The following is a 56,292-nucleotide window of genomic DNA, read 5'->3' as shown; positions in this document are numbered from 1 at the left end:
GCTCCAGCCACCTGGTCGGCTACCGGTTCGCCCGCGGCAAGAGCGGGATGGCCCGCTCGGTCGGCCTGCACGTCGAGTTCTGCGCGCTGTCCGGCAACGAGCCGCGCGGCCTGGAGATCCTCGCCGAGAACCGCGACCTGTTCGGCGTCACCGGCGACCCGGTCAGCCGGCTCGACTTCCTCACCGGCGTCGAGGTGCTGATCGCCGGCCTCGCCCGGGCCGGGCACGGTGAGCTCACCGTCAGCGGCCCGCCCGGCGCGAGCTGGACCGTCGACACCCTGCTCGCCCACCTGCGCACCGAGGCGGACGCGCTGGCCGCCCGCTTCGACGCCCGCAACGGCACCGACGCGGTGAGCGGCCGGCGCCGCGACCGGCTGGCCCGCCGGCCGCTGCTCGCCGAGCCGCTCGCCCTCGGCGTGCGGGCCTCGGCCGCGCCGGAGCTGGCCGCCGTGCCGGTCGTCCCGGCCGTGCCGGCCCGGGACGCCGAGCCGGAGCCGGAGGACTTCACCGCCCTGGTGCTGCGCGCCCGCGAGCTGCAGCTGGTCGGCCACCCGGACGCGGAACGGCTCTGGAACCGGATCGCCGAGCGGTTGGCCGCCGAGGAGAACGGCGGCTCGGGGGACGGCGGCTCGGAGAGCGGCGGTGGGGGGACCGTCGGCGAGGGGTTGCTCGGCGCGGACGCCGGGCCGCTCGGCCAGCTGCACGCCGAGCTCACCGAGCGGCGGGCGCACGCGGCGCTCGACCGCGGCGACTGGGAGGAGGGCGCCGCCGAGCTGCTGGCCGCCGGCGGGCTGTACCGGCGGGAGGGGCTGCTCGGCCGGGCGCTGGCGGCCCGGACCAGGGCGCTCGTCGCCGAACTCGTCCGGGAGGACCCGCAGGACGAGGAGGGCGAGGAAGGCCCGGAGGCGGCCGGGGCGGCTGTGACCGCCGCACCGGTCATCGACTGGGCGGCCCTGGACGCCGCGCTCGCCAGTGCCGAGGAACTGGCTGCCGCCACGGCCGCCGGCGGCGCGCCGGGCATCACCGACGACGACTACCTGGTCGTCCTCCAGTGCCGTGCCTACGCCGCCCACCAGGAACTGGTCCGGGTGCTGCCCGCGCCGCCGGAGCAGCCGCCCGCCGAGCAGGCCGCGCGCTTCGCCGCCGCCGTCGACGCCTACCGCGACGCGGCCGAGGCCCGTGGTTCCGTGCGCCGGCTGGCGGTCGCCCGCCAGTACGCCGCCGACGCCGACGCCCGGCAGGGCCGGACCGCCGAGGCGGCCGACGAACTGCGGCACGCGATAGCCGAGTTGGAACGGGGCGGGCAGCCCTGGCACACCCCGCGGGCGTACGGCCTGCTGGGGCAGGCGCTGCTGCAGACCGGCGAACAGGCCGAGGCCGTCGAGATGCTGCACCGCGCCCTGGCGGCGGCCGCCCGCTGGGCCGACGATTCCTACCCGTTCGCCGCCACCTACCTGATGGCCGGCCACGCCAGCGCCCACATCGGGGACACCGGCGCCGCGATCCGCTCGCTCTCCGAGGCCGCCTCCCGGTTCGACCGCAAGGGCCCGGAGGCCGCCGAGGAGGCCGCCCGGACCAGGCTGCAGCTCGCCGACCTGCTGACCGACGCCGACCGCACCGCCGACGCGGTGGCCGTCCTGGAGTCGGTGCTGGCCGACGCGGACGCCGCCGGCCTGGACGAGCGGCTGGTCGCCCAGACCCGGCTCGACCTCGCCCGCGGCCTGTTCACGCTGGACGAGGACCGCGACGCCGCCGAGGAGTACCTGCGGCTGGCCACCATGCTGGAGGGCTGGACCGAGGACCTCCACCTGCGCACCATGGTCGCCTCGGAGGCGGCCGTCGCGCTGCTCCACGCCGACCGCTGGGAGGCCGCACACGCCGCCCGCACCCGGGCGCTCGCCGCGCACGAGCAGTGGCCGCAGCCCGGTCCGGTCTCCGCGATGCTGCGCCAGTTCGCCCGGCTCACCGCGCAGAAGGACGGCCCGGAGGGCATGGAGCCGGCGCTCGCCCGGCTGGCCGAGGCGGACGCCGTGCGCGAGCGCCTGGAGCGCGAGGAGCCGCAGGCCGAGACGTGGTACCCGCGCGCGTCCGTGCACTACGAGCGGGCCCGGGTCCTCGCGGTGGCCGGCCGCTTCGAGGAGGCGCTGGCCGAGGCGGAGCGGGCGATCACCGCCTACGAGGCGGGCGGCGAGCAGGCCGAGACGCCGCGTGCCGAGGCCGTCCGGCTGGCCGCGCTGATCGAGGGCACCGACCTCGACCGCCGCAGGCCGGCCCGGGAACGGCTCACCGCCGCCGTCGACCGGTGCCGGGCGCACGGGCTGGAGGAGGCGGCGGCGATCCTCGCCGAGCTGCGCGAGCGCCTCGCGGACTGACGGGGCGCGCGTCCCTGCCGTGTTGCCCCCTGGGGGAACACGGCGGGGCCGCGGCGGAGTCAGGCGCGTCGGCGGCGGCGTGCCCGCCGCGGTCGCAGGGCGCGGCATTGCCCCGCAGGACGTCACCGGTCGTCTTCACCCAGCTGCACTCCGACCGCATCGGCTGGGCCTCGCACCGGGGCCGGCCGTTCTTCCCGAACGCCGCCGACCGGCTCCACCGCGCCGACCGGGAGCACGTCGTCAGCGTGGTCACCGCCGACGGGCCGCGCCGCTTCGTGCCGCTGCGGGTCCTCGCGTTCGGTGTGATGAGAAGGCGTCAACCGCCGCGACTGCCGCGACTGCCGCTCCGCGGGTGATCCGGCGGGGAGCGCGTGGCAGCCCCTAGAGTTGGCGCGTGGCCGATGAGACGTGGAACAGGGTGGACGGGCAGGTGCGGGCCGGAGCCATCGTGCAGGCCGGGTCCGTCGGGGAACTGCACGTGCACGAGGCGGCCGTGCGGGCGACCGCCGTGCCCTGCCAGCTGCCGCCGGCGCTCGCGTACTTCGAGGACCGCGCCGACGAGCGCGCCAGGGTGCTGGCCGCCGTCGCCGAGGGCCCGGGCGACGGCGGCGGGCCGCTGGTCGTCGCGCTCAGCGGGATGGGCGGGATCGGCAAGACCGCGCTGGGCTTCGAACTCGCCCGCGCGCTGCTCGACCACTGCCCGGACGGCGTGCTCCACGCCGACCTCGACGACCTGCGGCGCGACGGCGCCGTGGAGACCGCCGACGCCCTCGGCGACCTGCTGCGCGCCCTCGACCCGCAGGCCCACCCGGAGCCGGAACTCCGCGGCCGTGCCCGCCAGTACTGGACCGCCACCCAGGGCCGGCGGCTGGTCGTCGTGGTCGACAACGCCCGCAGCGGCGCCGAACTGCGCCCGCTGCTGCCCGCCTCCGCCGAGGCCATCGTCATCGTGGCCAGCCACGGCCCGCTGTACGACCTCGACGGCGTGCGCCTCGTCGAACTGCCGCTCGGCCCGCTCGGCCCCGAGGACGCCGTCAACCTGCTGCGCCGGATCGTCGCCGACCCCCGCTTCGCCGCCGACCCCGAGGCGGCCGCCGAACTCGCCCGCCGCTGCGCCGGCCTGCCCGCCGCGCTCTATGTCGCCGGCCACTGGATCCGCCGCCACCGGCGCCGCGAACTGCGGCGGCTGGTCGAGGAGCTGACCACCGAACTGGACCGGGAGGGACTGCCCGTGGTGGAGGCCGTCTGGGACGCGGCGTACGGGAGCCTCGGCCCCGTCGCGGCCCGGCTCTACCGGCTGTTGCCGCACCACCCCGCCCCCGTGGTGGGCGACCACGCGGCCGCCGTGCTGCTCGGCACCGATGCGGACGCAGCCGCCGACGTGCTCGACGAACTCGACGCCGCCGGGCTGCTGGAACGGCGCCCGGACGGCCTCGGCATGCACGCCCTGCTGCGCGGCCACGCCCTGCGGCGGGCGGGCGCGGAGGAGGACGCCGCGGATGCTTCGGGTGCTGCGGACGCCGCTTCCGCGCGGCGGCGATTGGTGCGCTGGTACCGGCGGCAGGCCGGCCGGGCCGACCTGGTCGCCGCCGGTCCCCGGCTGACCGTCTCCGCCCCCGCCGCCGAGGCGCCCGCGCCCGCCGGTGTGCCGGACCTGCCCTTCCCCGACGCCGCCGGCGCCCTGCGCTGGCTGGAGGACGAACGGCTCGCCCTCTACGGCTGCGTCCGGATCGCCGTCGAGGACGGGCTCGACGAGGAGGCGGTGGCGCTCTGCGAAGCCCTCTGGACGCACTTCCTCGACCACCGGCACTACGCCGACGCCATCGACGCCTTCGGCCGCGGTGTCGCCGCCGCCGTCCGCTCCGAACGGCTCGCCGCCACCGTCCGGATGCGCTGCCAACTCGCCCGCCCGCTCTGGGAACAGCACCGCTACGAGGAGGCCGCCGAGGAACTGCGGCTGGCCGTCAATGGTGCCCGGCTGCTCGGCGGAACGCCCGAGGAGCGCAAGCTCCGCGCCTCCGCCGTCGAGTTCCGCGGCAAGCTCGCCTCCGTACGCGGCGATTGGGCGGCCGCCGTCCCGGACTTCGAGGCCGCCCGCGAGGAGCACCGCGCCATCGGCAACGCCTACGGTGCGATGCTGCAGACCTACCTGCTCGGCCGGGCCGCCGTAGCCATGGGCGAACTGCCGCGAGCCGTCGACCTGTTGAGCGAGGCCTACGCGGAAGCGGGAGCACTCGGCCGGGAACGCATGACCGCCCGCACCGGCTTCGAACTCGGCAGCGCCCTGCGCGCCTCCGGCCGCTGGGCGGAAGCGGCGCGCCTGTACGAGGCGGCCCTGTCCTCCGCACGTGAACGGCGCTCGCCCGGTGACGAGCTGCGGGTGCTGGAGGTGCTGTCGGCACTCGGTGAGGAGAGCGGGGACGTGGAGGCGGCTGCCCGCTACCGGGCGGAGGCCGAGGCCCTGCGGGGTCCGGACGGGGGCGCCCCGATCGCCTGACAGGAGCCGGGCGGCCGGGTGTTCGGCGGAGGCCGCGCGGCTGGGTGGGGCGGTTCTGGCTTCGGCGGTTGAGCAGCGTTGGCCGGGTGGCGAGTTGCGGGTGCTGTTGACGCTCGGCTGGGAGGCCGGAGCGCCGGCCGACCCACCGAGGGGCGCCGACCGGCCCGCTGTGTTCCGGCGGCGGGCTCAGAGCAGGTGCTGGAGGTCGGCTTCCGTCGCCGGGGTGAGGTGGAGGCGGTAGGGGGTGCCGTCGATTCGGCAGGTCAGGGGGGTGGCCGGCGGGTGGTGGGTGCCGAGGAAGGTGTGGACGGCGGAGAGGGCGGCGGCGGGATCGGTGCAGCGGACCCGGCCGTCGGCGCGGTGCGGGGTGATGCGGACGGTGAACGGTTCGCCGTCCGCGCGCCGGACCAGGCAGCGGGTGGGCGAGAGGACGACGGCGGCGGTGCGGCAGCCCGGGTGGTCGGCGAGCGCCTCGGCCGTCCAGTCGGCGGCCGTCCGGTACTCGCGGTGGTGGGCGGTGTCCGGCGGCGGCGCGCCGTCCGCCCGGCGGTAGAGCAGCGCCGCGCTCTGGGCCTCGCGGATCCCGGCGCGGCCGTACTCGGCGGCCAGGTGGTGGTAGGGCAGGTCCGTCCACGGGGGGAGCCGGTCGATGTCGACGGCGACGCCGTCGGCGGTCCGCTCGGACCGGGCCCGGACGGCGAAGGCGGCCGGGGTGCGGGGTGCGGCGGGTGCGGCGGTCAGCGGACGCGGGTGCGCCGGCCACGGCGGCGGGACCAGGCCGAGCAGCTTGTACAGCTCCGGGCCGAGCGTCGTCAGGGCCTCCCCGGGGAGGGCGAACGCCGCCTCGGCGAAACGGCGGGTGCCCTCGGCGGCAGGCTGCGCGGCGAGCACGGCCGCCGCGTCCTCGCCGGACGGGTCCAGCCGGGGTGCGGCGGCGAGCAGGCGGGCCATCGGGCTGCCCGGGACCAGTTCGGCGCCGCCGTCGCAGACCGCCACCACGGGACGGTCGAGCGCCGCCGCGTAGAGCGCGGTGGAGCCGTGGTCGGTGACCACCGTGTCGCCGGCCACCAGCAGCGCCGCCCACTGCTCGTACGGCCCGGCCAGCACCAGCCCGGCGTCCAGGGCCGGCCGCAGCCGCCGGGCCAGGTCGAAGGAGCCCGTCCGGCTGTACTCGTTGGGGTGCACGACCAGTGCCAACTGGTAGGCGTCGTGGGGGAGTCGGCCGGCGAGCCGGGCCGGCAGCCCCGGGTGCCGGGCGAGCAGCGACTCCGGCCCCCAGGTGGAGGAGAGCACGACCAGCCGGCGCGGCCCGGTCCCTAGCGCCGCCCGGAACGCCTCGCGCCGGTCCCGTGAGGCGAGGATCCGGTCGAGCGTCGGATCGCCCGCCACCACGGCCGCCGCTCCGGCGGGCGGGCACTGCTCGGTGAGCCGGGCCACCTGGTCGGGGTGGGCGAGGGCGTGCAGGTCGGCGACCGGGTGCCGGTCGGCGGTGAGCAGGAACGCCGGGTCCAGGCCGGACGGGAGGTGCGGGGAGCCCTCGCCGGACAGCGCCTTGTTGAAGCCGGCGCCGTGCGGCAGCAGGACCTTGGGGCCGCGGAGCGCGGCCAGCTCACCCTTGGGGCTGGCGGTGAGGATCAGGTCGTGGCGGCCGGCCAGCGCCTCCGGCCAGGACAGGCAGCGCGCGCCGGAGGAGGCGACGGCGGCCAGCGCGTCGGCGTCGAAGGCGGAGCCGGGGACGAGGGTGAAGCGGCACCGGACCCGGGCGTCGCCGTCGAAGACGGGCAGCAGGTCCAGCAGCCGGTGCAGCGCCGCCGCCGAGCGGACGGCGAACAGCACGCCGCGCGGGGCGTCGGGCGCCGTCACCGGGTCCACCGCGCCGAGGGCCGGGCCGGGCCGGGCCGGGCCGCGCCGAGGGCCGGGCCGGGCCGGGCCGGGCCGGGCCGGCTCACTCTTGCGCCTATCACAGCTCAGCGACCCCCGTCGAGCCGCGCCGAGCGGGTGCTCGGGTGGCTCGGGGTGATGCGGCGATGGCGCGGGCATAGGGGCGATGGTAACCGGCGGACCGCCCACGCGGGCGGGATCGCGCCGACCCCCACCCGGCTCCGCCGCCGCTCCACGCGGGCTCCCCTCGATCGGACGTTCCGTCAGCCGGGACCGAATCTACGGGAGTGCCCCGCGCGCCGTTCGGGCAGGTCGGGGTGCTGATGGGCGTCGGCCGCAGGCAGCACGCCACCCGGCGGCCGGCCGCTCATCGCTCACCGCCCGCTGCTCATCGCTCGCCGCTTGCCGCTCACCGCTTGGCGCGCACCGCCGCCAGCAGGCCGGTCACCGCCGGTGACCACGGCCGCCCCGCCGGGCCGGTGAGGGTCAGCCTCCGGTGCGCGGCGGGCCGGATCGGCACGAGGACGCAGTCCGCCGGCAGCATCGGCTGCGCCAGGGCCGGCATCACCGAGACGCCCACCCCCGCGTGCACCATGCCGATCAGCGTGTTGAGGTCCCGGATGCGGTGGCGCGGGGTGAAGCGGACGCCCGCCCGGCGGTAGGCGTCCCGGATGTGCCGTTCGCAGCCGCCCTCGGAGAGCAGGAAGTCGTCGTCCTCCAGGTCGGCCACGTCCACGGTCTCCTCGCCCGCGAGCGGGTGGTCGCGTCGGAGCAGCGCGTGCATCGAGTCCGTGCCGAGCGGGACGGCCCCCGGCCGCGCCGGGTCCGCGTCCACCAGGACGGCCGCGTCCACCGTGCCGGCCTCCAGCCAGACGCCCAGCTCGTCGTCCTCGCCCTCGAACACGCGCACGGTGAGTCGGGGGTGCTCGGCCTTCCAGTCGCGCAGGAGCCCGGGCAGCAGGCCCTGGCAGACGGTGGTCGGCGCGGCCAGCCGGACCGTCCCGGTCAGCCCGCCCGAGTGGTGGGCGGCGATGGTCCGCACGGCGGTGGCGGAGGCGACCGCCGTCCGGGCGTGCGGCAGGATCCGCTCGCCCAGCGGGGTGGGACGCACCGGTGCGCCCCGGTGCAGGACGGGCGCGCCGAGCACCCGTTCCAGTGCCGCCACCGCGTGCGAGACCGCCGACTGGCTCACGCCGAGCTCGACCGCCGCCGCCCCGAAGCCTCCGGCGTCCGCCACCGCGACCAGCGCCCTGAGCTGGGCGAGGTTCACCTCCGGGGCCATGGGACCTCCGCCATGAGACTTCCTCATCCATCCGGCACCATCACTTGTTGGACTCATGATCCGCCGACCCGCCACCCTCTGTCCATCGGCGATGGGCGGAGAGGGAGGTAGCCGGGATGGGACGGCGCTGGTGGCCGGGGTTCGTGGCCCTGTCGGCGATCTGGGGCGCGAGCTTCGCCCTGATCAAGGTGGCGGTCGACGCGGGGGTGCCCCCGGTGTGGGTGGCTGCCTGGCGCTGCCTGCTCGGCGCGGCCGCGCTCTGGGCGATCCTCGCCGCCCGTCGCGAGGCGGCGCCGCGCGACCTCGCCACCTGGGGCCACTGCGCCGTGGTCGCGCTGCTGCTGAACGCGGTGCCGTTCGTGCTGTTCTCCTACGGCGAGACGCGGGTCAGTTCGGTGCTCGCCGGGGTGATGAACGCGGCCACCCCGCTGTTCACCCTGCTCTTCGCGCTGGCCGCGGTGCCCGGGGAACCGCGCCCGGGGCTGCGCCGGCTCGCGGGGCTCGCCCTCGGCTTCGCCGGGGTGCTCACGGTGCTCGGCGTCTGGCACGGATCCGGGCCCGCATCCGGCTCCGGCCCTGGCTCCGGCGCGGTGGCCGGCGGCCTCGCCTGTCTGGCCGCGACCTGCTCCTACGGCGCCGGGTTCGCCTACCTGCGCCGCCACCTCTCCACCCGGCCGCACTCGGCCGCCGCCCTGTCCGCCGCCCAGATCACCTGCGGCGCCGCCGAACTCGCGCTCGCCGCCCCGCTCGCCGCCGGCGCCCCGCACTGGCCGGGCGCCGGGGCCGCCGCCGCCCTGCTCGTGCTCGGCGCGCTCGGGACCGGCGTCGCCTACGTCCTCAGCCTCGACCTGGTCCGCACCGCCGGGACGGCCGTCGCCGCCGCCGTCACCTATGTCACCCCGCTCTGGTCGACGGCGCTCGGCGCGCTGCTGCTCGCCGAACCGGTCGGCTGGAACACCCTGGTCGGCGGCCTCGCCGTGATCGCCGCCGTCGCGCTCACCCGGCAGCCGCCCACCGCGGCGGCGGACCGGCGGCGGACCGGGCGGCCGACCGGTCGGCGGCGCCGGAGGGAGCGTCAGCCGGTCGGTTAGGGTGAACCGGTGGGCACGGGGCGGGCGGCGGACGACGGCACGAACACGGGTGCGGACGCGAACGGGCCGTCCGCCGTCGCCGTCCTGGCCGCGCTGCGCGCCCACCCGCTCCGCTTCCCGTTCACCCGCGACGCGCTGCGCTGCTGGGCCTACCTCTCCAGCGGCGCCCTGCTCGGCCTGGTGGCGGCCGTCCTGCTGGCCGCCCTCACCGCGCTCGGCCTCGCGCTCTCGGTGGTCGGCATCGGCCTGCTGCTGCTCCTGGCCGTCGCCCTCTCCGGTCTGCCGGCCGGCGCACTGGAACGCCGCAGACTGCGGCTCGTCGAACCGTTGCCGGTGCCCGACCCGCACCGCGCGCTGCCCGGGGCCGGCCGCCGCGCCCGGCTGCGGACCAGGCTGCGCGAGCGCGCGACCTGGCGCGAACTCGCCCACACCCTGCTCGTCGGCCCGCCGCTCACCGCCGCCGGACTCGGCCTCACCGCTCTGCTGCTGTTCTCCGCGGCGCTGCTCGTCAGCCCCGTCGTGGTCTGGGCGCTGGCCCCCGAGACCGTCATGCTGGTCCCCGGCCACGCCGTCCGGGGGCCGCTGTACGCGCTGCCCGCCAGCGCCGTCGGCCTGGCCGGGCTGCTCCTCGGCGGCTACGCCGGGGCGCTGCTCACCGCCGCCCACGTCCGGTTGGCCCGGCTGCTGCTCGGCCCCCGCGAGGAGGACCCCGGCCGCCAGGTCATCGAACTGACCCGCTCCCGGGCCCGGCTGGTGGACGCCTTCGAGGCCGAACGCCGCCGTATCGAACGCGACCTGCACGACGGCGCCCAGCAGCAGCTCGTCGCCCTCGCCATGACCCTCGGCCTCGCCGCCCACGACCTGCGCGAACGCGCCGCCGCCTCGGGTGCCGGCGCCGACGGCGACCCGGTGCTCGACCTGGTCGACCGGGCGCGGGGCGAGGCCCGGCAGGCGCTGGAGCAGCTGCGCGGCCTGGTGCGCGGCATCCACCCCCAGGTGCTCACCGACCACGGACTGGCCGCCGCCGTCGCCGAGGTCGCGCTGCGCCACCCCGTCCCCGTCGAGGTGGACCTCGACCTGCCCGGCCGGCTGCCCGGCCCGGTCGAGTCCACCGCCTACTTCACCGTCACCGAGGCGCTCACCAACGCCGCCAAGCACAGCGGCGCCACCGCCGTCACCGTCCACGGGCGGGTCGCGGACGGCCGGCTGGTGCTCCAGGTGACCGACGACGGCCACGGCGGGGCCGACCCGGCCGCCGGGGCCGGACTCCAGGGACTGGCCGACCGGGTGGCGATCCTGAGAGGACGACTGATGGTGACGAGTCCGACCGGCGGGCCGACCAGGCTCCGGCTGGAGGTGCCGTGCTCCGGCTAGTCATCGCCGAGGACGCCGTCCTGCTCCGGGCCGGCCTGGTCGAACTGCTCACCAGGGGTGGCCACCGAGTGGTCGCCGCCGTCGGCGACGCGGACGCCCTCGCCGCCGCGGTGGACGCGGACCGGCCGGACGCCGTGGTGACCGACGTCCGGATGCCGCCCGGCTTCCAGGACGAGGGACTGCGCGCCGCGCTCCACCTGCGCGAGCGCCACCCCGGCCTGCCCGTCCTCGTGCTCTCCCAGTACGTGGCCACCCCGTACGCCACCCGGCTGCTCGGCGCGGCCGGCGCGCAGCGGGCCGGGCTGGGCTACCTGCTGAAGGACCGGGTCGGCGAGGTGTCGGAGTTCCTGGACGCGCTGCGCCGGGTGGCGGCCGGGGAGACCGTGATCGACCCGGAGGTGGTCCGGGTGCTGCTCCGGCAGCAGTCCGCCGACCGCCCGATCGCCCGGCTCACCCCGCGTGAGCGCGAGGTGCTGGGGCTGATGGCCGAGGGCCTCAACAACCAGACGGTCGGCGCCCGGCTGAACATCACCGAGGCGTCCGTCGTGAAGCACTGCGGGAACATCTTCATGAAGCTCGACCTCGACCCGGTCGAGGGCAACCGCCGGGTCCTCGCCGTGCTGGCCCACCTCGCCGAGCTGCGCGGCGAGTAGCCGGGGGCGCCGGGGAGCTCGGCTGTCGGGGCCGGGAGCTACGGTGCCGCCATGACGGAATTCGTACTCGTGGCGGGTGCCTGGCTCGGCGCGTGGGCGTGGGACGACGTGGTCCCCGACCTGCGCGCCGCCGGGCACGGCGTCCACCCGCTGACCCTCGCCGGACTCGCCGAGCGGCGCGGTGAACCCGCCGGACAGCAGACCCACGTCCAGGACGTCGTGGACCTCGTGGCGGAGCGCGACCTGCGCGAGGTGGTCCTGGTCGGGCACAGCTACTCGGGGATCCCGGTCGGGCAGGCCGCGGAGCGGATCGGCGACCGGCTCGCCCACCTGGTCCTGGTCGATGCCGGCATCCCGGTCGACGGGCAGGCCTTCGTCGGCGCCGGCCCGTGGGGCGGCGCCGTCGCCGAGGCGATCGGCGCCAATGACGGCTTCTGGCCGCCGCTCACCGCCGCCGACTACGCGGGCCAGGGCCTCACCGACGAGCAGACCGCCCGGATCGTCGCCGGCTCCACCCCGCACCCCGGCGACACCCTCACCCAACCCGCCGCGCTGGCCGGCTCCCTCGCCGCCCTCCCGGCGACGTACCTCACCTGTCTTCTCGACAGTCCCGAGCCCCCGCCCGCCGTCGCCGCCCTCCTCCGTGACGCCGGCTGGCACCACACCACCCTGGACACCGGTCACTGGCCGATGTTCTCCCGGCCCGCCGCCCTCGCCGAGGCCCTGTTGACCGCTGCCAACCGCTGACCGTGGCCACCCGTCGAGCGGCGGCGGGGAACGGCGTGGCGTGGGGGAATGGCGCGGTGGTGAGGAATGGCGCGGCGGCGCGAAAAAGTGATATCACTTTGCCATCGGATGCCGATGCTCGCCAAAGGAGTCGCCCCCATGACCACGCAGCGTTTCCCCGTCGAGGACGGCCCCGTTCTGGACCTCCCGGCCCCCGAGGTCACCGAACGGACGATCACCGGGCGGGCCGGCCTGCCGGTGCTCGGCGCGAGCCTGCTCGGCCTGGTCGCCGGAGTCGGCGCCGCCGTCGCGGGTGGCGTCCAACTGTCCGGCGGGGGCAAGGGACTGGGGATCGCCCTGGTGGTCGCCGGACCGCTGCTGGCGCTCGGCTCGCTGCTGATGACCTTCGGCCTGACGGTGGTCTCGCCCGGTGAGGCCAGGGTCGTCCAGTTGCTCGGGCGCTACCGGGGCACCGTCCGCGACGCCGGCCTGACCTGGCTGAACCCGTTCACCACCCGGCAGCGGATCTCCACCCGGATCCGCAACCACGAGACCGAGACCACCAAGGTCAACGACGCGGACGGCAATCCGATCGAGATGGCCGCCGTGGTCGTCTGGCAGGTCGAGGACACCGCGATGGCGGTGTTCGAGGTGGACGACTACGCCGACTTCGTCGCCATCCAGACCGAGACGGCCGTGCGGCACATCGCCACCAGCTACCCGTACGACGCCCACCAGGAGGGCCAGTTGTCGCTGCGCGACGGCGCGGAGGAGGTCGCCCGCAAGCTGTCCGCGGAGATCGCCGCCCGGGTCGCCTCGGCCGGTGTGCGGGTCGTGGAATCCCGGATCACCAGGCTCGCGTATGCTCCGGAGGTCGCGCAGGTGATGCTCCAGCGCCAGCAGGCCGGGGCCGTGGTCGCGGCACGCCGACTGATCGTCGAGGGCGCCGTCGGCATGGTCGAGGAGGCGCTGGACCGGCTCGCCGAGCGTGATGTCGTGGACCTGGACGAGGAGCGGAAGGCCGCCATGGTGAGCAACCTCCTGGTGGTGCTCTGCGGGGACCGCGGCACCCAGCCCGTCGTGAACACGGGCTCCCTCTACCAGTAAGGCGAGGCCTTGGCGACGGAACGGAAGAAGCTCCTGTTGCGGCTGGACCCTTCAGTTCACGACGCGCTCGCCCGTTGGGCCGCCGACGACCTGCGCAGCACCAACGCGCAGATCGAGTTCCTGCTCCGCCGGGCCCTCGCCGACGCGGGCCGGATGCCCGGCGGCGCCGCCCGGATCCCCCGCCGTGGCCGTCCGCCCAAGCAGGGCCCGGATCCGGACCCGGGCCCGGACTCGGGCCTCGCCCCCGGGAGCTCGGCCGAGGAGCCTGCGGAGCAGGACGGTCCCGGCCGGGACTGACCACGAGGGCCGGGGCCGGAGAAGCGCTGCGGGAGCGCCGGTGACCCGAGTCGGAGATTCGCCGCCGAGTCTCCGGCTCGGGTCACCGTCCGTTTCGGCTGGCCGGGGGCGCGGGCGGATGGTGGCCGGTGTCATGGGCGCGCTGGGGTGCGGCTCTCCGTGAGGAGGGCGGTCAGGCGGTGGGCGGTGGTGTCCCAGGACCACTCGGTGCGGACCCAGTCGCGGCCGGCGGTGGCCATCCGGGTGCGGTCGGCGGCGGGGGCGCGGAGGACGCGGGTGATCGCGGTGGCGACGGCGGACGGGTCGCGGCCGTCGACGACCGCGCCGTTGACACCGTCGAGGACGGCGTCCGGGGCGCCGCCGGAGCGGCCCGCGACGACGGGCAGGCCGGCGGCGGCCGCCTCCAGGAAGACGATGCCGAGGCCCTCCGCCTCCAGTCCGGCCCGGCGGGTGCGGCAGGGCATCGCGAAGACGTCGGCCGAGGCGTAGGCGGCCGGGGTGTCGGCGTGCGCGCGGCCGCCGGCGAAGACGACCGCGCCGGGTGCGGTGAACCGGCGGGCGAGGTCGCGCAGACGCCGTTCGTCGGGCCCCTGGCCGACCAGCACGAGGACCGCGCCCGGTACGGCGCGCCGGATCAGTGGGAGCGCCCGTATCAGGGTGTCCTGGCCCTTGCGCGGGACGAGCCGCGCCACGCAGAGGATCACCGGTGCCCGCGGGTCGGCCCCCCGGGGCCGGGGGCGGAACAGTTCGGTGTCGACGCCGGGGACCAGCCGTTCGAGGCGGGCCGAGGGGCCGAGCGCGGGGGCGATCCGGTCGCGGGTGTGGGCGCCGAGGTAGGTGACGACGTCGACGCTGTCGCCGATCCGCCGCAGCAGGCGCCGGGCGACGGGGGTGCGGGCCCACCAGATCTCGTGGCCGTGGGTGGTGGCGACGGTCCTCCGGATGCCGGGGGCCTGTCGCCGCAGCCCGGGGGTCATCGCGGCGAGCGGGGCGGCGGCGCCGAACCAGACCCGGTCGCAGCCGTGCGCCCGGGCGATCTCGGCGGCCCGGCGGGTCACCCGGGGAGTGGGCAGCAGCATCCGGGACCGGTCGCGGATCACGGGGAAGGGGAGGGCTGCGTCGTGGCGGGTGGCCTCCGGTTCGGCCGAGGTGTAGACGACGACCTCGTCGGCGGGCAGTCGGGTGGCCATGGCGTGGACGAAGGTCTCGATGCCGCCCTGCCGGGGCGGGAAGTCGTTGGTGACGATGAGTGTGCCGGTCATGGGACGGGGACCACCTGGGGTGTACGGGGGCGAGGGGCGACGGACGGGGTGGAGGACGGGACGGCGGACGGGGTGGAGGGCGGGGTGGTGGACGGGACGGGGTGCGGGGCCGGGCGCGGGGCGGGCCGCGGATGCCGCAGCCGGGGGAGGACGGCCAGGACGGCGGGCAGGGCGAGGTAGCCGAAGCGGGCGGCGGGGGCGAGCAGGAACGCCAGGGCGAGGCCGAGCGCGAGCCGGTCGGCGGCGGTGGCGGCGTCCCGGGGCGGGCGCCGTACGAGCGACACCCCGACGGCGAGCCCGGCGAGGAGCAGCAGGGCGAGCGCCGTGAACCAGCCGCCGGGGCCGAGGTCGGCGAGCAGCCGGCCGGGCAGCGGGCTGCTCGCCGGGGTGGGCAGGGCGCCGCGGCCGGTGGGGAAGGCGAACACCTGCTCCACCAGCGGCCCGGGTGCGCGCAGCGCGGCGGGCAGGACCAGGACGGACGTACCGGCGACGGTGCCGGCCGCCGCCCGTAGGGCCGCGCGGCGTCCGGCGGTGGCGGCGAGCAGGGCGACGACCACCGCAACGGCGGGCCAGGCCGTCCACTTGAGCGCGCACGCCAGCGCGAGGGCGGACCCGGCGGCGTACGGGCGGGCCCGGCCGGCCAGGGCGAGCGCGAGCACGCAGAGGCCGGTCAGCGGCAGATCGACCCCGCTGACGCAGAGCGGCAGCGCGACCAGCGGCGAGGCGACGAGCGCGGCCATTCCGAGAACGGGCGCCCCGGGAACGGGCGCCCCGGCAAGGGGTCTCGCGGGAACGGGCGCCGCGTGCACGGGTGCTGACGGACCGGCGCCGCGCCCGGGCGGGCGGACGGCGGCGGCCAGGCAGCCGAGGAACACGGCGGCGCACCAGAGACGGGCGTCGCCGAGCAGCCGGGCCGGCCACCCGTCCGCGCTGAACAGGGCGCGCGGCAGCCCGAACAGTGCCATCCCGGGCAGGTAGGGGGTGTACTCGGCGACCGTCCGCGGCTCGGCCAGGTACGGCGTCCCGTGCCGGAGCAGCAGCTCGCCCGACCGTTCGATCACGGCGACCTCGCTCTGCCCCTGCCCAGCCACGGCCAGGACGAGCAGCGGCGCGAGCACCGCACCGGCCAGCGCGACCGCCACCGACCCCGCGCGCGCCCGGCGTGCGGGCAGCGCGAGCACGGCGACCGCCGCCGCCAGGTACCCCGCGGCCGCGAGCAGCCCCCAACTCCGGTGCGGTCCCAGCCCGGAGGCGAGCGGGAACGCCCCCGCCCACCCGGCCGCGACCAGCCACCCGCCGCACCACAGCGCCCTCCGCCCGCCGGGTGGGCGGGGCGGACCGGAGGAACCCGGTGGACGGGGGGCGCGGCGGACGCGGTCGGCTTGGACGCGGTCGGGCCGGACACGGGCGGAGCGGGGCGGACGGCCGGGCCGGGAGACGGGGCCGGGAACCGAGGGAAGCGGGGGACGGATGCGGTGAATGAGCACCACTTCATTGCAGCGGCGCAGGTCGGCGAGGTCATGACGGTCAGGTCGAGTCCTCTGGTCGGGTTTCCCCTACCCACCGGGCGGGCGCCCGGGGCGGTCCGCGCGTCCGGATCACGGCGGAGTGGATGCGGTCGGTGTGCACGGAGGCGGCCTCCTCCTCGTCAGTGGGCGTTCCGAACAAGGGAATTCGTATCCGATCTCACGTTCGGTGTCCATTGAATTACCATCAGTGCCGGTTGCTCGCTATCGTGGACCGCGTGGTGAGGTCCTGGGATGCGGCGGTCGAGCGGGCGCGGGAGCGGCTGGCGGCCGCCCCCGGGGTGCGGGCGGTGGGTGCGGGCGAGGAGCGTGGCTTCGCCCGCTGGGAGCTCGCGGCCTGCGCCGAAGGGGAGTTGGGGGAGTGCGTCGACCCGGAGGCGATCGGCCCGGCCGAGGAGCGCCGGCTGCGCGAACGGCTCGGCGAGAGCGGCCGCGCCTGGCCGGGCGGCGAGCGGCACCGCCGCCGGTACTGGCTCCTGGACGCCGCCCGCGCCGCACCGGCCGGCACCCTCGCCGTCGACAACTGGACCAGGGGACCGGGTCAGTTGGCCGTCTCCTCGCTCTACCTCCACCCCTCGGCACGCGGCCGCGGCCTCGCGGCGGACGCCCTCGACCGGGTCTACCGGGCCGCCACCGCCGAGGGCCTGCCCGGCTACCGGCTGGAGGCGGACTGGACCTGGCAGCACGCCGTCCGCTACCACCTGCGCCGCGGCCTGTGGGTGGTCTCCTGGAAGCACGCCCTCGGCCTCACCCGGATGCCCCAACTCCCGCCCTACCGCGTCCGGGAGGAGGACGGCCGCCTGGTGCTGCTGGTCGCCGACCGGCCGTCCCCCGATCCCGCCCGGGCCGTCTGGACGCCGCTGCTGGCCGCCGGCAGCGCGGGCCGCTGGCTGCGCCTGGACGAGACCACCGCCTACCGGCAGGCCGACGGCTGGGTACACGGCTACGCCCGCTCGACGCTCGCCCTGCACCTCGCGCTCGCCGGCCGCCCGCTGGTACGCGGCCCGCAGTGGTGGGCGGAGGCCTGGCGCTGGGCGGACGCCGGGGAGCCGGAGGGCCTCGCCCTGCGGCTCGGGGACCTGGAGCAGGCGGCCCGCGCCGCCGGGCGGACGGTCGTCACGCCCTACCGGGCCCCGTCCGTTCCAGGTGTGCCCCGGCCGGCGGAGGAGCCCCGGCCGTACTCCGTCACGCCCCGGCCGTCGGACGGCGCGTCGACGCCCTGAGGCCGCGCCGTCCGCAAGCCGCAAGCCGCAACCCGCCATCCACTACCCGCCGTCCGCAACCCGCCACCGGACGAGGCACAGGACAACGGCCTACCGGCGCCCCGCCCTGGGCAGGCTCCGCCGGACGCACGGACCGACACCCCGTGCGGGACACCAGGACACCGAGTTGAGGAGCCCGTCATGCCCGCAGTGCACGAATCCGTACTCGACGCGATCGGCGGCACGCCGCTGTTCCGCCTCGCCCGGCTCGGCGCCGGTCTCGCCGCGCCGGTCTACGCCAAGGCCGAGTTCCTCAGCATCGGCGGCAGCGTGAAGGACCGCGCCGCCCTCTCCATGGTGCTGGCCGCCGAACGGGACGGTCTGCTGGCGCCCGGCGGGACGATCGTGGAGGCGACCTCGGGCAACACGGGCATCGGCCTGGCCATCGTCGGCCGGCAGCGCGGGTACCGGGTGATCGCGGGGGTGGCCGACCGGGCGGCGCCGGAGAAGTCGGACATCCTGCGCGCGTACGGCGCCGAGGTGGTGCTCGCGCCGACCGCCGTGCCGCTGGAGGATCCGGCGCACCTGTTCAACGTCGTCCGGCGGCTCGCCGAGGAGATCCCCGGCGCCTGGCTCGCCGACCAGTACGACAACCGGGCCAACCCGGACGCCCATGTGCGGACCACCGGCCCGGAGATCTGGGAGCAGACCGGTGGCCGGGTGACCCACTTCGTCGCGGGGGTCGGCACCGGAGGCACCATCACCGGGACCGGCGGCCACCTGAAGGCGGTCTCCGGCGGCGCGGTGACGGTCATCGGCGCCGACCCCGAGAGCTCGGTCTACGGCGGTGGGGACGGCAGCCCGTACTTCGTCGAGAGCATCGGCCACTTCGTTCACCCGGACACCGCCGAGGACCGCTGGCCGCAGTCCTACCGGCGGGACGTCGCGGACGCCTTCGAGCGCATCCCGGACCGCGAGTCGCTGCTGACGGCGCGCCGGCTCGCCCGCGAGGAGGGCATCCTGGCCGGGCCGTCGTCCGGCACGGCGGTGGCGGCGGCGCTGCGGGTCGCCCGCCGGCTGGGACCGGAGGACCTGGTCGTGGTGCTGCTGCCGGACTCCGGCCGCTCCTACCTCTCCAAGGTGCACAGCGACGCGTGGATGCGCCAGTGGGGCTTCCTGGAGGAGGACGTCCCGGCCCAGCGGCAGGGCGGCCTGCGTCGGCTGCTCGACGCCGCCGGGCCGCTGGTCACGGTCGACGCCGACGCGACGGTGGGCGCGGCGGAGCGGGCGCTGCGCGGTGCGCCGGGCGGTGTCGCCCCGGTGGTCCTGGCCCGCCCGGCGCGCCCGTACGGGGTGAGCGCGATCGAGGTGGTCGGCTCGGTGTCCCGGGACGTGCTGGCCGCGGCGCTCGCCGACGGCACCGCCAAGCCGGACGACTCGCTCGGCGCCCTGCTCGGCCCGGCGCTTCCGGCGGTGGGCGTCGGGCAGTCGGCGGCGGAGGCCCGCGCGGCGCTCGGGCAGGCGCACCCGGGTGTGCTGGTGCTGGTCGACGGCCGGGCCGCCGGGGTGCTGCCGAGGGCGGCGCTCCTCGGGTAGCGCGACGCCCCACCGCGCGGCCGGCGCTGCGGCCACCCCCGCAGCGCCCGCGCACGAGAGCAGCCGCGCACGAAGGCAGCCGCGCCGCCCTGGGAGACTCGATGCCATGGCAGAGATCGAGATCGACGGCGCCCCCGCCGACCCCGCCCGGCTGGCCGCCCTCGGCCTGCTCAACTACGGGCACTTCACCACCCTGCGCGCCGAGGCCGGCCGCACCCGCGGCCTCGCGCTGCACCTGGACCGCCTGGTCCGCGACTGCCGCACGGTGTTCGGTGCCGAGCTGGACCGGGCGGAGGTCCGCGACCGGATCCGCCGCGCCCTCCCGGCCGACGGCGCGCCGGTGATCGTCCGGGTCACCGTGTTCGACCCGGCGCTCGGCCTGGAGCGCCCCTCCGCCCCCGCCGTGCCCCACCTGCTGGTCACCACCCGCCCGGCGCCGGCCGCCGCACCCGGGCCGCTGCGGGTGCGCACCACCGCGTACCGGCGCGAGCTGCCGCAGGTGAAGCACGTCGGCCTGTTCGGCCTGCTGCACCGGCGCCGGCTCGCCCAACTCGACGGCTACGACGACGCCCTGCTGCTCGACCAGGCCGGCCGCGTCACCGAGGGCGCCACCTGGAACCTCGCCCTGTACGACGGCCGCGCGCTGGTCTGGCCGGACGCCGCCGCGCTGCCCGGCGTCACCGCCGCCCTGCTCGCCGACGCCCACCCCGGCCCGCAGCGCCGCGAGCCCGTCACCGTGGACGCCCTCGGCCGCTTCGTCGCCGCCGTCGCCCTCAACGCGGGCGCCGGCGTCCGCCCGCTCGCCGCGATCGACGGCACCCCGCTCGACCCGGCCCACCCGATCGTCACCGACCTGCGCGCCGCCTACGAGCGACTGGAGGGCGAGCGGATCTGACACCGGCCGGAGACTAGAGCTTCGACGGGGTGGGGCCGTCGGACGGGGGAAGCAGGCAGGGCGTGATGACGCTCAGGTACATGAGGTCCCCGGTGCCCGCGGTGGACGCGGTCGCGGTGTAGCGGCTGCTGGGGTGGAAGGCGTCGACGAGGGCGTCCGGCTTGCCGTCCACTGTTTCGCGATAGCCCTCCTCTGTCAGGCCCTCGCCGGTCAGCATGTCGCGGATCTTCCGGACCGCTTCCGGGTGCTGGGCGCGCGGTACGTGACTCTTCACGCTGTACATCAGGATGTACCGGTCGTCGTCTGCGGTCTCACCGTTCTTCCCCGTACACGGAGTGAAGAGCGCGTCGATGGTCGCCGGGTCGGGCTCGATCCCGGCGGTCCGGGCCATGTGCTCGGTGATCTGCTGGGCCCAGGTCTGGGCGTCGGCCTTGGACTTCACGGGTAGTGGGTCACTCCTGTCGGCTTGGGCGGACGAGCACCCGCCGAGCACCGCCAGCAGGAGCGCGAAGGCGGTGATCCGCGTGTAGGTGCGGGATGCGCTGGCAGTCATGGTGCTCCTGAGTCGGCGGTCAACTGGACTGGCTGTGGGATCAGTGCGGGACGGTGGGGGCGAGCGTCGGCGGGCGGCCCGCGATGATCCGTCCCTGGTTGAGGAGGGTCTCGCTCGCCCCGCCGGGCCCCATGTTCCAGTAGCCGCCGTGTCCGGTGGTGTCGACCTTGATGTGCTGGGCCCCGAAGATCCCGTACTGGGGGCCCTCGCCGAAGACGGTGCCGGTGAACGTCTGGATGAAGTCGTCCTTGGCCGTGCCGACCCAGACGTGCTTCGGGTCGATGTTGAGCTCCGATGCCCGGTCGACCCCCATGCCGGGGCTGCCCAGCGCGATGATGTCGTCGGCGTTCACCCCGCCGTCCCGAGCGGCCGCGCCCACGACATAGGTCCCGTAGCTGTGCCCCATCAAGGTCAGATGCGAACAGACGCCGTTGTCACCCTCGGCCACCCGCAAGCCCTTGGTGAAGTTCCGCAGGAGCGGCGCCCCCGCGTCCCCCCGGTCGGTCTGCGCCACGCTGCCGTTCAACCAGTTCGGCGTCTCGTACCCCAACCACGACACGACGGCCACGTCCCCGTCGGCTCCGAGCTCAGCGGCCTTCTGCAGACGCCGAATGTGGTCCATCTGCCCCGGCACACCGGTGAGCACGGTCCCGGTGCCCGGCACGAAGATCGCCGTGTGCTGCGCCTTGTCGGGGTTTCCCGTCGAGACGATGGCCCGGCCGTTGTGCGCGTCGGGATCGATACCCAGGAGAAACATCTGGTGCTTCTCGGGGTTCCCGTCGGATGCGACCAGCTTCCTCCTGATCTCCTCCATCGCCCTGATCCGCGCGTTGTACTCGCCCTCGTCGATACCGAAGTCGCCGGGCTTTCCGGAGCGGTAGGCGTCCAGCTTCTCGTCGAGGACCAGGCGGTTCGCCTCGTCCCGAACGGTCGCGGGCAGCCCGTCCAGCTTCCCGATCCGGTCGGGGTGCAGGGCCAGGTAGGCGTCCTGCTGCTCGGAGGTCAGTCCCTTCCACCACGCCGCGGACTGCTCCGGGTCCTTGCCGTCCGGAACGTAGGGATCGACCAGTCCGAGGTCCTGCATCGCGGTGGCGGCCGCGTTCTTCGCCCCGGCGAGCGCGCCGTTCACCTTGGCCGGGTCCAGGGCCCCTGAGCTAAGCCGCCCCAGGGCCGTATTCCCTTGATCACTGGCCGTCTGGGCGTCCTTCAGCGCGGCGTCGATCCGGCCCTGGAAGGCCTTCATGTCCCGACCGAGCTGCTGGCGTGCCCTCTGCGCGTCCGGGTCGTTGTGCTCGCCCTCCCCCTCGGGCGGGAGGCTGACGACCCCATCGGCGGACACGTTCAGGCCGGCGTCCACGGCCCGGTTCACGGCGTTGACGAGGTTGGTCCGCGCCTGGTACATCCGGTCGGCGACGGTGTTGAGCACCAGGGCGGCGGTGCTTGCTTCCATCTTGGCGATGTTCAGCTGCTGTTCCGTCTTCACCATGTACGAGATCGCGGCTTTGGCGTCGTCGCCCTCCCAGTTGCCGGCCAGCGGACCGTTGACCTGGCCGCGGTGCCGCTGACCGGCGCTCTCCGCCGCATGCCCCAGTGCCGTCCAGGCCTTCGCCGCATCGTGCAGCCCATGGGGATCGAACTTCACCAGAAGCTGGTAGATGGTCACTTGGCCCCCTGCGGCGTGGCAGCCAACGTACCGGCGATCGCGCGCTCGTTGTGCTCGTGGGCGGCGGCGTTGGCGTTCAGGTTGGCCGCGGTGTCCGCGAGGCGCTGACGCAGGTCGGCGAGCGGCTTGGACCAGCCGCTCCCCAGCTGTGCCAGGCCACCGGCGATCGACCAGCCGGTGAGCTGGCCGGCGACGGTCTCGCTGGTGGTCACCGCGTTCTGGACCGGCGCGCCCAGTCCCTCCCCCAGTCCTTTCGCGATACCTGCGGACGCCTGCAGATCCGCCGATTTCACCACGACCTTCGCAGTGGCGTTGTCAGCCACGTGGGTTCCCCTCCCCGAAGATGAATGCCCAGCCCCCACTCCCCGCAGGACGCTAGGCAGAGCGTGTGCGCTCCGCATCCGTACAGATACTCAGATGCTATGACCGAGCCCGGCGCGCACCCAGAACTTCCCGAGAATCCACCGAATCACCCGCCGCACCGGCTCACGGCAACAAGCAACGCGGGACAGGGGTGGGACAGCCCGTCCGAGGCCAGGGCGGCCCGCGCGCCGACGCCCTGCCCTCGGCAGGGCGTGCGGACATGCGGGTCGTCGGGTCGTCGAGTGGCCGGGTGATCGGGAAGGCGGCGGGACGGCGGTCCGGACCTCGGCGGCCGTCGGCCAGGTGTTGGAGAGTCGACCCCCATGCCCGGAACCGACGGCGACGGCGACGGTAGGAGCTGGAACCACCCGCCGGGCAACCGTGGACGAGGGCTCCCGCCGTCCTGGCCCCAGGAGCTGTTTGGGGCGAGGAGTGGGCCTTGTCCGCAGCCGCCTACGAGCGACTGGAGGGCGAGCGGATCTGACACCGGCCGGGCGCCGGGCGAAGGGTAGGGGGGTTAACCCCACCCCCGGTCCGCCAGCGGACTCCATGGTCCGCCGCACCCCGCCTTCCTAGCCTGGAACACGTCGATCACCGGCGACGATCCACGAAGGAAGGCCCCACCATGGCACCCCGCCGTTCCCGCCCCCAGCCCGAGCCGACCGGGCGCCCCGCCGCCCACGCCGCGATCGAGCTGCGCGGCGTCCGGCGCAGCTACGGGCGCGGCGGTGAGACCGTGCACGCCCTGCGCGGCGTCGACCTGGCGCTCGGGCACGGCACCTTCACCGCCGTCATGGGACCCTCCGGCTCCGGCAAGAGCACCTTCCTGCAGTGCGCGGCCGGCCTGGACCGCCCGACCGCCGGCGAGGTCTTCCTGGGCGGCGAGGAGATCACCCGGCTGAGCGAGGACCGGCTCACCAGGATGCGCCGCACCCGGATCGGCTTCGTCTTCCAGTCCTTCAACCTGCTGCCCTCGCTGACGGTGCTGCAGAACGTGCTGCTCCCGCAGCGCCTCGCCGGGGAGCGCCAGGACCGGGCCCGCGCCCGGGAACTGCTCGCCCAGGTCGGCCTCGGCGACCACGGCCGCAGGCGCCCCGGGGAGCTGTCGGGCGGTCAGCAGCAGCGGGTGGCGATCGCCCGTGCGCTGATCACCGCCCCGGACGTGCTGTTCGCGGACGAGCCGACCGGCGCGCTGGACACCACCACCGCGCACGAGGTGCTCGGCCTGCTGCGGCGCGCCGTGGACACCATGGGCGCCACCGTCGTCATGGTGACCCACGACCCGGTGGCCGCCTCGTTCGCCGACCGGGTGGTCTTCCTGGCCGACGGCTCGCTCGCCGACGAGCTGTACCACCCGGACCCGCAGGCGATCGCCGAGCGGATGGTCACCCTGACGGCGCGCCCGCTGGGGGCGGCGGCATGAGCAACGGACTCGCCCGCGCCTCGGTGCGGTTCAGGCCCGCGTCCTTCGTCGGCACCTTCGTCGCGCTGCTGTTCGGCGCCGCCGTGATCATGGCCTGCGGCACGCTGCTGCAGACCGGCATCACCGCCTCGGTGCCGTCCGTCCGGTACGCCGAGGCCCCGGTCGTGGTGGCCGCCGACCCGAACGTCACCATCCGGTACAAGAAGAACGGCGACGACGACACCCACGAGCAGCCGCTCTCCGAGCGGGCCCGGGTGGACGCGGGCCTGGTGGCCGCGATCGCCGGACAGCCGGGCGTGGCCGCCGCCCGCCCGGACACCGCCTTCCCCGTACAGCCCGCCGCGCCGAGCGCGCCCCAGGCCCTGTCGGGCCCGCTCACCGGCCGGGGCTTCGCGGCGCTCGGCATCGCCGGCCCGCAGGACAAGCTGGTCGAGGGCCGCGCCCCCGGCGCGGGCGAGGTCGTGCTCGACGCCGACACGGCGCGCGCCGCCCACCTCGCGCCGGGCGCGACCGTGGCGCTGACCGCCCCCGGCGGCAGCGGCGGCTACCGGATCTCCGGTCTCGCCGCCGCCCAGGCCACCGGTCCCACCGCCTGGTTCGCCGACCAGCAGGCCGACCGCCTCTCCGGCCACCCCGGCCGGATCGACGCCATCGCCGTCCAGCCCCGCGAGGGCGTGGACCGCAAGGCCCTGACCGCGCAGGTGAAGCAGGCCGTCGGCGGCGCCGCCGAGGTGCTGAGCGGCAGCGGACGCGGCGCCGTCGAGCAGCCCCTGCTCAACGAGGCCAAGGTGATGCTGATCGCGATCGGCGGCTCCTTCGGCGGCACCGCCACCATGACCGCCGTGTTCGTGGTGATCTCCACCGTGGCCCTGGCCGTCGGCCAGCGCGCCCGCGAGTTCGCCCTGCTGCGCGCCGTCGGCGCCACCCCGCGCCAGATCCGCCGCACCATCGCCACCGAGGCGATGCTGGTCGCGCCGCTCGCCGCCGCGCTCGGCATCCTGCCCGGTGTGGGCCTGGCCCGCTGGTGGTTCGACGGGATGGTGGAGCGCGGCGTCGTCCCGGCGGACGTCGAGCTGTCGGTCGGACCGCTGCCGATGATCGTCTCGGTCGCGGCGTGCACGCTCGCCGCCCTCACGGCCGGCTTCTTCGCCGCTCGCCGCCCCTCGCGGATGCGCGCCGTCCAGGCGCTCGGCGCGGCCGCCGTCGAACCGGCCCGGCTCGGTGTCGTCCGCACCCTGCTGGGCGTGGTCTTCACGGCCGGCGGGGTGGTGCTCGCCGCGGTCGCCGCCGAGCTGGACGGTGCCGACGCCGCCAACACCGCGCTCGGCGTGGTGATGTCCTTCCTCGTCGCGGTCGCCCTGCTCGGCCCGTGGGTGGCGCGGCTCGCCGCCTGGGTGCTCGGCCTGCCGCTGCGGGCGGGCGGTGCGCCCGGCTCGCTGGCCGCGGACAACACCCGCGCCAACTCCCGCCGGCTGGCCTCCGCGATCACGCCGATCGCGATGGTCACCGCCTTCTGCGGCACCCTGCTGTTCATGCAGAGCACCATCCGGCACGAGACCGGCGAGCAGGTGCGCACCGGCATCACCGCCGACCACGTGATCGGCTCCACCGGCCCCGGCCTGCCCGCCGCCGCGCCCGGCACCACCGGCGTCGTCGAGCAGGCGGCCCGGGTGTCCGGCGTGGACGCGGCCGTCGGCGTGCTGCGCACCGGCATCGTCTACCGGGACGGCGAGCAGCTGCTCTCGGCCACCGCGCTGGGCGTCACCGGCGACCCGGCCGGGCTGCCCAAGGTGCTCGACCTCGGGGTGCGCAGCGGCTCGCCGGCCGAGCTGGGCCGCGCTGCGGACACCGTGGCGCTCTCCACCGACCTGGCCTCCACGCTGGGCGCGAAGGTCGGCGAGCGCGTCCCGTTCTGGCTCGGCGACGGCACGGAGGTGAAGCCGCTGGTGGTCGCCACCTACGAGCGCGGCCTCGGCTTCGGCCAGGTGCTGCTGCCCCGGGCGGCGGTCGCGGAGCACGTCACCGTCGCCTACGACAGCCAGGTGCTGGTCGCGGACGCGCCCGGCGCCGACCGGGCCGCGGTCGCCCGGGCGCTGTCCGGCCTGGCCGTCCCCGGTCTGACGGTGACCGACCGGGCGGGTTTCGCGGCGCAGGCCGACAAGTCCCAGGAGATGGGCTCCTGGGCGAACTCGGTGATGGCCGGCGTGCTGGGCGGGTTCGCCGCCGTCACGGCCGCCAACACCCTGGTGATGACGGTGCTGGACCGGCGCCGCGAGGTGGCGCTGCTGCGGCTGGCCGGCACCACCCGGCGTCAGGTGCGCCACATGATGCGCTGGGAGGCGCTGCTGGTGGCCGCGGCCGGGCTGGGCGTCGGCGGGGTGATCGCATGGCTCACCCTGGTGCCGATCACCCGGGGCATCGCGGGCGCGGCGCCGCACGTCCCGGCCGGGACGGCGCTGCCGCTGGCGGCCGGTGCGGTGGCGCTCTGCCTGCTCGCGACGGCGCTGCCGGCCCGGGCGCTGCTCCGGTCGCGGCCGGTCGCCGCGATGGGCGGCAAGCAGTAGCGGAGGCGGCCGGAGTCTCCGGGGGCTCCTCCAGGGGTCCTCGGGGGGCGTGAACGGGCGGTGCGCGCGGGGGTGGCGCACCGCCCGTTCGGGTGACAAAGCCGCGCTGAACAGGCGGGACAGCGGGGACGTCGGCGGGAAAGCGCGGGCGGCGCCCGGATAGTGAGGGGTGATCAGCCGCTCGCGGCCGCGCCCGCCCCGGTGCCGTGTGCCCGCAGCGCCCGTCCCGCCCACACCCTCCGCGCCGAGCGCGTCCGGCATGCCCGTCCACCCGGGGTGCCCACCGCGCTGCGGCGCGCCCGGCAGAGAGAAGGCCGACCGTTGAGCAGTCCCCCGGTGACCCGTACGCCCCGCCCGTCGCTGTTCCCCTCGGCGCGTTCCTCGGACCGTCCGCCGGCGCCCCCGGCCGTCCGGCTGCCGCGGCTCCTGCTGCGGGGCGCCGCGACCGCCTCGGCCGCGCTGGTGCTGGCCGCGACGGTGCTGGCTGCGGGCTTCCTGAACGGCCACTACGAGGCGCTGCGGGCGCACGCGGTGGTCGCGATGGCGCTGGGCGGCGTGCTGCTGGTCCAGCTGCCGGCGGCCGTGCTGGTCCGCCGGGGCGGCGGGCCGGCGGGGGAGCGCGGGCCGTGGTGGCCGCTCGCGGCCGCGCTGCTGCTGCTGGCCGCGGACGGGGCGCAGACCGGGACCGGCTACGAGCGGTCGGTCGGGGTGCACGTCACGCTGGGTGTGCTGCTGGTCAGCGCGCATCTGTTCTGCCTGGTCGGCGCGTGGCGGCTGGCGCTGACGGTGCCGTCGCCGGCACCGTCGCCGGCGGCGGCGGAGGACGGTACCGGGCGGCTGCCCCGGCCGTCCGGCACCGGCACCGGCACCGGCCCGGTGGAGGTGGCCTCGTGAACCGCCGCCGGTTCCTCGGCGCCGGCGCGGCCGTGCTCGGCGCCGGCGCGTTCGGGGCCTTCGCCGTCCCGGCCGCCGCCCGGCTGCTGGCGGAGGGCCGGCCGGGGCGGCTGCTGAACAGCGAGGTCCCGCTGCCGGAGGCCTTCGAGGTGCCGCTCCCGGTGCCGGCCGTGCTCGCCCCGGTCCGCTCCGACGGCACCGCGGACTACTACGAGCTCACCCAGCGGGTCGCCCGGCTGGAGATCCTGCCCGGCCTGCGCACCGAGGCCTGGACGTACGGGGGCAGCTACCCCGGGCCGACCCTGTCCGTCCGCTCCGGCCGCCGGACGGTGGTGACACACCGCAACGAGCTGCCGGTGCCCTCGGTGGTCCACCTGCACGGGGGGCACACCCCGGCGGACAGCGACGGCTACCCGGTGGACCTGCTGCTCCCGGTCGGCGCGTCCGGGGAGCGCAGCTCCGACGCCCACGCGGCCGCGCACGCGACGAGCGGCATGGCCGGTATGCCGGGAATGGCCGCCATGGCCGACGCGGACCCCGCGCGGACCGTCACCGGCACCCGCGCCTACACCTACCCGGGCCACCAGCGCGCCGCCACCCTCTGGTACCACGACCACCGGATGGGCTTCACCGGCCCCGCCGTCTGGCGCGGCCTGACCGGCTTCCACCTCGTCCACGACGACGAGGAGGACGCCCTGCCGCTGCCGCGCGGCGAGCGCGACCTCCCGCTGATGCTCGCCGACCGCGCCTTCGCCGAGGACGGCTCCTTCGCCTACCCCGCCACCGACCCCGCGCTCGCCGTCCCGGGCGTCACCGACGAGTACATGAACGGCGTGCTCGGCGACGTCATCCTGGTCAACGGCGCCCCCTGGCCGCGCGCCGCGGTGGACCGCGCCCGCTACCGGCTGCGCCTGCTCAACGCCTCCAACGCCCGCCTCTACCGGCTGGAGCTCGACCCGCAGCCGCCGGGCGGCGACGCGCTCGTCCAGATCGGCGGCGACGGCGGCCTGCTGGAGTCCCCGGTCACGCACGACGCGGTCGAGATCGCGCCCGCCGAGCGCTTCGACCTGGTGGTGGACTTCTCCCGCTACGCGCCCGGCACCGAGGTCCGGCTGATGAACCGCTTCGGCGGCGGCCGGACCGAGGAGGTGATGCTCTTCGAGGTCGGCTCGCGCCGGGTGAGCGACGACGCGGCCGTCCCCGAGCGGCTCTGCGCCCTCGAACGGCTCGACCCCGAGGCCGCCGTCGCCACCCGCTCCTTCGGCTTCCGCCGCAGCCGCGACGGCGACTGGACCATCAACAACCGGTCCTACCAGCCCGGTCGCGCGCTCGCCGACCCGGCGCTGGGCAGCACCGAGATCTGGCGGTTCTTCAGTGACGTCCACCACCCCGTCCACGTGCACCTGAACGCCTTCCAGGTGCTCTCGCGCAACGGCGGCGACCCGGGGCCGTACGACGCGGGCTGGAAGGACACGGTGGACCTGCGGCCGGCGGAGGCGGTGGAGGTGCTGGTGCGGTTCACCGACTACCCGGGGTCGTACATGGTGCACTGTCACAACCTGGAGCACGAGGACATGGCGATGATGGCGGACTTCGTCGTGGAGTGACCGGTGGAGTGACCTGTGGAGTGACGGCCGCCCGCGCGGGTCGCTGTCACCCGTTCGGCGCAGCGCGGGCGGGCGTTCCGGACGCCCGCCCGCGCCGCTGTGCGCGCCCCCGGTCCCGCGCCGCGGGCCGCGGGCCCCGCGCCCCGACGTACCGCCCCGACATGCCGCGCCGCACCGGCTGCCCTAGCGTCGCGGGCAGGCGGCCCACTGCCGGCCCGCCCCCGGAGCGCCGCGTACGCCACGTATGCCACGTCCCCGCCACGCCGAGGAGCCGCGCATGACCAGTCCGACCGAACGCCGGCGGCGCGGCCGGGCCGCGCGCGACCGCATCCCGCGCTCCGCCCACGGCCGCTGGATCCCCGCCGCCGACCGCCCCGACCCGCTGACCGTCCTGGCCCGCCAGGCCGAGGACCGGCTCACCGACCTCAACCCGATCCGCTACGGCCGGATGGCCGAATCCCCGTTCGCCTTCCTGCGCGGCGCCGCCGCCGTCATGGCCGCCGACCTCGCGGCCGTCCCCGAGACCGGCATCACCGTCCAACTCTGCGGCGACGCCCACCTGTTGAACTTCGGCGTGTACGCCTCCCCGGAGCGGGCACTGCTCTTCGACGTCAACGACTTCGACGAGACCTACCCCGGCCCCTTCGAGTGGGACGTCAAACGGCTCGCCGCCAGCGTCGCCGTCGCCGCCCGCGACAACGGCCACACCGAGGAGCGGGTCCGCCGGGCCGCGCTCACCGCCGCGCAGGGTTACGCCCTCGCCATGCGCCGCCTCGCCGACATGGGCGAACTCGACGTCTGGTACGCGCGGATCGACACCGACGACATCCTCCCGCTGGTCCGCAAGAGCCGCCGCAAGCGCGTCGAGGCCACCCTCGACAAGGCCCGCCGCCGCACCAGCCTGCAGGCCTTCGGCAAGCTCACCGAGCAGGACGAGAACGGCCGGCGCCGGATCGTCAGCGACCCGCCGCTGCTCGAACCGGTCGCGCGCGACGAACTGCGCCGGGTCGGCAAGATCTTCGGCGACTACCGGGCCACCCTCGCCGAGGACCGCCGCGTCCTGCTCGACCGCTTCCAGCTGGTCGACGCCGCCCGCAAGGTGGTCGGCGTCGGCAGCGTCGGCACCCGCTGCTTCATCCTCCTGCTGGAGGGCCGCGACGAGCGCGACCCGCTGTTCCTCCAGATCAAGGAGGCCGGGCGGTCCGTCCTGGAGGAGCACCTGCCCGCCACCCGCCCCACCGCCGAGGCCCCGGTGGCGCACGGCGGGCGGCGCGTCGTCACCGGGCAGCACCTCCTGCAGGCCGCCAGCGACATCTTCCTCGGCTGGACCACCGGACCGGCCGGCCGGCACTTCTACGGCCGCCAGCTGCGCGACATGAAGGGCTCCGTCGACGTCGGCGGCATGACCCCCACCGACCTGCGGGGCTACGCCGACCTCTGCGGACGCGCGCTGGCCCGCGCGCACGCCCGCTCCGGCGACCGCCTCGCCGTCGCCGGCTACCTCGGCACCTCGGACACCTTCGCCGAGGCCGTCGCCGACTTCGCCGTCCTGTACGCCGACCGGACCGCCGCCGACCGCGCCGCGCTGGTCGCGGCGATCGACGCCGGCGCCCTGTCGGCGCGGCGGGGGGTCTGAGGCCCGTCACCCGTTCCCGCCGGGGAGTGGCGGCCGGCCCGTCACCCGGCGCCACGCCCCGGCCGGCCCGGCGCTACGCCCCGATGGCTTCGAGGAGGTGGTCGGCGACCACGTCCGGCCGGTCGCTCGTCAGCGCGTGGCCGGCGCCGGGCACCACCGCCACCCGGGCCGCGGGCACCAGCCGGCCGAGGCGCTCGGCGACCGCGTGCGAGTCGTGCATGGCGCTGCGCGCCCCGAGCAGGAACAGTGCGGGCACCCGCAGGCGGTCCAGGTCCTGGTCGGAGAAGACCGGCGGCACCGGCAGCGCGCGGCGGAATCCGGTCGACGCGCGCATCAGGCCCATCAGTCGGGTCTCCAGGATGGCGCTGTTGCCGATCAGACGGGCCAGGCCGGGGCGCAGCGGCCGGGGCGCGGCCGAGGCGAGCGCGCCCGCGATCAGCCAGGCGTAGAAGCGCGGGCCGAACCCGGAGAAGCCCGCCGGGTCCAGCAGGGTGAGGGAGGCGGTCCGGCCGGGGTGGTGGATCTCGTGGCACAGGGCCAGCCAGCCGCCGTAGGAGCAGCCCACGAGGTGGGCGTCCGTCGCGTCCAGCCCGGTCAGCACCTCGTCCAGCCAGGCGGCGCCGTCCCGGCCGTCGGCGATCGGCGCGCTCTGCACGCTCGCGCCCGGCTCGCCGACGGTGTCGACGGCGAGCACCGGGCGGTGCCGGGCCAGCAGTTCGACGTAGCCGTGCCACATCAGCGCGTTCCCGCCGGAGCCCGGCAGCAGGACGACGGGCGCGCCGTCCTGCTGCCCCGTGCGGTAGACGCGGGTGGTGCCGAAGGAGGTCGGCAGGTCGATCGCCGTTCGTGGCCCGGGCCAGAGCTCCGCCAGGGTCTGCTCGTAGGCAGCGAGGAAACGCTGCCGTGCCCGGTCGTTCCTGAACTCGCTGATTCGCATGGTACATGTGTATCACGGCATGATACGAGTGTACCAGGGAGGTGGGTTCATGAACGCGCGGGTCGAGCACGAGGAACGCCGGCGGCAGATCGCGGAGGCGCTGCTGCGGATCGCCGACACCCAGGGGCTGCAGTCGGCCAGCATGCGGGCGGTCGCCACCGAGGCGGGCGTCTCGCTGCGGCTGGTGCAGTACTACTTCGAGACCAAGCAGGGACTGCTGCTGGACGCCCTGGCCCGGCTGACCGCCCAGCTCCAGGCCCGCATGGAGCGGTGGATCGCCGAGTCGGCGGGCTCCCCGCCCACGCCGCGCGGCGTCGTGACCGCGATCCTGTCCTGCATCCTGCCCACCGACGCGGAGAGCCGCCGGATCACCCGGACCTTCGCCGCCTACTACACCCTGGTGCTGGGCGACCCCGAGGTGCTGGAGAAGCACGGCGCGCGGCAGCCCGAGGTGCTGGAGGGCTTCCTCGCCAAGCAGCTGGACGCGGCGCAGCGGGCCGGCCAGATCGACCCCGGCAAGGACCCCGCGGTCGCCGCCGCCGGCCTGCTGGCCATGGTCAACGGCCTGGGCTCCAGCGTGCTGGGCGGCCAGCGCACCGGCGAAGCGGCGCTCGCCATCCTCACCCACCACCTGGACGAGCTGTTCCTGACGCCGTGATGGCCCCCGCCGTACCGGTGCCCCTCGGCCCGGCAGCGCCGGCCGGTGGCCCCGGCCGGCGCGGGTACCCGGCTGTCGGACCGCCGGGGTTTACTCCATGCCCATGGACGACACCGCTCATCTCGCCGTGATCGACGACCTCCTGGCCCGGCCGCTGCCGGAAGACGGGCCGGGGTACCAGGTGGCCGGACTCGCCGCCACCGATCTGGCGGCGCTGGTGACCGCGCTGAGGGCGCGGTTCGGGCCCGCCAGGGCCGTGGCCCTGGACGGGTTCACGGATCCGTCGCTGCGGCGGCTGCCCGGGCCGCCGCTGGCCGAGGTGCTGGCGGAGCGGGCGGTCGAGATGTACGGGTGGAGCATGGGGCGGCGGTGGCTCGGCGTCGGCCGGTTCACGGGCGACGGGGAGGCCCTCACCGTCGTGACGGCGCCCGTCGCGCAGCGCCGGACAGGACCCGCCGGCTCGTCATGGGTCGAGGACCTCGCCGCGCTCACCGGCCGGCACGGGCCCCGGCGGCCGGTCGACTGGGCGGCGGTGGAGGGGGAGCTGGGCCTTCGCCTGCCCCGCGACTACAAGCTGCTGGTCGAGACCTTCGGCGCGGGCAGCTTCGACGACAGCCTCGAACTCTGCACGCCGGGAGCGGAGTACGCCCGCCTCGAACCCCCCGCCGACGACCCGGCCACCGGCCCCGCCGACGGGCCCGCGCTCCGGCTCCTCCAGTGGGCGGTGTCCTCGGCCGAGCACGCGTTCTGCTGGCTGCTGGAGGGGCCGGACCCGGAGGCCTGGCCGGTCCTCGCCCGCGGCGACGCGTGGGAGCCCTGGCAGCGGTTCGACTGCACCTCGGCGGAGTTCGTCCACCGGATGCTCACCGACCCGCGGCACCCCCACTCCCTCGCCCGGCACGTCGAGACCCACTGGTTCACCGCCGCCGATTGTCAGTGCCCCGTGCCAGGATCTGGCGTCATGCTGGAGATCACGGTGCGGACGGAGAACGACGAGAGCCACCCGCGGCCGGAGGCCGAGGCGCTGGCGGGGCTGGTGCGGCGGATCGGGGAGCGCAAGGACCGCTTCCTGGTGGTCGAGCGGATACCCGACGAGCCGGACGTCTACGTGCAGGTGTGGCACGAGGAGGGCGGGGATTACACGCTGGAGCACCGCGACGGCGGGGCCGACCGGCACTTCCAGGTGCTCCTGGGCGACGCCGGGCCGGTGATCGCCGCCATGACCGCCTGGGCCCGCCGCGAGCCGTCCTGGGGCGACGGGTTCGCCTGGGAGCGGCTGGAGCTGGGGTAGTGCCGCAGCCGGCGGCCGGGGCGGTCAACAGCGGCGGCGCCGGCTTCGCGGCACCGGCCCCGGTGGTCCACCGCATCCGCGACCACGGCTGCGCCCCGCCGCCCCCGTGCCGGGCGGCCGCGCTCAGGGCGCCGGGGTGAGCAGGTGGAGGGCGGCGGGGACGGCGCTGACGGTGAGCGGGAGCGGGGCCATGAACTCGCCGTCGGCGTAGGCGGTGATGGCGGGGGAGGAGAGGTGCAGGGACGGGGTGCGGTGGGTGGTGACCTGGGGGTGGGTGATGTGCGTGCCCTTGAGGAGGGTGGGGAAGAAACGGGCGATGCGCCGGCGGGGCATGGCGTCGACGAGGGTGACGTCGAGCAGGCCGTCGGCGGGGTCGGCGCCGGGGCAGATGAGCATGCCGCCGCCGTAGCTGCTGGTGTTGCCGACCGCGGCGAGGGTGAGGTCGCGGCCGATCACGGTGCCGTCGGCGAGGGTGATCCGGAACGGCAGCGGGCGGAGGTTGGCGAACTCGACGGCGATCGCGAGGTGGTAGCGCATCCGGCCGCGCGGCCAGCGCAGCCGGTTGGTGCGGTCGCTGACCAGGGAGTCGAAGCCGCTGGCGAGCACGGAACCGAACCACCGGGTGGTGCCGTCCGCGCCGGTGATCCGGCCGAGGTCGACGGTGCGGGTGTGGCCGGCGGCGATGACGTCGGCGGCGGCCTCGGCGTCGTCGCGGGGCAGGCCGTGCGCGCGGGCGTGGTCGTTGCCGGTGCCCGCCGGTACGACGCCGAGCGGGGTGGCGGTGGCGGCGACGGCCTGCAGCGCGAGGTTGATCATCCCGTCGCCGCCGACGACCACCAGCGCGTCGCAGGAGTCGGAGGCGACGGCCGAGCGCGCGAGGGCGAGCGAGTCGGCGGCCGAGGTCCCCGCCCGCGCGTCCACGGTGATGCCGTGGGCGCGCAGGCGGGCGGTGGCGCGGCGGGCGGCCGGCTCGGAGTGGCCGGCGGCCGCCGCGGGGTTGGTGAGGAGAACGACGCGGGCGATGGTTCTCCGGCCGCTCATGGGATCAGCTTGCCCGGGTTGAGGATGCCGGCCGGGTCCAGCTCGGCCTTGACGGCGCGCAGGATGCGTACCCCGACCTCGCCGATCTCCTGCGCCATCCAGGGGCGGTGGTCGGTGCCCACCGCGTGGTGGTGGGTGATGGTGCCGCCCGAGCGCACGATGGCGTCGCAGGCGGCGCGCTTGGCGGCGCCCCAGCGCTCCAGCGGCTCCTCGCCGAGCGCGGCGACCACGGTGAAGTAGAGGGAGGCGCCGGTCGGGTAGACGTGCGAGATGTGGCACAGGACGAGGGCGCCGGGCAGCGCCTCGGTCAGCGCGGCGGTGACGGCGAACCGCAGGGCCGGCAGCTGCTGCCAGTTGGTGGCGGTCTCCAGCGTCTCGCACAGCGCCCCCGCGTCGAGCAGCGAGTCGCGCAGGTAGGGGGCGTTGAACCGGCCGTGCTCCCAGGCCCGGGCGGGCGCCTCGCCGAGCGAGGTGCCGCCGGCGGCGAGCAGGGCGGCGCGGGTGAGCTGGTGGCGGGCGGCTACCTGCTCGGCGGTGCCCTCGAAGACGGTGACGGCCAGGCAGCCGGTCACCGCGGCCTCGCCGCCGATCTTGTCGGTCATCGCGAGGTTGACCATGGTCTCGGCCTCGTCGGAGAGCCGGATGACGGTCGGTCCGGTGTCCTGCTGCTCGACGGCGCGCAGCGCGGCGGTGCCGGTGGCGAAGTCGGCGAACGACCAGGCCTCGTACGCCTTGACGGCCGGCACGGGGTGCACCCGCACCCGTACGGCGGTGATCACGCCGAGGGTGCCCTCCGAGCCGAGGAACAGCTCGCGCAGGTCCGGGCCGGCGGCGGAGGCGGGGGCGCGGCCGAGGTCCAGCACGCCCGCCGGGGTGACGACGCGCAGGCCGCGCACCATCTCGTCGAACCGCCCGTGGCCGGCCGAGTTCTGCCCGGAGGAACGGGTGGCCGCGAAGCCGCCGATGGTGGCGAAGCGGAAGCTCTGCGGGTAGTGGCCGAGTTCGAAGCCGCGCTCGGCGAGCAGCGCCTCCGCGGCCGGGCCGGTGAGGCCGGCGCCGAGCAGCGCCTCGCCGGAGGTCTCGTCGAGGTCGAGCAGCCCGTCGAGGCGGCGCAGGTCGAGGGAGACGACGGCGGCGAACCCGTCGCGCCGCGGCTCCAGCCCGCCGACGACGCTGGTGCCGCCTCCGAACGGCACGACCGCGATCCGGCGCTCGGCGCAGACGGCGAGCAGCGCGGCGATCTCCTCCTCGCCGCCGGGCAGCACCACGGCGTCGGGCGCGTCCTGCGGCGCGCGCGAGCGGCGGCGCAGCAGGTCGGGGGTGGACTTGCCGCCGGCCCGCGGGAGCCGGTCGGCGTCGGCGGTGCCGACGTGGGCCTCGCCGACGACGGCGACGAGCGCCGCGAGGTCCTCGGGGGTGAGGGCGGAGGGCCGCAGCACGACCTCCGAGGCGTCCGGGCCGGGGGCGGCGTCGCCGGTGACGCCGAGGGCGGCGGCGAGCAGGCCCTTGATGTCGGCGGACAGCTCCTTGGCGAGGGCCGGGTCGCCCCAGGCGTCCCACTTCATCGGGGGGAGGGGCAGCGCGGCGGCTCCGGCCGGCGCTGCTTGCTTCTCGGGGGTCATGCGTTACAGTTTTACACATCATGTCAAGTAGTAACGATGGCCCCGGAGGCCCCGGACCGTCCGCCGAACCGCGCGGAACCGACGACGCGATCCTCGACGCCGCCGCCGAGCTGATCGTCCAACTCGGCGTGCGCCGAACCCAGTTGGCTGAGATCGCGCGCCGTGCCGGGGTGAGCCGGCCGACCGTCTACCGGCGCTGGCCGGACGTGCGGGCGGTGATCGGCGCGCTGCTCACCCGCGAGATCGGGGCCACCCGGGACGCCGTCCGGCTCGCCGGCGCCGACCGGGCCGCGTTCGTCGAGGGCGTCGTCGAGGTGGCCGTCCGGCTGCGCGACCACCCGGTGCTCGGCGCGCTGCTGCGCTCGGCCGACTCCGACACGCTCTTCGAGTACGTGGTCGAGCGCCTCGGCGAGAGCCAGCGCGGGCTGCTGGAGGCGCTGGAGGCCGGCATCGCCGAGGGGCAGCGGCACGGCTCGATCCGGGCCGGCGAGCCGGTCGAGCTCGCCGCGATGGTGCTGCTGATCGCCCAGTCCACCGTCCAGTCGCACCGCATGGTGGCCTCGCTGCTGCCCGAGCCGGCCTGGCGGCGCGAACTCGCCCGCGCCCTCGACGGCTACCTCGCGCCGTGAACCCGCGCCTTGACGGGCTGTATCGCACCGTGAACCCGCGCTCCTGACGGCTGTCCCACGCCGTGAACCCGACGACCCCGAGCCGCTACGGAGACCGCAGATGACCACCACCGCCGGGCCCTTCGCCGGGACCACCCGACTCACCGCCCGCCGCCGGGAGCTGGACCTCGACGCGCTCGCCGCCGGGCCGGCCGTCGACCTGCTGGTGATCGGCGGCGGGGTGACCGGCGTGGGCGTCGCCCTGGACGCGGCCGCGCGCGGGCTCTGCGTGGCCCTGGTCGAGGCCCGTGACCTCGCCTTCGGGACGAGCCGGTGGAGCTCCAAGCTCGTCCACGGCGGCCTGCGCTACCTCGCCTCCGGGCGGATCGGCGTGGCCCGCGAGAGCGCCGTCGAGCGCGGCGTGCTGATGACCCGCACCGCCCCGCACCTGGTCCGTCCACTGCCCCAACTGGTGCCGCTGCTGGACGGCTTGATGAAGCCCGCGCAGACCGCCCTGGTCCGGGCCGGCTTCCTCGCCGGCGACGCGCTGCGGCTGAGCGCCGGCACCCCGGGCAGCCTGCTGCCGCGGGTGCGCAAGGTGGGTGCCGCCCGGGCCCGCGCCCTGGTGCCGGGCCTGCGCGGCACCGGGCTGTCCGGCGCGCTGGTCGCCCATGACGGCCAACTCGTCGACGACGCCCGCCTGGTGGTGGCACTGGCCCGCACGGCGGCGCAGTACGGGGTGTCCGTGCTGACCCGGGTGCGCGCCGAGCAGGTGACCGGGACCGGCGCCCGGCTCACCGACACCCTGACCGGCGAATCGTTTCTCCTCGGCGCCCGCGCCGTCGTCAACGCCACCGGCGTGTGGGCGGGCGAGGTGGACCCGTCCATCCGGCTGCGCCCCAGCCGGGGCACCCACCTGGTGGTCGACGCGGCCGCGCTCGGCCGGCCCGCCGCCGCGCTCACCGTGCCCGTCCCCGGCTCCACCAGCCGCTTCGTCTTCGCGCTGCCGCAGCAGCTCGGCCGGGTGGCGATCGGCCTCACCGACGAGGACGCCCCCGGCCCGATCCCCGACGAGCCGCAGCCCACCGAGGCCGAGTTGGACTTCCTCCTCGACACCGTGAACGCCGCCCTGGAGACCGCCCTGACCAGGGCCGACGTGCGCGGCGCCTACGCCGGACTGCGGCCGCTGATCGACACCGGCGACGGCGCCACCGCCGACCTCTCCCGGCAGCACGCCGTCCTGGAGTCGCCGGACGGCGTGATCACCGTGGTCGGCGGCAAGCTCACCACCTACCGCCGGATGGCCGAGGACGCGGTGGACACCGCCGTCCGGCTGCGCGGCCTGCCCGCCCGCGCCTGCTGGACGGCCCGCCTGCCGCTGGTCGGCGCACCCGGCCACCGCGACAGCCGCCCGGTGCCGGAGGGCGAGGTGGCGGCCTCGCTGCTCGCCCGGCACGGCGGCGCGGCGCGCGAAGTGCTGGCGGCGGGGGAGGAGTTGCTGGGCGCCGGGTACGGCGCGCCGGTCGCGGAGGGGATCGATGTCAGCCGCGCCGAGATCGCGTACGCGCTCACCCACGAGGGCGCGCTGGACGCCGAGGACGTGCTGCACCGGCGCACCCGGATCGGCCTCGTCCCGGCGGACGCGGAGCGGGCGCGGGCGGCGGTGGAGGGGATCGCGGCGGAGCTGGGCTGAGGGCTCAGCGCTCCGTCCGCTCCTCCATCGGGTGCACGGCCCCGCCCAGCTCCAGCGTGCAGCCGAGCGGCCGTTCCGCCACGCCGGTCCGCTCCAGCCGCACCGCCACCGGCCGCCCGGGCTCCTCCGGCGGCCCCGGCAGTTCCGCGGCGAGCGCGAGCGGGTACACCCCGTGACCGTGCACCCGGTGGAAGGCCACCTCCTTGTCGTCCACCAGCACCTCGGTCTCGGTGATCCACCCGGAGCGGACGTTCACCGTGACGGAACGGCCACCCCGGTCGAGGTGGAAGCTGTGCCGCTGACGCATGGGGGCCTCCCGACCGGTCCGGCGGAAACACGGTCAGTCTACGACCAACCCGCCAAGGTGTCCGAGAGTGCGGCAATGGCAATGATCTTGCACGAAATCCGCTGTGGCGGTGGTGCCCGTGCGGGTCGGAGCTCTCGGGCGCCGGGTGTGTGCCGAGCGGCCCTCACCCTGCATGACCTGCGTGGGCGGCGAGCGGCATCGCCTGGCCTGGACCCCGATTGGCGATGTCGTTCGGGACGCATGCTGACCTCGGCCGCGGGGAGGGTTCTCTCCGCGGCCGAGGTGTGTCCTGGGGTGGTGGACCGGTCGGTAGGGTGGCGGGTTGGCGGAGGGTTGGGGGCGGGCCGGTGTTCCAGTACCGGGTGGTGAAGTACTCGGCGGAGGAGCGGGCGGGGACGGTGCCGGCGTGGACGGCGATGTCCGACATCGGTGGGAGCTTCGGTGGGGAGGTGCTCACCGAAGCGGAGTACCTGGAGACGGAGGGGCGGTATCTCGCGGCCGTCCGCCGGTTCGCGGCGGTGCAGGGGGTGACCGGGCTGCGGGTCGACGGGCTGGAGGTCTACCCCGAGAGCCCGTGGTGGCAGCGGGTCGCCGAGGGGGACCGGCTGGCGCTCGACGAGGCGATCGAGCTGGCGAGGTCGATTCTGCGCGAGGAGTTCGTCTGGTGCAGGCTCGTCGGTGACGGCGGCTTCTTCGTGCACTTCGGCTACGACTACTACATGTACCTCGGCGCCGCGCACTCGCCGGAGGAAGCCGTCCGGGTGGTCCGCGAGTCCGGCCTCCGAGTCGACGAGTTCGAGTCGCCGTACCTCGATTAGCCGCGGCCGGCGCTCAGGCCAGGCGGGCGCCGCCGTCGATGTGGAGGGTGGTGCCGGTGACGAAGGGGCTGGTCATGGCGAAGTGGACGGCGCGGACCAGGTCGTCGGTGGTGCCGGTGCGGCGGGCGGGGTTGCGGGTGGCGGTGGAGTGGAGGAAGGCGGCCTTGTCGGCGCCCAGGCGGTCCCAGGCGCCGGTGTCGACGATGCCGGGGGAGACGGCGTTGACGCGGACCGGGGCGATCTCGACGGCGAGGGCCTGGACGAGGAAGGCGAGGGCGCCGTTGGTGGTGGCCATCACGGTGCGGGCGGGGGCCGGGCGCCAGGCGGCGACGCCGGAGAAGAAGGTGAACGAGGCGCCGTCGGGGGTGTCGGTGGCGGCGTTCGGGGCGAGGTGCTTGGCGAGCAGCAGTGGGCCGTAGACCTTGGCGGCGAACGCCCGGTGGACGTCGGCGAGTTCGAGCTCGGCGAGCGGGCCGTTGGCGGGCATGGCGGCGGTGGAGACCAGGTGGTCGAAGCGGCCGGTGGCGGCGGCGAGGGCGGCGATGGAGGCCTCGTCGGCGAGGTCGACGGGGACGACCTTGGCGGGGCCGGACAGTTCGCCGGCCGTCCACTCCAGCTTGCGCGGGTCCGGGCCGGCGAGGATCAGTTCGGCTCCGGCGGCGGAGGCGGCGTGGGCGAGGGCGCGGCCGGTGTGCGAGCCGGCGCCGACCACGACGACGCGGCGGGAGGCGAGGGGGAGCTCGGTGTCGGTGTTGGTGTTCGTCATGGGGAAAGGCTGCGCCGAGCAGCGGTGATGCGTCCAAGGCTTGTTTTCTGGGAAAGCCATAAACTGTGTGCATGGCTACCCTCCGGCAGTTCGAGTACCTGGTGACCGTCGTCGACACCGGCTCCTTCACCCGCGCCGCCGAGCTGCTGCACGTCACCCAGCCCGCGCTGTCGCACCAGGTGCGGGCGCTGGAGAAGGCGGTCGGCGGGCCGCTGCTGGAGCGGCTGCCGCGGGCGGTGCGGCTGACGCCGATGGGGCGGGCGGTGCTGCCGCACGCGCGGGCGGCGCTGGCGGACGCCGAGCGGCTGCGCGCGGCGGCCCGGCAGGCGGCCGGACTCGCGGGCGGGGAACTGGAGTTGGCGACGGTGTACTCGGTGAGCCTGGGCATCCTGCCGCCGGTGCTGCGGGCCTGGCGGGCCGCGCATCCGGCGGTGCGGATCCGGCTGCGGGAGTTCGCGCACACCGAGGAGCTGCGGGCGGCGATGGCGGCCGGGCAGGCGGACGTGGCGGTGGGGACGCCGCCGGCGGACTGGGAGGGGCCGGTCCGGGAGCTGGGGGTGGAGGAGTTCGTCCTGGTTCTTCCGGAGGAAGGCGAGGAGGACGGGCCGGCGGCGGCGGGCCGGGTGCCGCTGGCGGCGCTGGCCGGACGCGACTGGGTGCACTACGCCCCGGGCAACGGTCTGGCGGACCTGCTGGACGCGGCCTGCGCGGAGGCCGGGTTCCGGCCCCGGGCGGCGGTGCGCACCGAGCAGACGGCGGCGGCGCCGCTGCTCGCGGCGGCCGGACTGGGGCCGGCGCTGGTGCCGGCGAACATCGTGCCGACCGGGTTCGACGGGCTGGTGCGCCGGCCCGAACCGCCGGTACGGCGGCCGCTGGTGGCGTACACCCGCACCAGGCCGGACGCCTTGACGGCGGCCTTCGTCGAGCTGCTGGCCCGCCAGGCCTGTCTGCTGCCGGACCACGTGGCCCGGATGCTGTCGTCCTCGGGCAACGGATGCCCGTGATCTCTACAGTGCTGTAGATTCTTCGGCAGAGAGAGCGACCGAGGAGGGCAATCGTGGGAGTTTCGCTGGCCAAGGGCGGCAATGTCTCGCTGACCAAGGAAGCGCCGGGGCTGACGGCCGTCATCGTCGGGCTCGGCTGGGACGTCCGTACCACCACCGGCGCCGACTACGACCTGGACGCGAGCGCGCTGCTCTGCACCGCGCACGGCAAGGTCGTCTCGGACCAGCACTTCGTCTTCTTCAACAACCTGCGCAGCCCGGACGGTTCGGTCGAGCACAGCGGCGACAACCTGACCGGTGGCGGCGACGGCGACGACGAGCAGATCAAGGTCGACCTGGAGGCCGTCCCGGCCGACGTGGTCAGGGTGGTCTTCCCGGTGTCGATCTACGACGCGGATGCCCGGTTCCAGAGTTTCGGGCAGGTGCGCAACGCCTTCATCCGGATCGTCAACCAGGCCAACGGCCAGGAGATCGCCCGCTACGACCTCACCGAGGACGCCTCCACCGAGACGGCGATGGTCTTCGGCGAGCTGTACCGCAACGGCGCCGAGTGGAAGTTCCGCGCGATCGGCCAGGGCTACGCCTCCGGCCTGCGCGGCATCGCCACCGACTACGGCGTGAACGTCTGATCCGAGCGGTGACGGCGGGTCAGTTCCCGTCGGCCGACGGCGGGTTCGGCTTCCGGTCCAGTGCCAGACCGCCGAACCCGCCCGAGGTGCCCAGCTGTCCGCGCCACCACGCGGCCATCCCCGGCCCGTCGATGGCCGACCAGTCGGGTGCCCCGGTGACCTGCGCCCGGCCGAGCCGGCGGCTGAGGTCCACCAGGGCGCGCCCGGCCTCGCCGCGTTCGAGGTCGTAGCCGGGCAGCAGTCCGGCCCAGTCGTCGGACGCCCGCCAGGCGTCCTCGAAGGCGCAGGCGTCCTGCAGCGCCTTGGCCGCGCCGCTGGTGGTGTGCGGGCGGACGAGGGTGGCCGCGTCGCCGGCCAGCAGCAGGCGCCCGGCGGTGCGGCGCGGGGTCGCGAGGTCGTGGATCGGCTGGAGCAGGATCCGTTCGACCGGGGTGAGGGCGACCACGCCCGCCCAGTACGGCGGCAGGACGCGTTCGGCGAGTTCGGCCAGTTCGCCGTGACGGGCGGTGTCGAGCGCGCCGACCGGGAAGCCGAGCGGGTCGGAGTCCTCGTCGGCGCGCCGCAGCCAGGCGGGCGCGGGGGCGTAGAAGACCCAGTTGACCAGGGTGGAGCCGGGGGTGAGCCCGGGGATGCGGTAGAGGACGACCTGGCCGCCGGGGTAGCAGACGGTGATCACCTCCTCCTCGGGCCAGCGGGCCGCGCCGCCCGGGAGGGTGTCGAGCAGCCGGGCGTCGAAGCTGCCGCGCCAGGCGACGTACCCGGCGTACTCGGACCGGGCTTCGGGGCAGACGGCGGCGCGCACCACCGAGCGGTGGCCGTCGGCGCCGACCACCAGGTCGTACTCCTCGCGCCCGCCGGACGCCGTCTCCACCCACGCGGGCCCGGCGCCGACGTCGCCCGAACCGGAGCCGCTACCGCCACCGGCACCGCCACCGGCGACGGCACCGCCCCCGCCGACCGCCGTGACGGCCGTGCCGGGCCGGAACTCCACGCCGTCCGGGATGCGTTCGCGCAGCCCCTGCCAGAGCACGCCCCAGTGGTAGGAGTGCATGGCCATCGGCTGCACCCACAGCACCCGCCCGCGCGGGTCGCCGTCCTCGCCGCGGGCCACCCAGTGCCGGGCGGTGACGGGGTGGTGGCGGATGCCGTCGTCGAGGTGCCCGGCCCGCACCAGTTCGTCGTAGCGGTCCAGCACGACGCACAGGCCCACCCCGCGGTCCTCCAGGTGCCCCGGGCTGCGCTCCAGCACGGTGACCCGCTCGGCGCCGCCCCGGGCCGCCGCCCGCGCGAACGCGCACCCCGCGACGCTGCCGCCGACCACGGCGACCGATCCACCCCGCACGACCGTCCTCCTCGCCGGGCCGACCGGCCCCGTCCGTCGTAGCGTCGACGATACGACGTGAACTGATGATCCGTCAGCGAAAGTCCGCAGCGGCCTCCGCACGTGTTCCGCGGATCACCTATGCAACTGGTTGCATAAGCGGATCCCCGTCCCCTACCGTGTGGTAACCACCAGCCCCCCGGGGCCGCCCCCGCCCGTCCCAGGAGACCCCGTGACGACGACCGCCGCCACCGAAGCCCCGCAGGCGCCCTACCCGCACCTGCTGCGCCCGCTCGACCTCGGCTTCACCACCCTCCCCAACCGCGTGATCATGGGCTCCATGCACGTCGGCCTGGAGGAGGCCCCGGACGGCTTCGAGCGGATGGCCGCCTTCTACGCCGAACGCGCCCGCGGCGGCGTCGGCCTCATCGTCACCGGCGGCATCGCCCCCAACGAGGCCGGCCGCCCGTGGGACGGCGGCGCCATGCTCACCACGGAGCGGGAGGCCGACCGGCACCGCGTGGTCACCGACGCCGTGCACGCCGCCGGCGGCCGGATCGCGCTGCAGATCCTGCACTTCGGCCGCTACGCCTACCACCCCGGCCTGGTCGCCCCCAGTGCCGTCCAGGCCCCGATCAGCCCCTTCCCGCCCCGCGCCCTGAGCGCGGACGAGGTCGAGCGGACCATCGACGACTTCGCCCGCTGCGCCGAACTCGCCCGGCGGGCCGGCTACGACGGCGTCGAGATCATGGGCTCCGAGGGCTACCTGATCAACGAGTTCACCGCCGCCGCCACCAACCACCGCGAGGACGCCTGGGGCGGCTCCTACGAGAACCGGATGCGCTTCCCGGTCGAGATCGTCCGCCGGGTCCGCGAGCGGGTCGGCCCCGACTTCATCCTCGTCTACCGGCTCTCCATGCTCGACCTCGTCCCCGGCGGCTCCACCCTCGACGAGGTGATCCGCCTCGCCCGGGCCGTCGAGGAGGCCGGTGCCACCCTCATCAACACCGGCATCGGCTGGCACGAGGCCCGCATCCCCACCATCGCCACCTCGGTGCCGCGCGGCGCCTGGGCCTGGGTGACCAGGAAGCTGATGGGCTCGGTGTCCGTCCCGCTGGTCACCAGCAACCGGATCAACACCCCGGAGCTGGCCGAGCAACTGCTCGCCGACGGCTGCGCCGACCTCGTCTCGCTGGCCCGCCCGCTGCTCGCCGACCCCGACTTCGTCGCCAAGGCCGCCGAGGGCCGCCCCGAGGCCGTCAACACCTGCATCGGCTGCAACCAGGCCTGCCTCGACCACACCTTCAGCGGGAAGATCACCTCCTGCCTGGTCAACCCGCGCGCCTGCCACGAGACCGAGCTGGTCCTCGCCCCGACCCGGCTCGCCAGGCGGATCGGCGTCGTCGGCGCCGGACCGGCCGGCCTCGCGTGCGCCGTCACCGCCGCCGAACGCGGCCACCGGGTCACCCTGTTCGACGCGGCCGACACCATCGGCGGTCAGCTCGACATCGCCCGCCGCATCCCGGGCAAGGAGGAGTTCGCCGAGACCCTGCGCTACTACCGCCACCGCCTCGACTCCCTCGGCGTGGAACTGCGCCTCGGTGCCCGGGTGGAGGCGGCCGAACTCGCCGCCGAGGGCTTCGACGAGGTGGTCCTCGCCACCGGCGTCACCCCGCGCGTGCCCGACCCCGCCGACCTGCCGGGCGTCGACCACCCCAGCGTGCTCGGCTACCTCGACGTGCTGCGCGACGGTGCGGCCGTCGGCGAGCGGGTGGCGGTCATCGGCGCGGGCGGCATCGGCTTCGACGTCGCCGAGTACCTCACCGACGCGGGCGACGCGGCGAGCCTGGACCCGGCCGTGCACCGCCGCCACTGGGGCATCGACGAGGAGTACCGCGAGCGCGGCGGCCTCGCCCGCCCGGAGCGTCCCGAGCCGCCGCGCCGGGTCCACCTGCTGCAGCGCAAGGCCGGCAAGGTCGGCGCCGGGCTCGGCAAGACCACCGGCTGGATCCACCGCACCGAGCTGAAGCACCGCGGCGTCACCATGGTCGCCGGCGCGTCGTACGAGCGGATCGACGACTCCGGCCTGCACCTCACCCTCGACGGCGAGCCGCAGCTGCTGCCCGTCGACACCGTGGTGCTCTGCACCGGCCAGGAGCCGCGCCGCGACCTCGATGCCGCCCTGCGCGCGCTCGGCGTCACCCCGCACCTCATCGGCGGCGCCGACGTGGCGGCCGAACTCGACGCCAAGCGCGCCATCAAGCAGGGCACCGAACTCGCCGCCACCCTCTGAGCACGCACCCGCACGCACCCCGCACGCACGCACGTACCCGCACGCACCCCGCACGCGTGCGGCGGCGACGCATCGCACACGTCTCCAGGGCCCGCCTTAGGATTCGGTGCATGTCGCTGCCGCACGCCATCCTCACCGCCCTGCTGGAGAAGCCGTCCTCCGGGCTGGAGCTGACCCGGCGGTTCGACAAGTCGATCGGCTTCTTCTGGTCCGCCACCCACCAGCAGATCTACCGCGAACTGGGCCGCCTGGAGACCGCCGGCCTGATCCGGGCGCTCCCGCAGGCCGGGCCGGTGCGCGGGCAGAAGAAGGAGTACGAGGTGCTGCCCGCCGGCCGCGCCGAACTGCGGCGGTGGACGGCCGCCGCGGACGCCCCCCGGCCGATCCGCGACCCGCTGCTGCTGCGGCTGCGCGCCGCCGCCGTGGTCGGCACGGCCGGGCTCGACGCCGAGCTGCGCCGCCATCTCGCCCGGCACCGTGAGCAGTTGGAGCACTACGAGGAGATCGAGCGGCGCGACTTCCCGGCCGGCGCGGAGCCGGACGGCGACCCGCTCCAGCACGCCGTGCTGCGGGCCGGGATCGGCCTGGAGACCTTCTGGGTGCGCTGGCTCGCGGAGACCGTCGACCAGCTGCCCCCGGCCTCGGTAAACCCCTCCTGACCTGCGGTGATGCCCGCCGGGCGGGCGGGTCGGAGCCCCCGGTGGGACACTGGACGCCTGTCCCTGCCCGACCTCTCGACCGGGGGCCCGCATGTCCCTCCCGAGGCCTCTCTCCGCCCTCACCGCGGTGGCCGTCACCACGGCGCTCACCCTCGGCGGTGCCCAGCTCGCCGCCGCTTCGCCGGCCCCGCCCGCGACCGCGGCCCCGCCCGCGAGCGCGGACGTACCCCTGAGCGCCGTCGGCGCCGCCGCCCAGCCACCCACCGACGAGCAGCTCAGGGCGGCCCTGCTGACCGCGGCCGAACTCGGCCCCGACTTCACCGAGATCCCGCTGGACACCGAGAGCCCCGAGCCCGAGGACGGTTCCAGCCCCAGCCCCAGCCCCAGCCCCAGCGCCACCCCGCTGGCCGGCTGCGACGCCCTGCGCGCCCTGCTCAACGGCACGGTGACCGAGGAACTGCCCAGTCGCGCCCAGAGCCCGTACCAGGAGGTCCAGTTCGAGGGCCCGGACGGCTACCCGCTGATCACCGAGTTCCTCACCGCGGAGGAGTCCGGGGAACTGGCCGCCGACCTCGACACCGTCGACTCCGCGTTCACCGAATGCCCCAGCATCGACTTCAGCAGCGACACCGGCGAGAGCGTGACCTTCACCGTCACCCCGGTCGCCCTCGGTGACCGCCAGGACGCCCCGGCCGTCCGCCTCGACGGCACCCTCGCCGGCACCCGGCTCGTCGGCTACCTCGGCATCGAACGCCTCGGTGACGTCGCGCTCGGCTACGGGTACTTCCAGCAGGACTCGGACGACGCCGAACTCGCCTCCCTCTACTACCGCGCCGCCGTGACCAAGGCCGAACGCACCCTGGGCCTCCAGGCCGGCTCCACCACCGCCCCCGGCACGGCCGCCTGACGGCCGTGCCGGGAACGCGGCGCCGGAATCAGCGCAGCGACCACTGCTGGTAGGCGCTGCCGTTGCACGGCATCATGTTCACCTGGCGCCGGCTGCCGTCGCCCGACAGCCAGTCCTGCAGGCACAGGCCGGACGCCTTGTTCTTCATGGTGACGGCGTTGACGCCGGCCGGGGTCAGCTCCCAGCGCTGGGTGTCGGCGCCGGAGCACTGTCGCTGGATGACGCTGCTGTAGGAGTTCGGCGTGGTCGGTTCGATACAGAGGAACGAGCTCTGCACCCGGATCTCCGTCCCGCCGACGGCGGCGTCGTCCGTCCAGAACCGCTGGTTCGAGGCGTTCTTGCAGCTGAACTCCTGGAGCATCGCGCCCTCGGCGGTGGAAGCGCCCTGGATGTCGAGGCACTTGCCCTGGACGATGTTGGCGTAACCGTGCAGCACCGGCGCGGCCTGCGCCGGGGCGGCGAGCAGGGTCGCGCCGGCGAGCAGGGTGCCCGCGACGACACCGGAACGGACGGCGGACCGACGGGTGATTCGCATGATCGGTGCACTCCTCGGCTGGGGGGTCGGGGCGCCGCGGTGGGGCACCCCCGACGGTCAGTCTCACGAACCGACGGAGTTCGTCCCAAGACCATTCGAGCTGCATCGAATTCGGGCGGGGCAATGTCCGGGGCGTGCCACGAAGCGGTCAGAGCCGGGCAACGCGCCCGACGCGCCCGAACGTTCCGCCTACGGTGGGCCCTGCGGCCTCCCGGGGCCGCAGGGATCGGCGGGGGCGAGTCCGGGACATCGCCGCACCCCGCCGGGAGGCCGACGGAAGGGACCGGATTGCTGCGTATCCACTTCACCCACGACGACCTGACCAGGGTCCGGATCGCGCGGGCACCCGACCCGCTCGCCGAGACGGTCCTGAGCCTGTCACTGGTACAGGCCCGCGACGTGGGAGGAGCGGCCCTGGAGGGATGGCGCAGCAGGACCCGCAAACGGCTGCGCCCGGAACAGGGGATGCTGTTCGAACTGGCGACCGCCGCGGGGGCGGCGGGGGCGCCGGAGGCCTTTCTGCACGCCGCCACCGACAGCCTGCCGGACAGCCTGGAGCACACCTGGTCGCTGTCGCGCCGGCGGTGGGCGGCGGATCTGCGGGTCCTGGAGTACCTGCGGCCGGGGACGCCCCGCTGGGTGCGCGAACTGCACGGCGGCTCCCGGGAGTGGCGCACCGTCGTCGACCGCAGGCTCCGCGAGTACCACGCCTTCGCGGTGGCCCCGTACTGGTCGCAGCTGCTGGCGGCCGCGCACACCGAGCGGACCCTGCGGGCGCTGGCCGTGGCCGACAGCGGACTGGACGGCCTGCTCGGCTCGCTGCACCCGGACATCCGCTGGGAGTCACCGGTGCTGACGGTGCCCTGCCCGCTGGACGTGGACGTGCGGCTGCGCGGGACCGGCATCGTGCTGGTGCCCACCTTCTTCTGGCCCGAGCCGCTCGCCCTGACCGACAACCGCGGACCGGAGCACCCGCTCGTGCTGCACTACCCGCTGGCCCGCGACCTCGCCACCTACCGGACCGTCTGGGCCGCGTCCGCCGCGGACCCGGCCGGCGCGCTGGTCGCCCTGCTGGGCGCCACCCGGGCCCGCACCCTGCGGGCGGCGGCCGACCCGGCCGGCACCGCCGAACTCGCCCGCCGCACCGGGACGTCCGCCGCCACCGCCAGCCACCACGCCACCGTGCTGCGCGCCGCCGGTCTGCTCACCACCGAACGCACCGGCTCCGGCGTGCGCCACACCCTCACCCCCCTCGGCCAGGCCCTCCTGGACGACCGCCCGCCGACCGAACCCCCCACCCGCCGGCCCTGACGGAAGCCCCCGGCCGCCGCGCGCCGCGTGCTAGCCTCCGCCCGACAAGGGGTGGAGGGACGTGGAGCGACACGACGCGGCGGCCGGGGGCGACGGCCTCGCCGGGCAGCGGCCCGCGCACCAGCCGGGGGACCCGACGCCGGTGACCGACCCGCCGCACGGGCCCGCGCGCGGCTGCCTGCACGCGATCGGCGAGTTCCTGCTGGAGCTGGCGGGGGAGGCCGTCCTCGGCACGCTCCTCGCGGTGCTGACCACCGGCTCCCTGATCGGTCTCTTCCTGCTCGCCGAACTCGGCTACGAACAGAGCCCGTTGCTCGCCCATGCCCTGGGCGCCGTCGCCGTGCTGACGGTCGTGCTCGGCCTGCGGCAGCTGCGCCGCCCCCGGGAGCGGCGCGGCCGCTGGGGCCGGATCCTCGCCGCCGTCACCACCGGCCTCGGCGTCTGGCTGCTGCTCTGCGTCTGCTACGCCTCGCTGGGCGACGCCCTGGACGCGGCCGCCTTCTGAGCGATCCGCCGCTCCAAGCGGACCCGCCTCTGCGGCTGGGCGGAGGCGGCGAGCGGGGTGCGCGTGGGCCGGCGGCCGAGCGGGCGGTCGGGCACGGGCCGTCCGGGGGCGCCGGAGGCGGCGGTCACAACGATCACGCGCGCAACTGCGCTGAAGCGCCGAGCCGTTGGTCAATCCGTTCTCGGCTCCTCGGGGAGACCCAGCAGCGCCAGGAACGCGGCGGCCGCCGGGCGCGGGCTCTCCCGGCCCCAGATCACGTACTCGGCGCGCGACGGCGCGTCCGTGACCTCGATCGTCACCATGCCGCTCAGCCCCGCGACGTACGAGGGCGGCAGCAGCGCCACCCCCAGGCCCGCGCCGACCAGCCGGGCCAGGTAGTCGGCGTTGGTCACCTCGAAGGCGACCTCGCGGGTGAGCCCGGCGGCCGCGAAGGCGAGGTCGGACTGGGCCCGCCCGGCCGTCTTCGCCGGGAGGTCCACGAACACCTCCGAGGCCAGCCGCCGCAGGTCGACCGGGCTCTCCCCGGCCAGCGGGTGGTCCGGGGAGACCACGGCCACCAGCCGCTCCCGGGCCAGCTCCCGCGCCGACACGCCCCGGGGGCGGGCCGTGACCGGGATGCCGAGGAAGGCCACCTCGATCTCGCCCTGCCGGACCTGCTCGGCCAGTTCGTCGCTCGCCCCCACACCGAGGCTGACCCGGGCCCCGGGATGGCGCCGGTGGAACTCCCGGAGCACGGCCGGGACGTCCACCGCGGCGACGGTCGGGATCACCCCCACCCTGAGGCTCCCGCGCACCTCCCCGACGGCCGCCGCCACCTCGGTGGCCGCCCGCTCCGCCGCGTCCAGGCACTGACGGGCGGCGGGCAGGAAGGCCGCGCCGGCCGGTGTCAACCGCACCCGGCGGCTGGTGCGTTCGAACAGCCTCGCGCCCAACTCCTTCTCCAGCCGCGCGATCTGATGGCTGAGCGCGGACTGCACCACCAGACAGCGCTGGGCGGCCCGGGTGAAGCTGTTCGTCTCGGCCACCGCGATGACGTACCGCATCTGCTGGAGATCCATCGATCCATCGTGATACGCGATGCATCGGGTGACAAGCATGTGTTGGACTCATCGATGCGCGCGGCCGGAGACTGAGGACCACCGCGCCGGGCGATCGATCCGCCGGTGCCCCTTCCTTCGAATCCCCTGACCTGGCCGCGACCGCCGGGGCGCGCCCGTGCGCCTTCGCGGGTCCGCGCCGCCGGAAGGACCGTCATGTGTACCGCTCCACCCCGATCCGGGACGGCCGCGGCCGCCACCGACCCGAACCCGCGGGTGAGGGACACCGCGTGGGACTAGCGACCGCACCCACGGCCGCCCTGACCGCCCTCGCACCGACGGTCTGGGGCAGCACCTACCTGGTGACCACCGAACTGCTGCCGCCCGAAAGGCCGTTGCTGGCCACCACCGTGCGGGCGCTGCCCGGCGGCCTGTTCCTGGTCGCCCTCGGCCGGCGGCTGCCCGTCGGCACCTGGTGGTGGCGGGCGCCGGTGCTGGGCGTGCTGAACATCGGCGCGTTCAACTTCCTGCTCTTCGTCGCCGCCTACCGGCTGCCGGGCGGCATCGCCGCGGTGATCATGTCGGCGCAGCCGGTGTTCGTGGTGGTCCTGGCCGCCGTGTTCCTCGGCGAGCGGGTCCGGGGCCTGCACGCCCTGGCCGGCGCGACGGGCGCGGGAGGCGTGGCGCTGCTCGTCTTCAGGGGCCCGGCCTCCCCGGACGCCGTCGGCGTGCTCGCCGCCCTCGGCGGAGCGCTGTGCATGGCCTCCGGCATCACCCTGACCAAACGGTGGGGCCGGCCCGAGGGCGTCGGCCTGCTCACCCTCACCGGGTGGCAGCTGACCGCGGGCGGCCTGGTGCTGCTGCCGTTCTGGCTGGCGCTGGAGGACATGCCCGACGGCCTCACCGGCTCCAACGTCCTCGGCTTCGCCTACCTCGCCGGCCTGGGCGCGGTCCTGAGCTACCTGGTCTGGTTCCGGGGCATCGAACGCCTGCCGGCCACGGCGGTCTCCTTCCTCGCCCTGGGCAGCCCGGTCGTCGCGACGCTGCTGGGCTACCTCGTCAAGGACCAGACGCCGTCCGTCCTCCAGCTCCTCGGCATCGGCGTCGTCCTCCTGGCGGTCGTGCTCGGCCAGCGCCCGCCCCGCAAGAAGCCCGACCCCTCCGGAGAGCCGAGATGACCACACACGAAGAGACCCGGGCGCCGGCCGCGCCGCGGAACGGCGCAGCCGGGGCCGGAGGCTGGCCGGGCGTGGCCGCCATCACGGCCAGCCTGTTCGTCTTCCTCACCACCGAGCTGATGCCCATCGGCCTGCTCACCCCGCTCGGCGAGAGCCTCGACGTCTCCGTGGGCACGGTCGGCCTGATGGTCACCGCCCAGGGCGTCGCGGCCGGCCTCGGCGTGCCGTTCATCGTGGCCTGGACCCGCCGGGTCGACCGGCGCAAACTGCTGACCGCGCTGCTGGGCGTCCTGGCGCTGGGCAACCTGATCACCTCGGCCGCCCCGAACTACCCGCTGATCCTGGTCACCCGCATGGTCATGGGCTTCGCCAGTGGGGTCTTCTGGGCGATCGGCGTCAGCATGGCGATGCGCATCGTCCCGGAGCGGCACGCCAACCGGGCCGCCGCCGTCGTGATGTCCGGCATCTCGATCGCGACCGTCGTCGGCATCCCGCTCGGCACCCTGCTGGAGAGCGCGGGCTCCTGGCACACCACCTTCCTGATCTGGGCCGGCCTCAGCGCCCTGGCGCTGCTCGCCGTCGCCGTCACCGTCCCGTCGCTGCCGTCGGCGAACGCGGTCCCGGTCCGCGAGGTGTTCGGACTGCCCGTCAGGAACGGTTCGCTGCGGGTGGTGCTGGTCATGGTGGTGTTCTTCGTCCTCGGCCACTTCGGCGCCTACACCTTCGTCCGCCCCTACCTGGAGGAGAGGGCCTCCGCCTCGGTGGGCTTCGTCACCGTCGTGCTCATCGTGTTCGGCGTCGGCGGCGCGATCGGCAACGTCCTCGGCGGCCGGGCGGTCACCAGGAGCCTGCGGGGCGGCTTCGTCGAGGGCGGCCTGCTCCTGATCGGCGCCCTCGTGCTGCTGCTGACCGTCGGCTCCGACGAGGTCGGTGTGATCGCGGCCATGCTGCTGTGGGGCATCGCCTTCGGCGTCGTCCAGCTGAGCCAGATCACCATGACGCTGGCCGCCGCGCCCGAGACCTTCGAGGCGGCGATGTCGCTCAACACCATGGCCTACAACACCTGCATCGCCCTGGGCGCCCTGGTCGGCGGCCTGTTCGCCGATCACACGGGCGTCACCAGCGCGGTCTGGTTCGGCATCGTCCTGGTCGGCCTCGCCGTGCTGCTGCGCTCCGTCACCGGCCGCACCACCGCGTCGGCGAGCTGACCCGCACCGCCTCCGGCGCTCGGCGGGCCGGGCCGTACAGCTTCCCCTTGTACGGCCCGGTCCCGCCGCCCCGCCCCTCCTTCCGACCGCCCCTCCGCCATCCCTCCGTGCCGTCCACCGGTCCCTCCTGCGCGGAGCGCGACCGCCGTGGGGCAGGATCGGTCGGGTCGGGTCGGGTCGGGTCGGAGTGGGCGGGTGCGGAGGAGGCACGGGGTGCGGCGACGCGGGGTGGGGTCAGTGGTGGCGGCGGCCGTGACGGTGGCCGCGGCGGCGGTGGTCGGCTGCGGAGGGCCGGAGCCCAAGCAGGAGGAGCTGATCGCCGTCCGCCTGGACGCCGGCCGGCTGGTCGTCCGCACCGGCGTCTGCCGCGACGAGCGCCTGCACACCATCCGCGTGAAGGTCTTCCCCGGCTCCGAGAAGGTCGACGTCCGCCCGCGCGAGGGCCGCTCCGCCACGAACGCCCTGGAGACCGTCGACCTCGGCGGCCTCCCGCCCGGCTGGATGGCGTACGGCCGGCTCACCGGCGGCATCAGCGCCGACAAGCGCTACACCGTCGAGGTGGTCCGCAACCGCGCGCTGAGCGTCACCGTCCCCGGCGACGTGCTGCTCACCCTGCCCGCCGGCAAGTGGGCGGCCGGCGGCTGGGACTGGGACTACAAACTGCTCACCGCCAAGGAGTTCGACAAGCGCCGCAAGGCCTCCTGCCCGGACGACCAGTAATCCCCTTTGACCTGCGAGGATGGACGCCGGCCCGCCATCGCCGGCGGCCCGGCGTCGAAGCGTGGGGAGCAGTCGGGTGTCGCAGCAGGGACCGCAGGACGGCGGTGGCCCGGTCGAGCGGATGGAGCGGCACCAGGTGGCGGTCTACCTCGCCGCGATGGCGCTCGGCGGCCTGCTGGGCCGGCTGGCCCCGGGGGCCGGACCTGGCCTGGAGCACGCCATCAACCCCGTGCTCGCCGCCCTGCTGTTCGTCACCTTCCTCCAGGTCCCCGCCGCCGAGCTGCTGCGCTCGCTGCGCGACACCCGCTTCCTCGCCGCCGCGCTGACGGTGAACTTCGCCGTCGTCCCCCTCCTGGTGGCCGCGATGTTCCCCTTCCTCCCCGACGACCGGGCCGTCCGCATCGGGGTGCTGCTGGTCCTGCTCTGCCCGTGCGTCGACTACGTCATCGTCTTCTCCGGCCTGGCCGGCGGCTCCAACCGCCGCCTGCTCGCCGCCACCCCGCTGCTGCTGGTGGCGCAGATGCTGCTGCTCCCGGTGTTCCTCTACCTGTTCATGGGCCCGGAGCTGTCCGAGATCGTCGAGCCCGGCCCGTTCCTGCGGGCGTTCCTCACCCTGATCGCCGTTCCGCTCGCCCTCGCCTGGCTGCTCCAGGCCTGGGGCGCCCGCCGTCCGGCCGGGCGACGGGCGGCCGACGCCGCCACCACCACGATGGTGCCGCTGATGGCGGCCACCCTGCTGACCGTGGTCGCCTCCCAGGTGCCCGAGCTCGGCGACAGCCTCGCCGACGTCGCCGGCGTCGTCCCCTTCTACGTGCTGTTCCTCGCCGTGATGGCGTTCGCCGGCCGGGCCGTCGCCCGCCTCTTCCGGCTCGGCACCGGCGCCGCCCGGGCGATCGTCTTCACCGGCGCGACCCGCAACTCCCTGGTCGTCCTGCCGCTCGCCCTCGCCCTGCCCGGCACGCTCGCCGTGGCGGCGTCCGTCGTCGTGACGCAGACGCTGGTGGAGGTGCTCGGCATGGTCGGCTACGTCCGCCTCGTCCCCCGTCTCGTTCCCCGACCGGCCGCCGACCCAGTCTCCGACCCGGCCGCCGACCCGGCCGCCGACGAGGGCTGAGGCGGCGCGGCGTCAGGGGCCGGCCGCCAGCTCCAGCAGCTGCGCCACCAGGGGGCTGCGGTCCTCCCGCCGCCAGGCGACGGCGACGACGGTCCGGGCCGTGCGCGGTTCGACGGGGCGGAAGGCGACCTCCCGCAGCCGCAGGCGCCGGATGCTCGCCGGAGCGAGCGACACCCCGAGCCCCGCGCCCACGAGCGCGCACACCGTCTGCCACTCCACCGCGTGCTGCACGATCCGCGGCTCGAAACCCGCCGCCCCGCACAGACCGGTGATCCGGTCGTACAGCTGAGGCCCGTCGGCCCGGGGGAGCAGGACGAACGGCTCGCCCGCCAGCGCGGCCACGGCCACGCTCCGCCGGGCGGCCAACGGGTGCGCCGCCGGGAGCACGGCCACGAACGGCTCGGTGAGGACGGTGCGGAAGCCGAGCGGTCCGGGGTCGTCCTCCGGGGGCTCGCGCAGCAGACCGACGTCGATGACGCGCTCGCGCAGCGCGGTGAGCTGCGGGCCGGTGGTCATCTCCCGGATCTCCAGCTCCACGCCCGGATACCGCGACCGGAAGGTCCCGAGCAGCCCCGGCAGCATGGTCAGCGCGAGGGAGGCCGAGAACCCGATCCGCAGCCGCCCCGCCCGCCCGCCGCCGACCGCCCGCGCGGCGGCCAGCCCGTCGGCGAGACCGGCGAGCGCCTGCCGCGCGGCCGGCAGCAGCGCGACGCCCGCCGGGGTGAGCGCGACCCGCCCCGGCCCGCGGGTGAACAGCGCGAACCCGACCTTCGCCTCCAGCCGGGCGATCTGCTGGCTGAACGGCGGCTGGGCGACGCCGAGCCGGGCGGCGGCGCGGCCGAAGTGCAGCTCCTCGGCCAGCACGGTGAAGGCGTGCAGCTGCGGAAGGGGCAGGTCGGGGCGGTGGTCGGCCATATCCCCAGGGATATCAGAAGCCGGCCGACCACGTATTGGACGGTATCGCCGCAGGCCGCCTAGCGTGCAGCCATGACAGAGCGACGCGCGATCCTCAGCGGTTCGACCTTCGAGGAGCGGATCGGCTACGCCCGTGCCGTGGTGGTCGGCGACCACGTCCACGTCTCGGGCACGACCGGCTACGACTACACCACCATGACCATCTCCGACGACGTGGTGGAGCAGGCCGAGCAGTGCCTGCGCAACATCGCCGCGGCCCTGGAGGAGGCCGGCTGCACCTTCGCCGACGTCGTCCGGGTGCGCTACCTGCTGCCCGAGCGCGCGGACTTCGAGCCCTGCTGGCCGGCGCTGCGCCACGCCTTCGGCGCCGTCCGCCCGGCGGCCACCATGATGGTGTGCGGCCTCGCGGACCCCGCGATGCGCATCGAGATCGAGGTCGACGCCCACCGCCCCGCCGCCGGGTAGCCCCGGGCGACGGTGACGCCGCGGCCCCGTCACCCCGGGGAGGGGTGACGGGGCCGGATGCCGAGCCGTTCACTGGTTGGTGTTCAGCGGCTGGTGCCGCCGATGCCGGAGGGGCCGTTCCAGGCGCCGTTGTTGATCCAGTCGTTGGCGATGTTGCCGTTGGTGTCGACGAAGGCGACGTGGGTGCCGGGGGCGTCGGTGGCGAGGCCGGAGCCGGCGCGGGCCTGGCCGCCGATGCCGGAGGGGCCGTTCCAGTAGCCGTTGGCGACCCAGTCGTTGGCGACGT

Annotated in this window: 50 protein-coding genes and 1 pseudogene (1 of these 51 only partly in view); 34 read left to right on the top strand and 17 right to left on the bottom strand. The window is 75.7% G+C overall.

Translation table 11 applies throughout. The features are described from left to right. The 3 genes from ABT238_RS30300 to ABT238_RS30290 all read left to right on the top strand — a co-directional run. Positions 1–2,372, top strand: partial view of a tetratricopeptide repeat protein gene (locus ABT238_RS30300; RefSeq protein WP_350801556.1) — the 3' portion only. The gene continues 676 nt to the left of window position 1, outside the view; the window shows 2,372 of its 3,048 coding nt (coding positions 677–3,048); the start codon falls outside the window, past its left edge; it ends in the stop codon at positions 2,370–2,372. A 107-nt stretch (positions 2,373–2,479) separates the two neighbouring features. Continuing rightward, the gene (locus tag ABT238_RS30295; protein WP_350801553.1) at positions 2,480–2,728 is read left to right on the top strand and encodes an MBL fold metallo-hydrolase; all 249 of its coding nucleotides are present in this window, start codon (positions 2,480–2,482) and stop codon (positions 2,726–2,728) included. 38 nt (positions 2,729–2,766) lie between these two features. After that, a complete protein-coding gene (locus ABT238_RS30290) occupies positions 2,767–4,869 on the top strand; it encodes an NB-ARC domain-containing protein (protein ID WP_350801550.1) in 2,103 nt (700 codons plus the stop codon). Positions 4,870–5,055: 186 nt separating this feature from the next. Here the strand turns inward: ABT238_RS30290 and ABT238_RS30285 are convergent, their stop codons facing one another. Both ABT238_RS30285 and ABT238_RS30280 read right to left on the bottom strand, forming a co-directional pair. After that, positions 5,056–6,732, bottom strand: a complete 1,677-nt coding sequence (locus ABT238_RS30285; RefSeq protein ID WP_350801547.1) for a translation initiation factor 2 — start codon at positions 6,730–6,732, stop codon at positions 5,056–5,058. A 427-nt stretch (positions 6,733–7,159) separates the two neighbouring features. Then, positions 7,160–8,032 (bottom strand): LysR family transcriptional regulator, encoded by an 873-nt coding sequence (locus tag ABT238_RS30280; protein ID WP_350801543.1) that lies wholly within the window; start codon positions 8,030–8,032, stop codon positions 7,160–7,162. Positions 8,033–8,148: 116 nt separating this feature from the next. Here ABT238_RS30280 and ABT238_RS30275 point away from each other — a divergent pair, with 116 nt between their 5' ends. From ABT238_RS30275 to ABT238_RS30250, 6 genes are all read left to right on the top strand, one after another. Continuing rightward, positions 8,149–9,123 (top strand): DMT family transporter, encoded by a 975-nt coding sequence (locus tag ABT238_RS30275; protein ID WP_350801541.1) that lies wholly within the window; start codon positions 8,149–8,151, stop codon positions 9,121–9,123. A gap of 93 nt (positions 9,124–9,216) precedes the next feature. Beyond that, the gene (locus ABT238_RS30270) at positions 9,217–10,497 is read left to right on the top strand and encodes a sensor histidine kinase (protein WP_350569792.1); all 1,281 of its coding nucleotides are present in this window, start codon (positions 9,217–9,219) and stop codon (positions 10,495–10,497) included. Then, positions 10,485–11,150 (top strand): response regulator, encoded by a 666-nt coding sequence (locus tag ABT238_RS30265; RefSeq protein WP_350569763.1) that lies wholly within the window; start codon positions 10,485–10,487, stop codon positions 11,148–11,150. The genes ABT238_RS30270 and ABT238_RS30265 overlap by 13 nt, the downstream gene beginning before the upstream one ends. A gap of 51 nt (positions 11,151–11,201) precedes the next feature. Next, positions 11,202–11,897, top strand: coding sequence for an alpha/beta fold hydrolase (locus ABT238_RS30260; RefSeq protein WP_350801536.1), 696 nt, complete (start codon positions 11,202–11,204; stop codon positions 11,895–11,897). Between the two features lie 138 nt (positions 11,898–12,035). Next, positions 12,036–12,983, top strand: coding sequence for an SPFH domain-containing protein (locus tag ABT238_RS30255; protein WP_350801532.1), 948 nt, complete (start codon positions 12,036–12,038; stop codon positions 12,981–12,983). Between the two features lie 9 nt (positions 12,984–12,992). Further along, positions 12,993–13,280 carry a type II toxin-antitoxin system antitoxin gene (locus tag ABT238_RS30250; protein WP_350569758.1) on the top strand — a complete coding sequence of 96 codons (288 nt, stop codon included), beginning with the start codon at positions 12,993–12,995 and terminating at the stop codon, positions 13,278–13,280. 131 nt (positions 13,281–13,411) lie between these two features. Here ABT238_RS30250 and ABT238_RS30245 read toward each other — a convergent pair whose 3' ends face one another. Together ABT238_RS30245 and ABT238_RS30240 are read right to left on the bottom strand one after the other, a co-directional pair. After that, the gene (locus ABT238_RS30245; RefSeq protein WP_350569756.1) at positions 13,412–14,542 is read right to left on the bottom strand and encodes a glycosyltransferase family 4 protein; all 1,131 of its coding nucleotides are present in this window, start codon (positions 14,540–14,542) and stop codon (positions 13,412–13,414) included. Then, positions 14,539–15,723, bottom strand: coding sequence for a glycosyltransferase 87 family protein (locus tag ABT238_RS30240; RefSeq protein WP_350801518.1), 1,185 nt, complete (start codon positions 15,721–15,723; stop codon positions 14,539–14,541). Before ABT238_RS30240 ends, ABT238_RS30245 begins: the two co-directional genes overlap by 4 nt. 563 nt (positions 15,724–16,286) lie before the next feature. Between ABT238_RS30240 and ABT238_RS30235 the strand changes: the two genes are divergently transcribed. The 3 genes from ABT238_RS30235 (at position 16,287) to ABT238_RS30225 (ending at position 19,761) form a co-directional block, all read left to right on the top strand. Further along, on the top strand, positions 16,287–17,291 hold the full coding sequence (locus ABT238_RS30235; protein ID WP_350801506.1) for a GNAT family N-acetyltransferase: 1,005 nt from the start codon (positions 16,287–16,289) through the stop codon (positions 17,289–17,291). A gap of 180 nt (positions 17,292–17,471) precedes the next feature. Then, on the top strand, positions 17,472–18,866 hold the full coding sequence (locus ABT238_RS30230; protein WP_350569750.1) for a pyridoxal-phosphate dependent enzyme: 1,395 nt from the start codon (positions 17,472–17,474) through the stop codon (positions 18,864–18,866). A 106-nt stretch (positions 18,867–18,972) separates the two neighbouring features. Beyond that, positions 18,973–19,761, top strand: coding sequence for an aminotransferase class IV (locus ABT238_RS30225; protein WP_350801488.1), 789 nt, complete (start codon positions 18,973–18,975; stop codon positions 19,759–19,761). A 13-nt stretch (positions 19,762–19,774) separates the two neighbouring features. Here the strand turns inward: ABT238_RS30225 and ABT238_RS30220 are convergent, their stop codons facing one another. From ABT238_RS30220 to ABT238_RS30210, 3 genes are read right to left on the bottom strand one after another with little or no spacing between them, the layout of a single operon-like run. Beyond that, on the bottom strand, positions 19,775–20,314 hold the full coding sequence (locus ABT238_RS30220; protein ID WP_350801476.1) for a hypothetical protein: 540 nt from the start codon (positions 20,312–20,314) through the stop codon (positions 19,775–19,777). 40 nt (positions 20,315–20,354) lie between these two features. Further along, complete coding sequence (locus ABT238_RS30215) at positions 20,355–21,977, bottom strand: alpha/beta hydrolase (RefSeq protein WP_350569744.1); 1,623 nt, start codon at positions 21,975–21,977, stop codon at positions 20,355–20,357. Then, positions 21,974–22,300 carry a hypothetical protein gene (locus tag ABT238_RS30210; protein ID WP_350569742.1) on the bottom strand — a complete coding sequence of 109 codons (327 nt, stop codon included), beginning with the start codon at positions 22,298–22,300 and terminating at the stop codon, positions 21,974–21,976. The genes ABT238_RS30215 and ABT238_RS30210 overlap by 4 nt, the downstream gene beginning before the upstream one ends. A 665-nt stretch (positions 22,301–22,965) precedes the next feature. Here ABT238_RS30210 and ABT238_RS30205 point away from each other — a divergent pair. The 5 genes from ABT238_RS30205 (at position 22,966) to ABT238_RS30185 (ending at position 30,464) form a co-directional block, all read left to right on the top strand. After that, entirely contained in the window at positions 22,966–23,763 is a 798-nt protein-coding gene (locus ABT238_RS30205; RefSeq protein ID WP_350569740.1) for an ABC transporter ATP-binding protein, read from the top strand. Further along, complete coding sequence (locus tag ABT238_RS30200) at positions 23,760–26,327, top strand: FtsX-like permease family protein (protein ID WP_350801445.1); 2,568 nt, start codon at positions 23,760–23,762, stop codon at positions 26,325–26,327. Before ABT238_RS30205 ends, ABT238_RS30200 begins: the two co-directional genes overlap by 4 nt. Positions 26,328–26,648: 321 nt before the next feature. Further along, positions 26,649–27,221: a hypothetical protein gene (locus ABT238_RS30195; RefSeq protein WP_350801434.1), complete on the top strand. Its 573-nt coding sequence runs from the start codon at positions 26,649–26,651 to the stop codon at positions 27,219–27,221. Continuing rightward, complete coding sequence (locus ABT238_RS30190; protein ID WP_350801425.1) at positions 27,218–28,828, top strand: multicopper oxidase family protein; 1,611 nt, start codon at positions 27,218–27,220, stop codon at positions 28,826–28,828. Before ABT238_RS30195 ends, ABT238_RS30190 begins: the two co-directional genes overlap by 4 nt. A 277-nt stretch (positions 28,829–29,105) precedes the next feature. Continuing rightward, a complete protein-coding gene (locus ABT238_RS30185; RefSeq protein WP_350801409.1) occupies positions 29,106–30,464 on the top strand; it encodes a DUF2252 domain-containing protein in 1,359 nt (452 codons plus the stop codon). A gap of 73 nt (positions 30,465–30,537) precedes the next feature. On the opposite strand, the gene ABT238_RS30180 is transcribed toward ABT238_RS30185, so the two are convergent. Continuing rightward, entirely contained in the window at positions 30,538–31,401 is an 864-nt protein-coding gene (locus ABT238_RS30180) for an alpha/beta fold hydrolase (RefSeq protein WP_350801393.1), read from the bottom strand. Between the two features lie 49 nt (positions 31,402–31,450). Between ABT238_RS30180 and ABT238_RS30175 the strand changes: the two genes are divergently transcribed. Both ABT238_RS30175 and ABT238_RS30170 read left to right on the top strand, forming a co-directional pair. Further along, entirely contained in the window at positions 31,451–32,059 is a 609-nt protein-coding gene (locus tag ABT238_RS30175; protein WP_350569731.1) for a TetR/AcrR family transcriptional regulator, read from the top strand. A gap of 961 nt (positions 32,060–33,020) precedes the next feature. After that, positions 33,021–33,347 (top strand): annotated as a pseudogene (locus tag ABT238_RS30170) (DUF6891 domain-containing protein); the annotation flags it as partial. A gap of 126 nt (positions 33,348–33,473) precedes the next feature. Here the strand turns inward: ABT238_RS30170 and ABT238_RS30165 are convergent. After that, positions 33,474–34,391: a diacylglycerol kinase gene (locus tag ABT238_RS30165; protein ID WP_350801381.1), complete on the bottom strand. Its 918-nt coding sequence runs from the start codon at positions 34,389–34,391 to the stop codon at positions 33,474–33,476. Continuing rightward, positions 34,388–36,013, bottom strand: a complete 1,626-nt coding sequence (locus ABT238_RS30160) for an FAD-binding oxidoreductase (protein ID WP_502891477.1) — start codon at positions 36,011–36,013, stop codon at positions 34,388–34,390. The genes ABT238_RS30165 and ABT238_RS30160 overlap by 4 nt, the downstream gene beginning before the upstream one ends. A 20-nt stretch (positions 36,014–36,033) precedes the next feature. On the opposite strand from ABT238_RS30160, the gene ABT238_RS30155 reads away from it, so the two are divergent. Further along, positions 36,034–36,642, top strand: coding sequence for a TetR/AcrR family transcriptional regulator (locus ABT238_RS30155; protein WP_350569727.1), 609 nt, complete (start codon positions 36,034–36,036; stop codon positions 36,640–36,642). A gap of 100 nt (positions 36,643–36,742) precedes the next feature. Next, positions 36,743–38,314, top strand: coding sequence for a glycerol-3-phosphate dehydrogenase/oxidase (locus ABT238_RS30150; protein ID WP_350569726.1), 1,572 nt, complete (start codon positions 36,743–36,745; stop codon positions 38,312–38,314). A gap of 4 nt (positions 38,315–38,318) precedes the next feature. Here ABT238_RS30150 and ABT238_RS30145 read toward each other — a convergent pair whose 3' ends face one another. After that, on the bottom strand, positions 38,319–38,621 hold the full coding sequence (locus ABT238_RS30145) for a hypothetical protein (RefSeq protein ID WP_350801360.1): 303 nt from the start codon (positions 38,619–38,621) through the stop codon (positions 38,319–38,321). Positions 38,622–38,968: 347 nt separating this feature from the next. Between ABT238_RS30145 and ABT238_RS30140 the strand changes: the two genes are divergently transcribed. Then, positions 38,969–39,439, top strand: a complete 471-nt coding sequence (locus tag ABT238_RS30140) for a hypothetical protein (RefSeq protein WP_350569722.1) — start codon at positions 38,969–38,971, stop codon at positions 39,437–39,439. 13 nt (positions 39,440–39,452) lie between these two features. Here ABT238_RS30140 and ABT238_RS30135 read toward each other — a convergent pair whose 3' ends face one another. Next, positions 39,453–40,205, bottom strand: coding sequence for an SDR family oxidoreductase (locus ABT238_RS30135; RefSeq protein ID WP_350569720.1), 753 nt, complete (start codon positions 40,203–40,205; stop codon positions 39,453–39,455). A 71-nt stretch (positions 40,206–40,276) separates the two neighbouring features. On the opposite strand from ABT238_RS30135, the gene ABT238_RS30130 reads away from it, so the two are divergent. Beyond that, positions 40,277–41,209, top strand: coding sequence for a LysR family transcriptional regulator (locus tag ABT238_RS30130; RefSeq protein ID WP_350569718.1), 933 nt, complete (start codon positions 40,277–40,279; stop codon positions 41,207–41,209). Positions 41,210–41,262: 53 nt separating this feature from the next. After that, a complete protein-coding gene (locus tag ABT238_RS30125; protein WP_350569716.1) occupies positions 41,263–41,838 on the top strand; it encodes a TerD family protein in 576 nt (191 codons plus the stop codon). Positions 41,839–41,857: 19 nt separating this feature from the next. Here the strand turns inward: ABT238_RS30125 and ABT238_RS30120 are convergent, their stop codons facing one another. Next, positions 41,858–43,180, bottom strand: coding sequence for an FAD binding domain-containing protein (locus tag ABT238_RS30120; protein ID WP_350801342.1), 1,323 nt, complete (start codon positions 43,178–43,180; stop codon positions 41,858–41,860). 211 nt (positions 43,181–43,391) lie between these two features. Here ABT238_RS30120 and ABT238_RS30115 point away from each other — a divergent pair, with 211 nt between their 5' ends. The 3 genes from ABT238_RS30115 to ABT238_RS30105 all read left to right on the top strand — a co-directional run bounded on the left by ABT238_RS30115 (position 43,392) and on the right by ABT238_RS30105 (position 47,018). After that, positions 43,392–45,452, top strand: coding sequence for an oxidoreductase (locus tag ABT238_RS30115; protein WP_350801333.1), 2,061 nt, complete (start codon positions 43,392–43,394; stop codon positions 45,450–45,452). A 110-nt stretch (positions 45,453–45,562) separates the two neighbouring features. Further along, positions 45,563–46,111: a PadR family transcriptional regulator gene (locus tag ABT238_RS30110; protein ID WP_350569710.1), complete on the top strand. Its 549-nt coding sequence runs from the start codon at positions 45,563–45,565 to the stop codon at positions 46,109–46,111. A 91-nt stretch (positions 46,112–46,202) separates the two neighbouring features. Beyond that, complete coding sequence (locus tag ABT238_RS30105; RefSeq protein WP_350801318.1) at positions 46,203–47,018, top strand: hypothetical protein; 816 nt, start codon at positions 46,203–46,205, stop codon at positions 47,016–47,018. Positions 47,019–47,046: 28 nt separating this feature from the next. On the opposite strand, the gene ABT238_RS30100 is transcribed toward ABT238_RS30105, so the two are convergent. Continuing rightward, a complete protein-coding gene (locus ABT238_RS30100; RefSeq protein ID WP_350569707.1) occupies positions 47,047–47,553 on the bottom strand; it encodes an RICIN domain-containing protein in 507 nt (168 codons plus the stop codon). A 288-nt stretch (positions 47,554–47,841) separates the two neighbouring features. Here ABT238_RS30100 and ABT238_RS30095 point away from each other — a divergent pair, with 288 nt between their 5' ends. Together ABT238_RS30095 and ABT238_RS30090 are read left to right on the top strand one after the other, a co-directional pair. After that, on the top strand, positions 47,842–48,864 hold the full coding sequence (locus ABT238_RS30095) for an ArsR/SmtB family transcription factor (RefSeq protein ID WP_350569705.1): 1,023 nt from the start codon (positions 47,842–47,844) through the stop codon (positions 48,862–48,864). A 61-nt stretch (positions 48,865–48,925) separates the two neighbouring features. Next, positions 48,926–49,369, top strand: a complete 444-nt coding sequence (locus ABT238_RS30090; RefSeq protein ID WP_350569703.1) for a hypothetical protein — start codon at positions 48,926–48,928, stop codon at positions 49,367–49,369. 170 nt (positions 49,370–49,539) lie between these two features. Here ABT238_RS30090 and ABT238_RS30085 read toward each other — a convergent pair whose 3' ends face one another. Beyond that, the gene (locus ABT238_RS30085) at positions 49,540–50,427 is read right to left on the bottom strand and encodes a LysR family transcriptional regulator (protein ID WP_350569701.1); all 888 of its coding nucleotides are present in this window, start codon (positions 50,425–50,427) and stop codon (positions 49,540–49,542) included. 269 nt (positions 50,428–50,696) lie between these two features. Between ABT238_RS30085 and ABT238_RS30080 the strand changes: the two genes are divergently transcribed. The 4 genes from ABT238_RS30080 (at position 50,697) to ABT238_RS30065 (ending at position 54,626) form a co-directional block, all read left to right on the top strand. Continuing rightward, complete coding sequence (locus ABT238_RS30080) at positions 50,697–51,584, top strand: EamA family transporter (RefSeq protein ID WP_350569699.1); 888 nt, start codon at positions 50,697–50,699, stop codon at positions 51,582–51,584. After that, complete coding sequence (locus ABT238_RS30075) at positions 51,581–52,792, top strand: MFS transporter (protein ID WP_350801283.1); 1,212 nt, start codon at positions 51,581–51,583, stop codon at positions 52,790–52,792. The genes ABT238_RS30080 and ABT238_RS30075 overlap by 4 nt, the downstream gene beginning before the upstream one ends. Before the next feature lie 252 nt (positions 52,793–53,044). Beyond that, positions 53,045–53,512, top strand: coding sequence for a hypothetical protein (locus tag ABT238_RS30070; protein WP_350569695.1), 468 nt, complete (start codon positions 53,045–53,047; stop codon positions 53,510–53,512). A gap of 121 nt (positions 53,513–53,633) precedes the next feature. Then, positions 53,634–54,626 (top strand): arsenic resistance protein, encoded by a 993-nt coding sequence (locus tag ABT238_RS30065; protein ID WP_350801574.1) that lies wholly within the window; start codon positions 53,634–53,636, stop codon positions 54,624–54,626. Positions 54,627–54,638: 12 nt separating this feature from the next. Here ABT238_RS30065 and ABT238_RS30060 read toward each other — a convergent pair whose 3' ends face one another. After that, on the bottom strand, positions 54,639–55,541 hold the full coding sequence (locus tag ABT238_RS30060) for a LysR family transcriptional regulator (protein ID WP_350801273.1): 903 nt from the start codon (positions 55,539–55,541) through the stop codon (positions 54,639–54,641). A 72-nt stretch (positions 55,542–55,613) separates the two neighbouring features. Here ABT238_RS30060 and ABT238_RS30055 point away from each other — a divergent pair, with 72 nt between their 5' ends. Further along, complete coding sequence (locus ABT238_RS30055) at positions 55,614–56,006, top strand: RidA family protein (protein ID WP_350801262.1); 393 nt, start codon at positions 55,614–55,616, stop codon at positions 56,004–56,006. Between the two features lie 83 nt (positions 56,007–56,089). Here the strand turns inward: ABT238_RS30055 and ABT238_RS30050 are convergent. Beyond that, on the bottom strand, positions 56,090–56,292 hold a 203-nt coding region (locus tag ABT238_RS30050; RefSeq protein ID WP_350801256.1), incomplete at its 5' end, for a hypothetical protein.

This window comes from Kitasatospora sp. NPDC001527 (assembly GCF_040298605.1).
In the GTDB taxonomy this organism is placed as follows: Bacteria; Actinomycetota; Actinomycetes; order Streptomycetales; family Streptomycetaceae; genus Kitasatospora.
Note: the sequence above shows the minus strand (reverse complement) of the source record. Positions and strands in the feature narration are given on the sequence as shown.

Excerpts from the sequence above, each read along its gene's own strand:
- ABT238_RS30135 (WP_350569720.1), bottom strand. The coding sequence starts at position 40,205 with ATGACGAACACCAACACCGACACCGAGCTCCCCCTCGCCTCCCGCCGC.
- ABT238_RS30205 (WP_350569740.1), top strand. The coding sequence starts at position 22,966 with ATGGCACCCCGCCGTTCCCGCCCCCAGCCCGAGCCGACCGGGCGCCCC.
- ABT238_RS30185 (WP_350801409.1), top strand. The coding sequence starts at position 29,106 with ATGACCAGTCCGACCGAACGCCGGCGGCGCGGCCGGGCCGCGCGCGAC.
- ABT238_RS30220 (WP_350801476.1), bottom strand. The coding sequence starts at position 20,314 with ATGACTGCCAGCGCATCCCGCACCTACACGCGGATCACCGCCTTCGCG.
- ABT238_RS30280 (WP_350801543.1), bottom strand. The coding sequence starts at position 8,032 with ATGGCCCCGGAGGTGAACCTCGCCCAGCTCAGGGCGCTGGTCGCGGTG.
- ABT238_RS30065 (WP_350801574.1), top strand. The coding sequence starts at position 53,634 with ATGGAGCGGCACCAGGTGGCGGTCTACCTCGCCGCGATGGCGCTCGGC.
- ABT238_RS30105 (WP_350801318.1), top strand. The coding sequence starts at position 46,203 with ATGTCCCTCCCGAGGCCTCTCTCCGCCCTCACCGCGGTGGCCGTCACC.
- ABT238_RS30260 (WP_350801536.1), top strand. The coding sequence starts at position 11,202 with ATGACGGAATTCGTACTCGTGGCGGGTGCCTGGCTCGGCGCGTGGGCG.
- ABT238_RS30175 (WP_350569731.1), top strand. The coding sequence starts at position 31,451 with ATGAACGCGCGGGTCGAGCACGAGGAACGCCGGCGGCAGATCGCGGAG.
- ABT238_RS30055 (WP_350801262.1), top strand. The coding sequence starts at position 55,614 with ATGACAGAGCGACGCGCGATCCTCAGCGGTTCGACCTTCGAGGAGCGG.
- ABT238_RS30180 (WP_350801393.1), bottom strand. The coding sequence starts at position 31,401 with ATGCGAATCAGCGAGTTCAGGAACGACCGGGCACGGCAGCGTTTCCTC.
- ABT238_RS30225 (WP_350801488.1), top strand. The coding sequence starts at position 18,973 with ATGGCAGAGATCGAGATCGACGGCGCCCCCGCCGACCCCGCCCGGCTG.
- ABT238_RS30130 (WP_350569718.1), top strand. The coding sequence starts at position 40,277 with ATGGCTACCCTCCGGCAGTTCGAGTACCTGGTGACCGTCGTCGACACC.
- ABT238_RS30100 (WP_350569707.1), bottom strand. The coding sequence starts at position 47,553 with ATGCGAATCACCCGTCGGTCCGCCGTCCGTTCCGGTGTCGTCGCGGGC.
- ABT238_RS30275 (WP_350801541.1), top strand. The coding sequence starts at position 8,149 with ATGGGACGGCGCTGGTGGCCGGGGTTCGTGGCCCTGTCGGCGATCTGG.
- ABT238_RS30165 (WP_350801381.1), bottom strand. The coding sequence starts at position 34,391 with ATGAGCGGCCGGAGAACCATCGCCCGCGTCGTTCTCCTCACCAACCCC.
- ABT238_RS30060 (WP_350801273.1), bottom strand. The coding sequence starts at position 55,541 with ATGGCCGACCACCGCCCCGACCTGCCCCTTCCGCAGCTGCACGCCTTC.
- ABT238_RS30200 (WP_350801445.1), top strand. The coding sequence starts at position 23,760 with ATGAGCAACGGACTCGCCCGCGCCTCGGTGCGGTTCAGGCCCGCGTCC.
- ABT238_RS30075 (WP_350801283.1), top strand. The coding sequence starts at position 51,581 with ATGACCACACACGAAGAGACCCGGGCGCCGGCCGCGCCGCGGAACGGC.
- ABT238_RS30155 (WP_350569727.1), top strand. The coding sequence starts at position 36,034 with ATGTCAAGTAGTAACGATGGCCCCGGAGGCCCCGGACCGTCCGCCGAA.
- ABT238_RS30245 (WP_350569756.1), bottom strand. The coding sequence starts at position 14,542 with ATGACCGGCACACTCATCGTCACCAACGACTTCCCGCCCCGGCAGGGC.
- ABT238_RS30255 (WP_350801532.1), top strand. The coding sequence starts at position 12,036 with ATGACCACGCAGCGTTTCCCCGTCGAGGACGGCCCCGTTCTGGACCTC.
- ABT238_RS30230 (WP_350569750.1), top strand. The coding sequence starts at position 17,472 with ATGCCCGCAGTGCACGAATCCGTACTCGACGCGATCGGCGGCACGCCG.
- ABT238_RS30145 (WP_350801360.1), bottom strand. The coding sequence starts at position 38,621 with ATGCGTCAGCGGCACAGCTTCCACCTCGACCGGGGTGGCCGTTCCGTC.
- ABT238_RS30110 (WP_350569710.1), top strand. The coding sequence starts at position 45,563 with ATGTCGCTGCCGCACGCCATCCTCACCGCCCTGCTGGAGAAGCCGTCC.
- ABT238_RS30085 (WP_350569701.1), bottom strand. The coding sequence starts at position 50,427 with ATGGATCTCCAGCAGATGCGGTACGTCATCGCGGTGGCCGAGACGAAC.
- ABT238_RS30150 (WP_350569726.1), top strand. The coding sequence starts at position 36,743 with ATGACCACCACCGCCGGGCCCTTCGCCGGGACCACCCGACTCACCGCC.
- ABT238_RS30160 (WP_502891477.1), bottom strand. The coding sequence starts at position 36,013 with ATGACCCCCGAGAAGCAAGCAGCGCCGGCCGGAGCCGCCGCGCTGCCC.